The organism is Streptomyces sp. CT34, assembly GCF_000805335.1.
In the GTDB taxonomy this organism is placed as follows: domain Bacteria; phylum Actinomycetota; class Actinomycetes; order Streptomycetales; family Streptomycetaceae; genus Streptomyces.
In genome coordinates, this window is record NZ_KN708638.1 from 939,971 (window position 1) to 985,353 (window position 45,383).

Genomic DNA, 45,383 nt, shown 5'->3' on the forward strand with positions numbered 1-45,383 from the left:
GCTCCCTGGCCTCGGCCTTGGGGGCGCCGCGGAAGCGCGGGCCGGCCATCACGTTGGACAGCACGGTGCGCCAGGGGAAGACGGCGTCCTGCTGGAAGACGAAGCCGACCTTGTCGCCGATACCGCGGACCGGTTCGCCGGCGACCAGGACATCGCCCTCGGTGGGCTCCTCCAATCCGCTGACCAGGGTCAGGGTCGTCGACTTACCGCATCCGGTGGGGCCGACCACGGCCACGAACTCGCCGCGGCCGACGGTCAGATCCAGGTCGCGGACGGCGGTGTGCAGTCCGCCCGAGGGGGTGCGGAAGGTCTTGCTCGCTCCCCGCAGCTCGATGGCGGGGCTCGTGTGGCTGTTCATGGAGCGGGAGGCTAGGAGTGGGCCGGGCCGCGGCGGCAGCCTTGTGGGCGCAAGCCGTCTTTCTGCGCGCAAACCCTGTTGTGCCCATTTTGCTCACGCTAGAACAACAAAGGTTCGACAGAGGGTGGGCAGCCGGGCTGCGGCGGCTTACGTTGCGTGCATCGGAGATCAACGGAAAGAGTCGGTTCCGCAGAGCTGCGCCGGGCCGCCGAGACAAGGGGGACCGCATGCGGATCCACTGGCCCCGTCGCGTCTTCGCACAGGTCCTGATCGCGCAGGTGGCCATCACGACGGGGGTGATGGTGCTGGCCACCGGCCTGTTCCTCGCCCCGTTCAGCCATGTGCTGGAGGACCAGGCGATGCGCCGGGCGCTGGCCATCGCCCAGACCGCCGCCGCGGAACCGGAGTTGGCCCGCGATCTGGTCGCCTCCGCACCCGCGCCGCACGGCCCGGTGCAGTCCACCGCGGAGCGGATCCGCCGGTCCACCGGGGCGCTGTACGTCGTGGTGATGGACAGCCACGGCGTGCGCTGGTCGCACACCAACACCGCGGAGATCGGTCACCATGTCTCCACCGATCCCAGCCGAACCCTGGCCGGCCGGGAGGTCCGGCAGATCGACACCGGCACGCTGGGCCGCTCGGCGCGCGCGAAGGTGCCGCTGCGCGACGCCGGCGGCGGGATCGTCGGCGCGGTCTCGGTCGGCATCGCCTACGACAGCGTGCACGGGCTGCTGCTCGGTGCCATTCCCGGGCTGCTGCGGTACGCGGGCGCCGCGCTGGCGGTCGGCGTGCTGGCCGCGTTGGGGGTCGCCCGCAGTCTGCGCCGCCGTACGCACGGGGTCGCCACCGCCGACATCTCCGCGCTGTTGGACGAGCGCGAGGCGATGCTGCACGGCATCCGGGAGGGCGTGGTCGCCTTCGACCGGAAGGGCCGGATCCGGCTGGTCAACGACGAGGCCGGGCGGCTGCTCGGGCTCGACGCGGGCGCCGCGGGCCGCGCCCTGGACGAGGTGCTGCCGCCGGGGCGCACCACGGACGTCCTGGCGGGACGGGTGGACGGCAGCGATCTGCTGACCGTCAGCGGCGGGCGGGTACTGGTCGCCAACCGCGTGCCGACCCGCGACGGCGGGGCCGTGGTGACCCTGCGCGACCGCACCGAACTGGAGCTGCTGGGCCGGGAGTTGGACAGCACCCAGGGGCTGCTGGACGCGCTGCGGGCCCAGGACCACGAACACGCCAACCAGTTGCACACGGTCCGCGGACTGCTCGAACTGGGGCGGTACGACACGGCGGTGGAGTTCGTCGCCGAGGTCGCCAGCGCGCACCGGGCGTCCGCGGAGCAGATCGCCGAGCGGGTGCACGACCCGCTGCTGTCCGCGCTGCTGGTCGGCAAGGCGGCCATCGCCGCCGAGCGCGGGGTGGCACTGCGCATCGCCCCGGCCACGCTGCTGCCCGATGCGGTGGTCGACCCGCGCGACCTGGTGACCGTCCTGGGCAATCTGATCGACAACGCGCTGGACGCCACCGCGGAGCGCCGCCGCGCCGAGCCCTTCGTCGAGGTGGAACTGCGCGCCGAAGGCACCACCGGGGTCGTACGGGTCAGCGACACCGGGCCCGGGGTGCCGCCCGGGATGCGCGAGCGGATCTTCGCCGAGGGCTGGTCCACGAAGAGCGCCACCGCCTCCTCCAGGGGCCGGGGTCTCGGACTCGCCCTGGTACGCCGGCTGTCCGAGCGCTACGGCGGGATGGCCCGGGTGACCGCCCGCGCGGGCGGCGGGGCGGTCTTCACCGTCGTCCTGCCCGAAGCGCTCGCGCCCGACCGGCTCACCCTGGAGCACGCCCCCTCCGCCCTCCCGTCACCCGACCTCCACCCCCAGAAGACGGCGCTACGCGCCGGCCGACCCTCGCGTCAGCTCACGACCACCGGAGAGTCACCGTGATCGATGTCCTTGTCGTGGACGACGACTTCCGCGTCGCGGAGATCAATGCCGCGTATGTCTCCCAGGTACCCGGCTTCCGCGTCGCCGGCCGGGCCCACACGGCGGCCCAGGCGCTGGCCACGCTGGAGCGCACCCCGATCGATCTGGTGCTGCTCGACCACTACCTGCCGGACGAGACCGGCCTGGCCCTGGTGCGGCGGCTGCGGCAGCTGGGCCACCACACCGACGTGATCATGGTGACGGCGGCCCGCGACGTGGCCACCGTGCAGGCCGCGATGCGGTACGGCGCGCTGCAATACCTGGTCAAGCCGTTCGGGTTCTCGGGGCTGCGGGCCAAGCTGGACGGCTATGCCGCGCTGCGCCGTACCGTCGAGGGCGTCGGCGGGCACGGCGAGGCCGGGCAGGAGCAGGTGGACCGGATCTTCGCGGCCCTGCGCACCCCCGAGTCCCCGCACTCCGAGCTGCCCAAGGGCCACTCGGCGGCGACCGTCGACCTGATCCGCCGGATCCTGGACGAGGCCGGGCTGCCGCTCTCCGCCCACGACGTCGCCGAGCGCGCCGGGGTCAGCCGCTCCACCGCCCAGCGCTACCTCAAGCACCTGGAACGCACCGGCCGCATCCGGCTGACCCTCAAGTACGGCGACACCGGACGGCCCGAGCATCTCTATGCCCGAACGCGGGCCGGCTGAGGGAGGCGGGCGCCCGCTCAGCCCGGCTGCCCCGGACCCGCCTCCGCGGCGGCATGGCACGCCTCGATCAGTGCCCGTAGCCCGGCCTTCGGCGGGTCGGGCCGTACCGCGAGACAGCTCCGCATCCTGGGGGCGGGATCGCGCAGCGGGCGGAACACCACGCCGGGCACCGGCAGTTGATCGGCGTGCGGGGCGTAGAACACCGTCCAGGACGGCTTGCCGTACCCGATGGCGGCCAGGGTGTCCTGGGCGTTGGTGAACTCCGGCCCCGCCACGGGCTCGTAGCCGGCCTCCCGGCAGGAGCGCATGACCAGGTCGTGCAGGGCGGGGTTGCGGGAGTGCGGCGACAGCCGCAGCGGCAGCTCGGCGAGCCGGGCCAGCTCGACGGTCTCGTGTGCGGCGAGTTCGTGGCGGGCGGGCAGCGCCACCAGCAGCGCGTCCTGCCACAGCGGCAGGAACTCCAGCCCTGGATCGTCCCGTTCGCCGCGCAGCAGGGTCGCGTCCAGCTCGCCGGAGCGCACCTGCCGGAGGCGTTCCTCGGTGCTGCCGGAGACGAGTTCCAGCTGGGCGTGGCCGGCGAGCCGGGCGAACGCGGCGAGCACCGCGTCCAGCCGCGCGCCGAGACCGGAGCTGCTGCCCAGCCGCACCGTCGTGGCCTGTTCGGCGCGCAGCTCGTCGAGGGCTTCGCGGGCGCGTGCCTGGAGGGTGAGCATCTCCCTGGCGTACGGGAGCAGCCGGCTGCCGGCCTCGGTGAGCCGGACGGTGCGGGTGGAGCGGGTGAACAGCTCGGTGCCCAGTTCGCGTTCCAGCCGGCGGAGTTGCTGGCTCACCGCGGACTGCACGATGTGCAGCCGCTCGGCGGCGCGGCCGAAGTGCAGTTCCTCCGCCACGGTGAGGAAGTAGCGCAGCTGACGGATTTCCATGGCCCCCCGTTCGCCGTGACCCCTGTCGATCACTCATTGATCACCGCTCGCGATCAGTGTAGGCGCGGATCGGCCGTTGGCCGGCCACCGCGATCGCGGTTGGGTGGGGGCATCGGCGCAGGCAAGGACCTGCGGCGGATACGTGGAAGCGGTGGAAGAAGCAGGGGAAGCAGAGGAAGCACCATGCCCTATCTGGACGTCAACGACATCACGCTCCACTACGAGGACGAGGGGGCCGGCCCGGCGCTGCTGTTCCTGCACGGCTGGGGGACCAGCGGGCGCACCTGGGGCGCGCAGCTGCCCGAGTTCACCGGGGACCACCGGGTGGTCACCGTGGACTGGCGGGGCTGCGGGCGGTCGGCCCGTCCGGCCCGCGGCAACACCCTCGCCGGGGTGGTCAGCGACCTCGTGGAGCTGATCGGCGCGCTGCGGCTGGACCGTCCGGTGGTCGTCGGCTCGTCGATCGGCGGCACCTTCGCCGTCGAACTGGGGGTGCGAAGCCCGGAGTTGGTCGCCGGCGTGGTCCCGGTGGGTGCGCCGGGGTACTGGCCCTCGGCCCAGAAGCAGGCACAGGCGCGGCTGATGGCCGATCTGCGCCGCGACCGGGCCGGTACGGTCGCCGGCTGGGTGCCAGGGTGGTACGCGCCGGGCACCGCGCCCGCGCTCATCGACTGGACGGTACGTCAGATCCTGGACTCCGGCGTCTACATCGACGAGCACCAGGTCACCGCCGTCGCCCACGACCCGCGCCCGGCACTGCCCGGGCTGAAGATGCCGATCCACTACCTCCACGGCGAACGGGACCCGCAGATCCCGCTGGAGGTGCCCCGGACCTGCGCCGCGCTCACGCCCGGCGCCGAGCTCTCGGTCATCCCCGGCGCCGGCCACATGCCGCACCAGGAATGCCCGGCCGCCTTCAACGCCGCGCTGCGTACCGCGCTCGCCCGGATGGCGTCCGCCGTCCGCGCCACCGCCTGAACACCCCCCGCCCGCAAAGGAGATCACCCATGCCCACCACCCGCGTACGCATCAGCGGCGGCGAGGCCGTCGTCGAGTACGACCGCACCGGAACCGGACCGGGCCTGGTGCTGGTGCACGGCACCGGCGCCACCCGCGAGCAGTGGCTGCCGCTGACCGAGGCGGTCGCCGACCGCTTCACCGTGGTCGCACCGGACTACTCGGGCTCGGGCGGCACCACCGATCACGGCGGCCCGCTCACGCTCGCGGACCTCGCCGACGAGGTCCTGGCCGCCGCCGACCACGCCGGGCTGGAGTCGTTCCACCTGGTCGGCCACTCGCTCGGCGCCGCGATCGCCACCCACCTCGCGGGCAGCCACCCCGGGCGGGTCCGCTCCCTGGTGCTGCACGCCGGCTGGGCGCACACCGACACCCGGATGCGGGCCGAGTTCACGTACTGGCTCGACCTCCTGCGCGCCGACGCGGCGCACGGCACGTCGCTCTTCGCCCGGATGGTGCCGCTGATGGCCTTCGGCCCCCGCTACTGGAACCGCACGGACACCGCCGCCCACGAGGAGCTGGTCCGGGCGCTCGCCACCGGGCCGGCTCCCGGTACCGACCGGCAGACCGCGGTGGACCTGGCCGTGGACCTGCGCCCGCTGCTCGCCTCCGTCACCGCACCGACGCTGGTACTGGCCGGCGCCCACGACCGGGTGATCGGCGCGGCTCAGCAGCGGGAACTGCTGGCCGGGATCGCCCACAGCCGCTACCAGGAGATCGACGCCGGGCACGGGGCACCCGTCGAGGACCCGGACGGTTTCATCGCCCGGATCACCGCCTTCCTCGCCGAGCAAACCGAACCGGCGGCGGCCGGGCGGCCGACGGCGAACCGGGCGGCACCGGCGTGACGTCCCGTGGGCGCCTGCGTCGACCGGCGCCCGGTCACGCGGCTGTCCCTGGTGCCTGTCAGTGGCCCGTGCGAGGGTGGCGGGCATGAGTACGACACCGGACGGACGCCCCGTCCCGCCCCCACACACAGATGAACGCACCATGCTGGAGAGCTGGTTGGACTTCCACCGCGAGACGCTCGCGCTGAAGTGCGCGGGGCTCGACGACGACCAGCTGCGGGTGGCCTCGGTGGCCCCGTCGCCGATGACGCTGCTGGGCTTGGTCCGGCATCTGGCGGAGGTGGAACGCCACTGGTTCCAGCGGATCTTCGCCGTCCGTGCCGTGCCGCAGGTGTACGAGGACAGCGGCGCGGACGGCTTCGCGCTCGCCCCGGACAGCGGCATCGAGGAAGCCCTGGCGACCTGGCGCGCGGAGGTGGCCCTGGGTCGCGAGCTGATCGCCGGGGCCTCCCTGGACGACTCCGGCAAGCTCTCCGAGGAGGAGGCCCGGTACCTCGGCGACCAGGGGGTCTCCCTGCGCTGGATCCTGGTCCACATGATCGAGGAGTACGCCCGCCACAACGGCCACGCCGACATGCTCCGGGAGCGCATCGACGGCACGACGGGCGCCTGAGCCCGGTCGGAGATCCGGCTGGGGATCCGCGGCAGAGCTGCGGCGGATCCCCGGCCGGCCCCGCCATCGCCGCCGACCTGCCGCCGCATCCGGTGCCCGCCTCTGGGGACCGGCTCCCGCTACCGCCCCGCACCGCGAGCCCATGCGCCCTGCGCCCTGGGCCCTGTCGGCAAACTCCCGCCTGCTGCCGACGCCCGGCCCGCCCTCCGGGCCGACGACGGGAGTTCGGCGACAGGGCCTAGGCTCCGCTCATGACGACCGCCACCACCGCCGACGCGGGCACCGCACCCCGGATCCTCGATGCCCGCGAACTCACGGCAGACCCAGAACTCGCCGCCGTATTCCCCGAGTTGGCGCACCGTATCCTGGCGGACCTGGTCCGCGACGGGGCGCCGCTCGGGTGGGTCGATCCGCCCGCGCCGGAGGAGGTCGCCGAGCTCGTCGCCCGGGTGCTCGCCGCGGCGCGGACCGGGGACGGGGCGCTCCGCGCCGCGTACGTCGGCCCGCGGCTGATCGGTCTGGGCTACTGGCTGCGCTACGCCCAGGAGACCAATCGCCCGCACGCGGACCTGGTGAAGCTCGCGGTCGCCGGCAGCGCGCACCGCCGCGGCGTCGGCCGCTCACTGGCCACCGCCCTGGTCGCCGACGCCGCAGAGACCGGCATCGAGGTCCTCACCCTGGACGCCCGCGCCGACAACGCGCGGGCGCTGCGCCTCTACCGGTCGCTGGGCTTTCGCGAGTACGGCCGGATCCCCGGTTTCGTCGCGGTCGGCGAGCAGCGCTGGGACAAGGTGTTCTACATGCTGGACCTGCGCACGGAGAGCGGGCGCGGCGCGGACGGCCACCACCCCGGGGCGACGCCGTAACGGCCGGTCGGACCCACTCCGGGGAGGGGCGTGCCCGGGGCCCGCCCCGCGTGAACGCCCACGCCACTCCCGGTGAACCGGTCACGTCGGAACCCTTGACAGCTCCCCCGCCCCCGTCCGACCATCCCCGGGTGAACCTGTCAGACAGCCAGACAGCTGGCGACATCCCCCGGCGCGTGAGCGCGATGGAAGCGGTCCTGACCCATCTGCGCGGCGCCATCGAGCGAGGTGAGTACGCCGTCGGCGACAAGCTCCCCTCCGAGGCCGAACTGTGCCGGCGGCTGGAGGTGAGCAGACCCGTGCTGCGCGAGGCGCTGCGTGCGCTCCAGACCATGGGGCTCACGGTCTCGCGCACCGGCAAGGGCACCTTCGTCGTCTCGGACGGCGCGGTGGCCGACCCGACCTTCGGCGACTACACGGCCAGCCATCTGCTGGAGGTCCGCCGCCATATCGAGATCCCGGTGGCCGGGTACGCGGCCACCCGCCGTACGCCGGAGGATCTCGACCACCTCACACACCTCCTGGAGCGGATGGAGCGGGAGACCGACACCACCGCCTGGGTCGCCATGGACACGCTCTTCCATCTCGCGGTCGCCGAGGCGGCGCGGAACCCGGTCTTCCGCCGGGTGATCGAGGAGATCCGGGACGCCCTGGCCCGTCAGTCGGCGTTCCTCAACGACGTCGGCGGCCGGCGCGACCAGTCGAACCGGGAGCACCGGGCGATCGTCGAGGCGCTCGTCGACCGGTCCGAGCACGACGCCGCCGAGGCGATGGAGCACCACCTCGCACGCGTCGAGTCGACCCTGACCACCATCGTGCGGCCGGCAGACCGTACGGCCCCTGCCACGGAAGACGAGGACCACGGGTGAGCGAGCAGTCCCTGCAACAGGCGGAGCCGCAGGAAAGGGAGGGGCAGCGGGCACCGGCCGCACATGTCGACGCCGGTGACGCCGGATACCGCAAGTCCCTGACATCACGGCACATCAACATGATCGCCATCGGCGGCGCGATCGGCACCGGGCTGTTCCTCGGCGCGGGCGGCCGGCTCGCCGACGCCGGGCCTTCACTGGCCGTGGCATACGCGCTCTGCGGCTTCTTCGCCTTCCTCGTCGTACGGGCCCTGGGCGAGCTGGTGCTGCACCGGCCGTCGTCCGGCGCCTTCGTCTCCTACGCGCGGGAGTTCCTCGGCGAGAAGGGGGCGTTCGTCGCGGGCTGGATGTACTTCCTGAACTGGGCGACGACCGGGATCGCCGACATCACGGCGGTGGCGACCTACACGCACTACTGGAGCATGTTCTCCGACATCCCGCAGTGGGTGATCGCGCTGATCGCGCTCGGGGTCGTGCTGACGGTGAACCTGATATCGGTGAAGATCTTCGGCGAGCTGGAGTTCTGGTTCGCGATCATCAAGGTCGGGGCGCTGGTCGTCTTCATGCTGATCGGCATCTTCCTGCTGGTCACCCAGCACCCGGTCGACGGCCACCACCCCGGCCCCGCGCTGATCTCCGACCACGGCGGCATCTTCCCGACCGGAACGCTGGCGATGCTGCTGGTGATCCAGGGCGTGGTCTTCGCCTACGCCTCGGTCGAGCTGGTCGGCGTCACGGCGGGCGAGACCGCCGAGCCGGAGAAGGTCATGCCCCGGGCGATCAACTCGATCATGTGGCGGGTCGCACTGTTCTACGTCGGCTCGGTGGTCCTGCTGTCGATGCTGCTGCCGTGGAACGCGTACTCGGCGGGCCAGAGCCCGTTCGTCACCGTGCTCTCCCATGTCGGGGTCCCGGCCGCGGGCGGGGTGATGAACCTCGTCGTGCTGACCGCCGCGATGTCCAGCCTCAACTCCGGGCTCTACTCCACCGGTCGGATCCTGCGCTCGATGGCGATGTCCGGATCCGCTCCCCGGTTCACCGGCGTGATGAGCCGCAACCAGGTGCCGTACGGCGGGATCCTGCTCACCTCGGGCGTCTGCGTCCTGGGCGTGGGCCTCAACTACCTGGTGCCGAGCAAGGCGTTCGAGATCGTGCTGAATTTCGCGGCGATCGGCATCCTCAGCACCTGGGCCATGATCATGATCTGCCATCTGCTCTTCTGGCGGAAGGCGCGGGCGGGCCTGCTGTCCCGCCCCGGCTACCGGCTCCCCGGCTCGCCCTGGACCGAGCTGGTGACGCTGGCCTTCCTCGCCCTGGTACTGGTCCTGATGTACGCGGACGGCGGCGCCGGCCGCGCCACGATCCTCTCCCTGCCGGTGATCGTGGCCCTGCTGATCGGCGGCTGGTACCTGGTCCGCGGCCGGGTCGGGACCCTGCGGGACGGCGCGGCACCCGGGAGCGCCGATCTCCGGGAGAACAGCGGCAGTTGGCCGAACGGCGACCGCCGCGCGAGCGCCGCAGGGGCGCGCAGCACCGACCGCACAGAGAGCACCGAAGACCGATCATGATCACGAGTCAGCGCACCACCGGCACCACCACGGGCACCACCCCGGCCCACCACCCGGCAGGCGATCCGCCCGCCCTGCGCATACCGGCCCACGCCCCCGTCGCCCATGTGGAGCGCGGCGGCATCGTCGAGGGCGTCCACCACGGTTCGGTCGTCGTCCTGGCAGCCGACGGCCGGGTGGACTTCCAACTCGGCGACATCGAGGCCGCGTTCTACCCCCGCTCGGCGCTCAAGCCGCTCCAGGCGGTCGGTCTGCTGCGCGCCGGATTGCCGCCACTGGACGACCAGGCGCTGGCCCTGACGGCTGCCAGCCACTCCGGCGAGGAACGCCATCTGGCCACCGCCCGGCGCATCCTGCACACCGCCGGGCTGACCGAGGACGACCTCCGCAACGTCCCGGACCTCCCCTACGGGGCCGCCGTACGGGACGACTGGCTCGGGCGCGGGCTGGGGCCCAGCCGGCTCGCCCAGAACTGCTCGGGCAAGCACGCGGCCATGCTGTACACGGCGCGCACCCGGGGCTGGCGGCTGGACACCTACCTCGACGCCGGGCACCCGCTCCAGTGGGAACTCGCCACGGCCGTCGAGGAACTCACCGGCCAGGGCATCGCCCGGGTCACCGTCGACGGCTGCGGTGCCCCGCTGTTCGCCGTCTCGCTGCACGGCCTGACCCGGGCCGTCGCACGGCTGGCGACGGCGGCCCCGGACAGCCACGAGGGCCGGGTCGCCCGCGCCATGCGCGAGCACCCCGAGATGGTCTCCGGTACCGACCGCGATGTCGCCCGGCTGGTCCGCGCGCTGCCGGGACTGCTCGCCAAGGACGGCTTCGAGGGCGTACAGGTCGCCGCGCTGCCGGACGGCCGGGCGGTCGGTGTGAAGATCGCCGACGGCGCCGACCGGGCCCGGATGCCGGTCACCGCCGCGGCGCTGGCCCGCTGCGGCGTCGACCCGGGCCTGCTCGCCCCGTTCGCCACCGCCCCGGTCCTCGGCGGCGGCAGGCAGGTCGGCACCCTGCGGGCGGCGGGCGCCCTGGCCACCCCGGACGCTCCCGCCCCGGCCGCCTGACATCGCAATGCCCCGGTACGGAGCCCGGCCCGCATGCCGCGGGCCGGGCTTTCGCCGGTGTGCGGCGGCCGGCCAACCGATCGGCTCCGGGCCGCAGATCGTGCACGGTGCGGAGAAGCAGTGCCCCCGGGTGCCGCTCGGGACGGCGGGGCGGGAGAACATGGCCGTGGGTATCTCGTCGCCGGGCAGCCGCAGGAGGGGGGACGGCGGATGATGAGGATGACGGCGTACGACGACGACCGACCGGTACGACACCACTCGTCCACTCCACCGCTCCGCACGACATCCGCATGAGTTCCGTACGAATTCCCAGGTTCCGTACGAGTTCCGTACGACAGGAGAGAGCCGTAGATGCGTATCGCGCTGTGCCAGATGACCGCCTCGACCGACCCCAAGGAGAACCTCGCACAGGTCACGGACCTGGTGCGCCGGGCCGCCGCGGAGGGCGCGCGGCTGGCGGTGCTGCCCGAGGCGTCCATGGCGCGCGTCGGGGTGCCGCCGGGGCAGGTGGCCGAGCCGCTGGACGGGCCGTGGGCCGAGGGCGTGCGGGCGGTCGCCCGGGAGACCGGGGTGACGGTCGTGGTGGGGATGTTCACCCCGGCTCCCGGCGGCCGGGTGGCCAACACCCTGCTGGCCACGGGGCCCGGGGTAGAGGAGTCCTACGACAAGATCCATCTCTATGACGCCTTCGGGTTCCGGGAGTCCGACACGGTCGCGGCGGGCGAGCGGGTGGTGACCATCGACGTCGACGGGGTCCGGGTGGGCCTGGCGACCTGCTACGACGTGCGGTTCCCGGAGCTCTTCCGGGCGCATGCGGACGCCGGCGCGACGGTGAGCGTGCTGCCCGCGTCCTGGGGCGCCGGGCCGGGGAAGCGCGAACAGTGGGAGCTGCTGGTGCGGGCCCGCGCGCTGGACGCGACGGTGTGGCTGGCGGCGGTCGGACAGGCCGCGCCGGACCAGGACGCCGACCCGGAGGTGGCCACCAAGGCCCCGACCGGTGTCGGGCACAGTGCGCTGGTGGGCCCCGACGGGACCGTGCGGGCACGGCTGGCCGCGGCCCCCGGGCTGCTGGTCGCGGAGGTGGACCCGGCCGAGACCGAGCGGGTGCGGCGCGCGGTGGCCGTACTGGACAATCGCCGCCTGTAGGCGCCGGGGCCGCCGTTCTTGCGATGGCCGGCGCGGTCGAGCGCGATCGCGCCGGCCCTGATCGGCGGCTGCGCGGCGCGTCGTACTACTTCGCCGACGCGTCCACGGTGACTGACGGGGCGTCACGCAGCCCGAGACGCAGATGCTCGACGTGGTAGAGGGCCTGGTCGAGGAGTTCGGCGACATGGTGGTCGTAGAGGGCGTAGACGATCGAGCGGCCGTTGCGTTCGCCGGTGACCAGGCCGAGGTTGCGCAGCAGCCGGAGCTGATGGGAGCAGGCGGACTGCTCCATGCCGACGGCGGCGGCGAGGTCGCTGACCGCGCAGGGGCCTTCCTGAAGGCGGGCGAGGATGCGCAGCCGGGACGGGGTGGAGAGGGCCTGGAGGGTGGCGGCGACATCGGCGGCCCCCACGGTGTCCAGGCGTTCGCGGGTGGTGGCACTGCTGGTGTCGTCGATTCCGTGGCCCATGGCAGCCATCCTAAGGAGCGACCCTCAAGAGAATGGATGAAGAGTTGTTCATTCGTTCCTGTACGGTGGTGAGGGCGCCTGCTCCCGTCTCGTGAAGGGGTTGTTCCGTCATGCCTGTCACCACTCTGGAACGTCCGCCGCGGACCGCGGAGGTCCGTGCGGTGGCCCCGCGGCGTACGCGGGTGTTCGCACTGGCCGAGGCCCGCTGGGCGGCGGTCGCCACCGTGGCGTTCCTGATCGCGCTCTCCTTGCAGCTCACCGGCGCGCCCGGGTGGGCCTGGGGTGCGCTGTACGCCGTGGCGTATCTGACGGGTGGCTGGGAACCGGCCTGGGCGGGGTTGCGGGCCCTCGGGGAGCGGACGCTGGACGTCGATCTGCTCATGATCGTCGCGGCGCTCGGGGCGGCGGCGATCGGCCAGCTGATGGACGGCGCGCTGCTGATCGTCATCTTCGCCACCTCCGGCGCACTGGAGGCGCTGGCCACCGCCCGCACCCAGGACTCGGTACGCGGCCTGCTGGACCTCGCACCCGCCACGGCGACCCGGCTGTCCGACGACGGCGAGGAGCACAGCGTGGCCACCGCCGGCCTCGTCGTGGGCGACACGATCCTGGTGCGACCCGGCGAGCGGGTCGGCGCGGACGGCCGGGTGCTGGCGGGGACGAGCGAGGTGGACCAGGCCACGATCACCGGGGAGCCGCTGCCGGTGGCCAAGGAACCCGGGGACGAGGTGTTCGCCGGCACGCTGAACGGACTGGGCGCGCTGCGGGTCAAGGTCGAGCGGGATGCCGGCGATTCGGTGATCGCGCGGATCGTGGCGATGGTCGCCGAGGCGTCCGGGACCAAGGCACCGACCCAGCTGTTCATCGAGAAGGTCGAGCAGCGGTATTCGGTCGGCCTGGTGGCGGTGACGCTGGCGGTGTTCGCGGTGCCGCTGATGCTGGGGGCGGAGCTGACCGGTGCGCTGCTGCGGGCGATGACGTTCATGATCGTGGCGTCGCCGTGCGCGGTGGTGCTGGCGACCATGCCGCCGCTGCTGTCGGCCATCGCCAACGCCGGTCGGCACGGCGTCCTGGTGAAGTCCGCCGTGGTGATGGAACGGCTCGGCCAGGTGGACGGCGTCGCGCTGGACAAGACTGGGACGCTGACCGAGGGCACGCCCCGGGTCGCCGCGATCCGACTGCCCGCCGGCGGCGGGCGGTCCGAGGAGGCGCTGCTGACCTGGGCCGCCGCGGCCGAGCACCCCAGCGAGCACCCACTGGCCCGCGCGATCGTGAGCGCCGCCCGGTCCCGCGGCTGCGCACTGCCCGCCGCGGAGGAGTTCACCGCCTCCCCCGGTACCGGCGCACGGGCCCGGGTCGACGGCACCTGGACCGAGGTGGGGGCGCCGGCCCGGCTGCTGGCCGAGGACACCCCTATGGCCGACGAAGTGGCCGATATCGTACGGGAGTTGGAGGAGGGCGGGCACACCGCCGTGCTGGTACTGCGGGACGGCGTCCCGGCCGGGGTGCTGGGGATCGCCGACCGGCTGCGGCCGGACGCGGTGGCCACGGTGGCCGCGCTGCGGGAGCTGACCGGGCGGACGCCGATGCTGGTGACCGGGGACAATCGGCGGGCGGCGGCCCGGCTCGCCGAGGAGGCCGGGATCGCGGACGTACGGGCCGGGCTGCTGCCGCAGGACAAGGTCGACGCGGTGCGCGAGGAGGAGCGGGCCGGTCGGAAGGTGCTGGTGGTGGGCGACGGGGTGAACGACGCCCCGGCGCTGGCCGCCGCACACACCGGTGTCGCGATGGGGCGGGCCGGGTCGGATCTGGCGCTGGAGACCGCGGACGCGGTGATCGTACGCGATGAACTGACCACCGTCCCGGCGGTGATGACGCTGTCGCGGGCGGCACGCCGGCTGGTGGTGCAGAACCTCGTCATCGCGTCGGTGTTCATCTCGGGGCTGGTGCTGTGGGACCTGATCGGGCGGCTGCCGCTGCCGCTGGGCGTCCTCGGGCACGAGGGCTCGACGGTGGTCGTGGGGCTCAACGGGCTGCGGCTGCTGCGCGAGGCGGCGTGGCGGCGGGCCGCCGGCCGGACCGCCGGATGAGGCGGCGGCCGGCGGCCGGTACCGCTACCGGGCGTCGAACGGCTCAGGCACGCCCGTCCGCCAGCCGGTCGGTGAGCCAGCGGTGGAACGTGCCGATGTGGTGCTCGCTGGGGACGAGGACTCCCCCGTCGCGGTAGGCGCGGGAGTCCATGGCCGGCTGGGTGCGTTCGCACGCGTCGAAGTCCTGGGCGTTGACCCGGTGGAACAGCTCGACGGACTTGGCGATGTCGGCGCCGGAGTCGATGACCTCGGGCAGGTACAGCCAGTCGCACACGACGGAGGTGCGGTCGGGCGCCACCGGGAACATCCGGTGCAGGATGACGTGGTCGGGGACGAGGTTGATGAAGACCTGCGGGCGGACGGTCACCGCGTAGTAGCGCCGGTCCTGGCTGTCCGCGATGCCGGGCAGCCGGCCGAAGCCGGCACTGCCGTCCACGGTGAACCCCTGCGCCTCCGGCGCGAACTCGGCGCCGTGCCCGACGTAGTACTGGGCGGCGAGGCCGTCCGCGAACTCCGGCAGGACGTCGGTGAGTTCGGGGTGGATGGTGGCGCAGTGGTAGCACTCCATGAAGTTCTCGACGATCAGCTTCCAGTTGGCGCGCACGTCGTAGGTGATGCGCCTGCCCAGGGTCAGGTCCTCGGTGCGGTAGCGGTCGATGGCGGCGGTGTCGCCCAGCCGCTCGACGGCCGCGCCGATCACCGTGTCCTCGAAGGACGGCGGCTCGTCGGCCAGGCACACCCAGGCGTAGCCGAGCCACTCACGCAACGGAAGGGTGGCCAGACCGCGTTCGGTGCGGTCGATGTCCGGCATCTTCTGGAGGTTGGGGGCGGCCACCAGCCGGCCGTCCAGGTCGTAGGTCCAGGCGTGGTAGGGGCATTGGAGGTTGCGGCGGACCTGGCCGGATTCCTCGGTGCACAGCCGGGCACCGCGGTGCCGGCAGACGTTGAGGAAGGCGCGCAGCTCCCCGGCGCGGTTGCGGGTGATCAGTACGCTCTCCCGGCCGATCCGCACGGTGCGGAAGGCGCCCGGCCGCTCCAGGTCGGAGCTGCGGACCGCGCAGCACCACAGCCGCTCGAAGATGAGGTCCTGCTCCTGCCGGAAGATCTCCGGGTCGGTGTAGTAGCGCCCGGCCAGGGTGGCGATCAGGCCGGCGGCGGGCGGGGGTGCGGCACCCTGGCGGGGCTCGGTGGGTGTGGTGGTCAAGGCTGCTCTCCTCAGGCGACCGCGGCGGCGGGGCGACGGGGGTCGAACAGGTCGATGGGGTGCGCGGTGGTGCCGGTCAGTGCGAGGTCGGCGACGATCTCGCCGACGACCGGCACGAACTTGAAGCCATGGCCGGAGAATCCGCAGGCGACGGTGGTGCTCTCCGGATGCGCCGGGTGCCGGGTGATCACGAAGTGCTCGTCCGGGGTGTTGGAGTACATGCAGGTGGCGGCCTTCAGGAGGCGGCCGGGCAGGGTGGGGACGCGGGGGCCGAGCTGGTCGGCCATGGCGCGTACCTCGTGGTCGTACACGGTGCGGTCGATGGTCTCCGGGGTGCACACGGTGCCCTTGCGGAAGAAGGCGACCTTGGCGCCGCCGTCGGGGCCGTCGATGGCGGGGAAGCCGTAGATCTGCACGCCCGCGGCGTCCTCCCAGATGTAGATGGGGTGGCGCTCGGGGACGTAGGGCGCGGTGCCGCCGTCGGGGGCGAACCAGTACATGATGTGCCGCTCGATGGTGAACGGCACCCCGAGGTCGGTGAGCAGCTGGGGTGCCCAGGCTCCCGGGCAGATCACCAACTGGCCCGCGGTGTAGGCGTTCTCGTGGGTGTGGACGCGGACCCCGGCGCCGCCGGGCAGCTCCTCCCAGCGGGTGACCGGCTCCTCGAAGTGCAGGTCGGCGCCGCCCCGGGTGGCGAGCTGGAGGTGGGCGGCGACGGTGTTCTCCGGGCGGAGCAGTCCGGCGCGCGCCTCGTACAACGCGACCTCGTCCCCGTGCGGGGTCAGGGTCGGGAACCGGCGGCGGATCTCCTTGGCGTCGAGCACCTCGTGCGGCAGGTCCCACTGCCGGGCGGAGGCCAGGCTTCCGCCGACCGTGCGGCTGTCGGGGCGGCCGACCATCACCCCGCCGCAGAGGGTGGCGACCTCGCGGCCGGTGTCCCGCTCCAGTCGCTCGTACAGCTCGTACGAGCGCAGCAGCAGCGGGACGTAGGCGGGGTCCTCGAAGTAGGACTGCCGGGTGATCCGCGAACCTCCGTGGCTGGAGCCGCGGTTGTGCACCGGGCCGAACTTCTCCAGGCCCAGTACCCGGGCGCCGCGGGCGGCGAGGTGGTGGGCGGCGGCGCTGCCCATCCCGCCGAGGCCGAGGACGATGACATCGTAGGTGGGAGCCATGCGGTTGCTCCTTCGTCGGGCGGGCGGTCGGTGCGGGTGCGCGCGGGACTACCGGCGGATGCGCGCCATCTCCGGGTCGAACAGCGGCTCCTGGGCCACCGTCGCGGGGATCCGCTGCCCGAAGTACTCGACGTGGACGGCGGTGCCGGGGACCGCGGCGGAGGCCGGCAGCCAGGCGTAGGCGATCCCGCGGCCGAGGGTGTAGCCGTAGCCGGCGGAGGTGACATAGCCGGCCGGGTCGCCCGCCACGTAGACCGGTTCCCTGCCGAGGACGTTGGCCGCGGGGTCGTCGAGGGTGAGGCAGGTGAGCCTGCGGACCGCGGTCCGCTCGCTGTGCCCCTGGAGTGCGGCGCGGCCGAGGAAGTCGCCCTTGGCGGGGCGTACCGCGAAGCCGACCCCGGCCTCGTAGGGGTTGTGTTCGGTGGTCATGTCCTGGCCCCAGGCGCGGTATCCCTTCTCCAGGCGGAGGCTGTCGAAGGCGCTGCGGCCGGCGGCGATCACCCCGTACCGCTGCCCGGCCTCCCACAGCGTGTCCCAGAGGCGGAGTCCCAGGTCGGCCGTGGTGTAGAACTCCCAGCCCAGCTCGCCGACGTAGCTCAGGCGCAGTGCGGTGACCGGGACATGGCCGAGGTGGGTCCGTTTGGCCCGGAAGTAGCCGAACGCCCGGTGCGAGAAGTCGTCGCGGGTCAGCGGCTGGACGAGGTCCCGGGCCAGCGGACCCCAGACGCCGATGCAGCAGGTGCCCGGGGTGATGTCGCGGATCCGGACGCCGTCCGAGGCGTGCCGCAGCAGCCAGTCGAGGTCGGCTGCGCTGTTGGCGCCGACCTGGAAGCGGTCCGGGGCCAGCCGGGCCACGGTGAGGTCGGAGCGGATGCCGCCGGCCTCGTCCAGCAGCAGGGAGTAGGTCACCGCGCCGGGCTTCTTGTTCAGCTGATTGGTCGTCATGTACTGGAGGAAGTCCAGCGCGCCCGGCCCGGTGACCTCCAGCCGCCGCAGCGGGGTCATGTCGTAGAGCGCGACCCGCTCGCGGGTGACGGCGGCCTCGGCGGCGGCGATCGGCGACCAGTAGCGGGCCGACCAGGCGTCCCGCTCGGGGAGCCGAAGCCCCTCGGTGAGCGGGGCGTTGGCCTCGTACCAGTGCGGGCGCTCCCAGCCGCCGGCCTCCAGGAAGTACGCGCCGAGCTGCTGCTGACGGGCGTAGAAGGGGCTGGTGCGCAGGGGGCGGGGCTGTTCCATGGGCTGGAGCGGATGGATGACGTCGTAGACCTCGATGAAGTTCTGGGCGCCGCGGTCCTCGATGTAGGCGGGTGAGCGCTGGGCGTCCTCGAAGCGGTGGAGGTCGCATTCGTGGATGTCGACGGTGGGGCGGCCGTCGGTCATCCACTCGGCGACGGCCCGGGCGACGCCGGCGGAGTGGGTGACCCAGACCGCCTCGGCGAGCCAGAATCCGCGCAGTTCACGCGATTCGCCGAGGACCGGCATCCCGTCGGGGGTGAAGGAGAAGACCCCGTTGAAGCCCTCGGCCACCCGGGATGCGCCCAGCGCGGGGAGCAGGGCGATGCTGTCCTGCCAGCTGGGGGCGAAGTCCTGCTCGGTGAAGGGCAGCGAGGACGGCATGACGGGGGCGTCGTCGAAGGCCGGGACGGTGAACGGGTCGACGGGCATGGGGCGGTGGGCGTAGGAGCCGATGCCGAGTCGGCCCCCGGTGGCATCGAGGTGCTCGCGGAAGTAGAGGTCGCGGTCCTGGAAGCGGAGGATCGGCCTGCCGGCTTCCTCCCCCGAGCTCTGCACCCCTCCCCCACGCTCGGCTGCTCCCCCACGCTCGGCTGCGCTCACGCGGGGGGACCCCCATACGCGGGGGGACCCCCATGCGCGGCGGGGACCCCCATGGGGGTCGTTGTCCGCGGCGAGTTCGGGTAGCGGCTCGGTGGTGGCGTACTGGTGGGCCAGCGGGAGCAGCGGTACCTGCACCCCGGCCATGGCGCCGATCACCGGTCCCCAGAACCCGGCGGCGGAGACGACATGATCGGCGGGGAAGGTGCCGCGGTCGGTGACGACACCGGTGACCCGGCCGTCGGCCCGCTCGATTCCGGTGACGGTGTGCCGCTCCAGGAAGCGGGCGCCGCGTGCGCCGGCGCGGGCCATCTGGGCGCGGCAGGCGAGCAGGGCGCGGGCCAGCCCGTCATCGGGGGTGTGGAACCCGCCGTGGAGCACGCTCTCGTCCAGCATCGGCCACAGCTTCTTGCACTCCTGCGGGCCGAGGAGTTCGCCGCGCACGCCCCACGAGGCGGCGAGCCCGGACTTGCGGTGCAGGTCGGCCCAGCGGGCTTCGGTGGTGGCGACCTCCAGGCCGCCGACGGGGTGGAAGCAGGGCACTCCGTCGACTTCGAGAGAGCCGAACTTGCGGACGGTGTAGGCGGCGAACTCGGTCATGGTCTTGGACGGGTTGGTCTGGAAGACCAGCCCGGGGGCGTGCGAGGTGGAGCCGCCGGGGGCCGGCAGCGGCCCCTGCTCCAGGACGGTGACATCGCGCCAGCCGCGGGCGGTGAGCTCGTCGGCGAGCGAGCAGCCGACGATGCCGGCACCGATGATGACCACACGGGCGCGGGTGGCGCGGGTCGGGCGGGCGGCGGTGGCGGCCGGTGCGGTCGCCGGGGACGATGGGGACATGTCCCTCCTTCGGGGTCGGGCGCTGTCCGGGTGGTACGGCAGGCTCGGTGCCGGTCCGATGGGTCAGGGCCTGTGCGGCGGGGTGCGCCCGCTCGGCGGCGAGGGTGGCGTCCGGGGGGAGTTGTTGCGTACTGCACGACTGGTTGCGCGATGAGAGACATACTGGGAACGCCGTATCGGGCCGTCAAGGGGTGCGCGCCAGCCGTCCGTAAATGAGCCGTTACGCGCGGGCGCCCCCCCGCACCGGACCGCGCCGGCAAAACGCGGGGCCGGGCCGGACATCCCAGCCCCCCCACACACGGATGCGGGGCCGGGTCGCAGACCCCGGCCCCGCATCGCCCCGCCGCACACCGCGCGGCGGCGCCGTTCCATGACGCCCATCCGTCACGCCACCGTCAACTGGCGTATCCCATCCGCCGCGAGAGCTCCTCACCCGCGGCGACGGTGCGCTTGACCACCTCCGGCAACCGCTGCTCGTCCAGCCGGTAGGCGGGCACCGACACACTGATCGCGCCGATCACCGAACCGTCGTGCGCCCGCACCGGGGCGGCGACCGCCCGCAGGCCCAGCTCCAACTCCTCGACCGCCACCGCGAAGCCCCGCTCAACCACCTGCGCCAGCTGGCCGCGCAGCTCCCCGGCCGAGGTCACGGTCCGCTCGGTGAGCCGGGGCAACTTCCGTGCCAGTACGGCCTCCTGGACCGGCTCGGGCTGATAGGCGAGCAGCGCCTTGCCGCTGGACGTGGCGTGCAGCGGGGTACGGCGGCCCAGCCAGTTCTGCGCGGTGACCGACGCCGGGCCGCGGGCCTGCATGATGTTCACCGCGGCATCGCTCTCCAGCACCGCGATATTGACCGTCTCCCCCAGCTCATCGGCCAGCAGGCGGCAGATCGCCGCGCCTTCCTGGGAGATGTCCAGGCGTACCGCCGCCGCGCCGGCCAGCCGCAACACCCCTGCGCCGAGGTAGTACTTGCCGCGCTCCTGCTCCTGGGCGACCAGTCCGCGGTTCTCCAGCACCCCGAGCAGCCGGAACGCGGTGGACTTGTGCACGTCCAGCTCCTCGGCGATCTCGGTCACCCCGGCCTCGCCCAACCGGGCCAGTATCTCCAGTACGGTCACCGCCCGGTCCACCGACTGCACGGCACCGGCCGCCCCGCGCGACGGCTTCCCGTGCGCCGTCGCGTCCGCCCTCCCCTGCCGTTTCGCGCGGGCTCTGCCGCGCCGCTTGCCGTCCGGCCGTTCCTCCGCCCGCGCCTCCGCCTTTTCCGTCTCCGTCATAGGTCCGATGTCACCACCCAGTCCGCTGCCACCGTCCAGCGGCCCGATCCCGGGCCGGCTTTTCCGGGGACCGCTTGACGCACCGGCCCCCCGTCGGGATTCTGTTGCGCATAACGCTGCGTCGTGCGCATCGCGAAACTCGACGATACCGAACAGCAAGAGGGGGGCCCATTGATTCCCGTCCGCCACCTCGATGACCTGCCCCTGGGCGAGTCCGTACGCATCGACACCGCACCTCCGATCGCCGTCCTGAACGCCGACGGAGAGCTGTACGCCATCGACGACACCTGCACCCACCAGGACGCCTCGCTCACCGACGGCTGGGTGGAGGGGTGTCTGGTCGAATGCCCGCTCCACGCCGCTTCATTCGATCGACGCACCGGAGCGCCCGCGCGGCGCCGCGCCCGCCGGGCCGTCCGCACCCGCCCCGTGACCGTCGCGAACGGGACGGTCCACGTCCACCACACCGTCGAGGAGGGCACCGCCGCATGAAGTCGGTCACCGTCATCGGGGCCTCACTGGCCGGACTCCACGCCGCCCGCGCGCTGCGCTCCCAGGGGTACGACGGCCGCCTGACGATCGTCGGGGACGAGCACCACCGCCCCTACGACCGCCCGCCGCTCTCCAAGGGCTTCCTCACCGGAACCACCGGCCAGGACCAACTCGCCCTGGCCGACGCCGAGGAGACCGCCGAGCTGGACGCGGAGTGGCTGCTCGGCACCCGCGCCACCCGACTCGACACCGGCAGCCGCACCGTCCACCTCGACACCGGACGCACCCTCACCACCGACGGCGTCGTGCTTGCCACCGGCGCCACCCCCCGCCGGCTCCCCGGCCCCGGCTCGCCCCCCCCCGGAACCCCCACCCTGCGCACCCTCGAAGACGCCCGAGCCCTGCGCCGCGACCTCGCCCGCGGCGGCTCCGCCCGAGTCACCGTCATCGGCGGCGGTTTCCTCGGCGCCGAGGTCGCCTCGTCCTGCGCCGCGCTCGGCCACGACGTCACCGTCGTCGAGGCCGCCACACTCCCCCTCATCCCCCAACTGGGCCACGACATGGCCGAGTTGTGTGCCCGGCTGCCCGCAGACCACGGCGTCACGCTGCTCACCGGCACCGGCGTGGCACGACTGCACAGCGCCGGCGCCGACGACCGGGTCACCGCCGTGGAACTGGCCGACGGCCGCCTGCTGCCGGCCGATGTGGTCGTCGTCGGCATCGGCGTCCGCCCCGCCACCGACTGGCTGGCGGACTCCGGGCTCCCCCTCGGCAACGGCGTACGCTGCGACGCCGGCTGCGTCACCCCGATCCCCGCCGTCGTCGCCGTCGGCGATGTCGCCAACGTCGACGGCATCCGCGCCGAACACTGGACCAACGCCACCGAACAGCCCGCCACCGCCGTCCGCAACCTCCTCGCCGGCCACACCGCCGCCGCCCACCGCGCCCTGCCCTACTTCTGGTCGGACCAGTACGGCGTACGCCTCCAGTTCGCCGGCCGCCGGCTGCCCGGCGACACCCCGCGCATCCTCGAAGGCTCCCCGGACGACCGCAGCCTCCTCGCCGGCTACGAGCGCGACGGCCGCACCACCGCGGTGCTCGCCCTCAACCGCCCCCGCCCGTTCCTGCGTCTGCGCCGCGAACTCGCCCGCGCCGCACAGCCCACGTCGGCCTGACCCGCCGCGCACCGGCACCCCTGCCGCCCGGTCGTTCTCGGCTCACGTCGCCGCCACAGACCGGCGACCGCCCGCCCGTCACACGACGTGTCCCCTGCTCTTCCCCGCACCGCCGCCGTCCTGCCCCTTGGTTCCCAGGTGGGCGCGCTCGCGGATGACCGCCTCCACGGCGTCCGGATCGTCCGGCGTGATGAACGGCCGGACATAGCCGCCGAGGTCGAGACCGAGCGCGGTGGACTTCCGCATCCGGCCCGGGTCCAGGCTCGCCCAGTACCGCGGGCTCGCGGTGCCCCAGATGCGCCCCTGCCCGGTCATCGGACCCATCTCGACCCGGCGCAGCGACCGGATCGCGGTGTAGGGGATGGTCTTGGTGCCCCAGGGGAAGTAGTAGCCGCGGATCCGCACCGCGTCGGGTGTGCAGGCGATCCAGCGGTCGTGGTACGTGGTGCCGGTCATGAGTGGTTGTCCTCTCTCGGGACGTTGCCGGTCCCCCGGGACCGGGGCGAGCCGCCGGGGCGCTCGCCGTGGTGAGTGTCCGGCCCGGTCTGCGGGCGGCGGCCGGTCAGCTGCCGCCCGCGCCGCGCGGCTCCATGCGGAAGTCGAACGCGGCAACTCCAGGATCGAACGCCGTCACACCGCCATCAACCGTCAGCGCCGCTCCGTTCACGTAGGAGGCGGCGGGCGAGAGCAGCCAGCAGATCGCCTCGGCGATCTCCTCGGGCTCGGCGGGCCGCCCGGCGGGGTTGAGCCGGGTCGCCTCCGCGTAGGCCGCGTCGACCCCGCCGGTCAGCTGCGCCTCCTGCGCGAACCGCGCCATCCGCCGGTCGGCCATCTCCGTCCGCACCCAGGTCGGGCACACGGAGTTGGCGCGCAGCCCGCGCTGTCCGTAGTCGACGGCGAGCGATCGGCACAGCTGGAGCAGCGCCGCCTTGGACGTGGCATACGCGGCGTTGCCCACGCCGTTGCGCAGCGCGGCGACGGAGGCGACCGCGACCACCGAGCCGCGCGCGGCCAGCAGATGCGGCAGCGCGGCCCGCAGCAGCAGGAACGGACCGGTGAGATTGATCCGGATGACGTCCTCCCAGTCCTCGATCGCCATGTCGCCGACCGCGCCGCCGCGTCCGATACCGGCGTTGAGGACCAGGCCGTCGAGCCGCCCGTATGCCGTCACGGCCGTCTCGACGAGGTCGCCGAGCGCCTCCGGGTCGGCGGCGTCCGAGGGGTGGGCCAGCGCTCCGGTCTCCTTCGCGAGGCGCTCCAGCGGCTCCGGCCGCCGACCGGAGATCACGACCTGGTGCCCGGCCGTCCGCAGCTGTCGCGCGGTGGCCGCGCCGATGCCCGTTCCCCCGCCCGTCACGATGACAACTCGCTGTTCGGCCATGCTCGTTCACCTCCGAAGGTGGTCGGCTTTCGGCTCTGCGATCATACGGAGGGTGAGGACAGCGGGGACACGACGGGGGTACCGGATCCGGCCGGGCCACGCCCCGCGGCAGAGAGGCGGATTCCGCACCGTGACCGCGCACGCTCCCGCCGCACCGCACGGGCCCCGGCACACCCGTCGCGCCGACGCGTCCGCCCGGGCAGTCCGGTGATCCGCATCCACTTCACGGCCGCCGACTTCGCGCGGGTCCGCTTCGCGCCCCGGCCGGCCCCGCTCCAGGAGCTCAACCTGGCCCTCGGCATGCTGTGCCGCCGCGACGACCCGCTGCTCCTCGGCCGCTGGCGGCAGCGGATGCTGCGCTCCCTGCCGCGGTCCGCCGAGCCGCTGGCCGACCTCGTCCCCGGCTTCCGGCCCCCGGTCTTCCTCGACGAGTTCAGCGACAGCCTGCACGACGGGCTGGACTCCGTACGGGCCACCCGCCCGACCCTCGTCCGCTCCGAAATGGAGCGGGTCTACGCCCTGCACGGCTCCCCGGCCCCCAGCTGGGTCCGCGCCCTGCACGAGGGGGACGCCGGGGCCTGGCACACCCTCCGCCGGGCCCAGCACTCCGCCTTCGACACGGTGCTGGGCCCCGTCTGGCCGCTGGTCCAGGACCTGCACCGGGCGGAGTTCACCCGGCACGCCCTGACGGTCGCCGAACACGGCCTCGCCGGCGCGCTCGCCGACCTCCTTCCGGGCGCGCAACTCCACGGAAGCACCTGGGAGTTGCCGGCACCCGTGGACCGCGAGACGGCGCTGGGCGGGCGCGGCCTGGTCCTCGTCCCCACCTTCCACTGGACCGGCCACCCCGTCCTCGCCGACCTCCCGGACCACCCCCTGTATCTGACGTACCCGGCCGGTCCTGGCCTGCCGCTCCCGCCGGCCGTCGCCGGCACCTCCGACGACGCGCTCGCCGGCGTCCTCGGGCGCACCCGGGCCGATGTCCTGCTGCTGCTCGCCGAGGAGCTCACCACCAGCGCACTCGCCCGGCGGCTGCGGGTCAGCAACGCCACCGCCTCCGCCCACGCCGCCGCCCTGCGCGCCGCGGGCCTGATCACCACGGCCCGGGCCGGCCGGGCGGTGCTGCACCGCCGTACGGCGCTGGGCACCCTGCTGGTGCGGCAGCGCTCCGGCACCCGCGACCGGGCCCCCGCTCTCCCGGCGGCCGGCCCGGAATCCCGATAGCTACCCGAGGTCGGGGACGGCCGGCCCCCGGCGGCCCCGCGCCGCCGGCGGAGTGACGTTCCGGCCGATGCGGGACGAGGCGACCGGCCGCCCGTGCTCCTCGATCAGCAACCCGTTGGCCCGGCCCGGGAACGCGGTCTGGGGGATACCGGTCACCACCAGCGGATAGACGACGCCGGTGAGCGCGGTGAACAGCAGCAGCATGCGCAGCGCCGCCAGGTGGTGGCGGGCCAGACGGGCCAGGGGGCCGAACATCGCAATCACGTTCCTTCTGCCGTGACGGTCTTTCGGTGGAGTCCGGGAATGAACTGGATCGGCAGGCCGATGACCTTGATGCCGAGGAACGGCACGACGAGTGCGCCGAGACCGTACCGCCGGATGTCGCCGCTGACGCGGGCGGCGGAGGCCGACCGGTAGCGGACGCCGCGCGACGCCGGCGCGATCGGCGCGACGATGGTCAGGCCGCTGACGACGATCGCCACGGAGATCGCCGAGGCCGGGCCGTGCGGGCCCATGACGTTGAGGTGGCGCGGGCCGGGAGGGGCTCCGGCGAACATCGCCGGGATGGCGAAGCCGCTGATCAGGGTCGCGGCGACGGCGATGCCCAGCGGACCGAACGACAGGGCGAGCGCGACCACCAGGGCGATGATCCGGAGCCGGCCCACGAGGGTGTCGTTCATCCCCGAACGGGTCAGAACTTGTCGGGGAAGATCAGGCAGAGCACGAGGTAGACGATCAGCCCCCCGGCGACGATCAGCCCGACGATGTTCTCGATACTCACGGCCGGCCCACCCCCTTGGCGAGCAGGCCGATGACGGCGAAGACGGCATAGACGGCGATGGTCAGGGTGACGAACGCGAGATCCTGCATGCTCGCTGACGCTAGCGCCCGGTATGTCCGACTCCGGTGGACACGCCGCAGCCATCCGGGTCTCCCGCCGGGCGGAGCGCACCGTCAAAGGGGAGGCCACGACGAGCCGGCCACACGGCCGGCGGACCCCCGTGCCGCGGGCCGAGGACCGGGGGCCTGGCGACCACCCCGTGACGCACCCCGCCCCACCGGAGAGCGGCCCTGCACGCACCTCCGTGACAGCCGGACCGGTGCCGGACCGGCCGGGCCGCGGGACCGGCGCGCCCTGGCGAAGTGGCTCGGGGACGCCGCGGCGACCCCTGATACGCCCGACGTCGGCACGGCACACCGGACAGCGCCGTCCGGTGCGCGCCCAGGGAGCCGCCATGAGCGGCAGGACGACCAACCGGCCGTTCGGGCCCGGCCCGACGGCTCCCCGGGCCGGGCCGGCTACGCCTCAGCGAACGGCCGCGACATTGGTGGCCTTTGCGCCGTGCACGTCGTAGATGACCCGCTGACCGACATCGGTGGTCTGCGTCTCCATGCCCGAGAACGGCAGCCGGTCGCCATGCTCGTCGGCGATGATGCCCACACAGTCGCTCTTGTTGAACAGGACGATCGTTCCCTGCGGCATCGTTTCCTCCGTGGACGGACAGTTCGCCGCGGCGGGCCTTCCCCGCCGACTCCGGTGGGTAGGGAACCTATTACGCATGGTGCCGGACGGAAGAGGGCCTTGGCGTGTCGGCCACAAACTGACCGAAAGTCAGCACCTGGAAGCTCCTGGCCTGCTGCCCTGCCGCCCACGCCGAAGCGGTGCGGGCGGCAGGACCTCACCAGCCCCAACAGCCATGAGCCGGCTGCGAGTTACGAACTCCGCACCTCGGGGGCCGGGGACGCTGCCGTGGACGCGGCGGCCGATGCCGTGGGTTCACCGGGGCCGGTGGGCTCGCCGGACCGGTACGCCTCCCTCGTGTGCTGGTACGCCCACAGGTCCCGGAACAGCCCTGGTTGCGCGACGAGTTCGGGGAACGTGCCCTCCTGGACGACGCTCCCCTTGTCCAGGACGACGATGCGGTCCGCCACCGCCACGTTCGTGAGCCGGTGCGTGATGAGGACGACCGCACGCGTGGCGGCCACCTCGCGCAGACCGGCGAAGATGCGGTGCTCGCCGAGCGGATCGAGGGCCGACGTCGGTTCGTCCAGCACGAGCAGCCCGGCCGGGCGGTGGAAGGCGCGGGTGAGCGCGATGCGCTGCCACTGCCCGCCCGACAGCTCCTGTCCGCCCAGCCAGTCGCGCGCCAGCACCGTGTCCAACCCCGAGCGGAGTTCGGTCACCACCTCGTCCGCGCCCGACCGCGCACATGCGGCATGGATGTCGGCGTCACCTCCCGCGGTGGGCCGGCCCAGCGTGATGTTCTCCCGGGCGGTCAGCGGCCAGCGGGCGTAATCCTGCGGCACCAGCGCCACCTGCGACCACATGGCGTGCGGATCGAGGTCGGCGGTCGGAACACCGTCCCAGGTGACCGAGCCGGTGGCGGGCAGGTACAGGCCGCTCAGCAGCTTGGCCAGGGTGGTCTTCCCGCTGCCGTTGTAGCCGACCAGCGCGACGACCTCCCCGCGCCGCAGAGTCAAACAGACACCGCGCAAAGCGTCGTTCGCCGCCTCCTCGTACCGGAAGACGAGATCCCGGACGCGGATCTCCCGCGGCGGTGCGGGGTCGCCGGACCCGCGCCGCATCCGGTAACCACCGGCCTCCTTCAGGAATTCCGACCAGTCGTCCATGTAGAGGCCCGTCCGCATGATGCGGGCGCCGCCGACGACCAGTCCGCGCAGCGCCGTGCCGACCGTCTGCAGCGCGAAGACCGCGGTGCCGGCGTGCCCGACGCTCATCCGGCCGGTGGCCAGCAGCCACACCACCGCCGCCCAGACGGCGCTCGACGCCAACCCGCCGCAGACCGCGCCGAGTACCGACATCCGCGCTCCGGTGTTCGCCGCCTGCCGGTCGGCGCGGTTGATGCGCTCGGTGATGTGGCGGTACCGCCCGATCAGGAAGCCGGCCATGGTGCCGGCCCGGATCTGGTCGGCGGCGTACCGGTCGCACACGTGCCAACGCAGAATCGACAGCAGCCGGTAGTCGCCGCTCGCCCGCAGCCGGGCCAGATAGCGCACCCGTGCCGCGCCGATCTGCGCCAGGGCCTGCGGGAAGCTGGCCAGCACCAGCAGCGGGAGGAGTGCCGGGTGCAGCGCGGTCAGCACGCTCGCGCCGGCGACGAGGGAGGCGAGCGAGGCGATCAGATCCTGCCCGTCGCTCACCAGGTCCTGGACGATCTCGGCACCCCGGTCCGCCGCTTCCTTGCGATGCGTGAAGCCCGGCGCATCGTAGGCGGACAACTCCACCTCGGTGACCGCCTCCAGCAGCCTGAGTTCGGCCTCCCGGGACATCTGCGGTCCCAACCGTGAGGACAGCCAGGCCACCGAGATACCCAGCAGAGCCCGGACAGCGGCGGCAACCGCCAGCAGCACCAGCGAAGACCAAGCGCCCAGCAACCGCCCGTAGATGTCCCCACCGGACAGCAGCGCCCCGATCGTCCCGCTGACCGCCAGCAGTCCCAACGCCTGCATCGCCCCGGAACCGGCCTGGCAGATCAGCAGCCCCAGCGCGGCCCAGCGGTCGATACTCCATGCCAACGCGATGGACCGGCGCACCAATTGCGGGAGCCGGCGCGCCATATCGACCAGCCGGATCTGCCGCCCGGCCCGCTCCCGGCTCCCGGTCCGATCGACAAACTGCAACTCCTCGCTGATCTCCCCCTTGAGCTCCCCCTTGCTCTCGTCCTTCTTGGACTCCTGCTTCTTGGACTCCTCCTCACCGATGCCGGGCGGCTCCTCACCGGACGGAACACGGCGTTTCCCCATTGACCGGGGTTCCTCCGCCGACTGCGCTTTCTCCACTGCCTGCTGTTTCTCCCGCGACGCACTGCGAATACGCAATCTCACCAATGTTCTTGCTCTCCTTCTCCCTCAACCGCTTCCTCCGCTCCCGCCGCCGGACGTCAACAACACGCCGGAATCGAGGCGTCGGGCAACGGGTCTTCGAACGAAGCACGACGGCGCACCGGGTTCAGCAAGGGGTGCACGATTCCTGCGGCAGGGCGCGTGATGGGTACAAGTGCCCTAAAGAACGGCCAGGTTCAGTCCCCGTAACGGGTAATCCAGGGGCAGACAGTGCACGCATGTTCTAGATACGCAGGGAACTCAGGCGAGGACCGGCCTCCACGCCCCCGCCACACTCGAACAGCTCGTGTCACTCTTTCGAGGCATTGCCATGGTCGGGCTTCGAGGCAGTGGTACCCCTCCCGCTCCACGCTCCAGACGTGGGAGAAACCCCCAGGCAAGGCAGCACACCGGGGGTTTCGGATATGCGTGATGCTCGTTTTCTCACGCGCCCACGGCGCCCGAGATCAACGCTTCTTGGTCTTGCGCCGCTGCGGCCGGTTCCACTCGCCACGGTGCAACTGGCAGCGCGAATAGCCGATCATTGCCGGATTCCGGCACGGCCGACCGGTCGTCGTCCTGGTCGAACCGCACTTGACCTGATACGCCATCTACCCTCCCTTCGGGCACTGTTGCCGCCATGCGTTGAGTAAAGCGTGACCGGACGGAGTCGAGCAGGGTGCCCAATTCCACGGGGATGGCCGATTGCTCCTCCATACCGTCCGAATTCCTCGGTCTTTTCCGGCACTTACGGGGCAGGGGATGCCCGGCATTCCGCTGGTGCGCCTGTGCCGGCACGCCCGCCGCAGGCAACGTGCGCCATGCCCCCGGTGTGTCCGCATCGAGCGCAGCGGTGCGCACAGCGTCCACCACGCGGGCCACGGGTTCGGGAAGGGGTTGCGGGAGCCGGGCGAGGAACCGGCGGCGCTGCCCTTGAGGGTCACCGCGGACGGGCCCTCGACGAGCAGGGGCCAGCCCTCGCGGAGCCGCGACCGGTGCAGGTGCAAATCCGTGGATCCGGCGGGCTCGCCGTTGATTCGGCCGCCTCAGGAGGCAGCGCCGCCCCGCCGGACGTCCAGTATGCGAGTGAGCGGTGCGGTCGCCTGCGGAGCGCCGTAGTGGAAGAACCGGAAGAGCGAGGCGTCGAAGCTTCAACCGGTCGGCAGCGCCCGGCCGGCGGACGCCGCCACCCGCCGCCCCGGAGCCAGCACACAGCGCACCCTGCTCACCTCCTCCCCCATGACCTCCGCGACCGCCTCCACCGGGTGGCCGAGAACCTCGTGCAGCACGAACACGTCGTAGGCCACGGCTGTATGACGGCCGTTCAGCCCGGCTGGCCGGCCGTTGCGGAGTCGGGCGGTCCCCCGGTTACGTATCCGCGTGCGGAAGAGCGTCCAGGCGTACGCGGCGGGGTTCGGCCGCCGGACGATGTCGGCCCAGCGGATCACCACCTCCCCCACCGCCTCACCCAGGACGCGGGAGGCGGCCGGCTCGTCCACATGGGCCAGGGTGTAGCCGCGATAGCGCTCGAAGTGCAGGGCGTAGAAGGCTTCGAAGGCGGGCGGCAGGGTGATCACCGGGCCCGGGACGGCCCGTCCGGCGAGGGGGCCGGGCCGGGCCGCGGCGGCGACCGGCAGAAGGGAACGGGAGGGTGCTGCGGCCATGCGAATCCCCTTGGCTGGTGTGCGGGCGGGTGCCGGTGTCATCCGAAGGCCTCGGCACGCGGGGTGTGACGTTCGGGCACCAACCCGCATTCGGTTGGGGCGAGTTGGGCCATCCGGGCGTGGTCCCACAGCGGGCGGATGTCGTCCGGGCGGCCGTGCAGCACACCGACGATCCTGCCGACGGTCTCCCAGTCGGGGACGAGGGACCCGTGCAGCAGGCCGGTGATCTCGCGCTCGGTGACGATGTTGCCGCTGGAGACGCGGATCTGCACGAGGTCGGGGCAGGCCGCCGACAAGTACAGCCCGCGGAGGGCCGCGTGGAGGCTGCCGGCCCGTGCGAGCCGGCGGCCGTGCGCGGCGTCCCAGAGGGGGCGAATGGCTTCCGGATCTCCGCCGCAGGCGTGCACCATGCGTCGGGTGACCTTCCAGCTGGGGCTGCGCTCGCCCGACAGGATGCGGGAGATGTACGAGGCGCTCACCCGTGCTTCGCCGCCCAGGGCCTTGAGGGTCTTGTCACTGGTGCGCTGGAGGTGGGAGAGAGCCGAGGCCAGCGCTCTGACGGAGTCCTGGCCGGGTGGCCCGTTGTCCGGACCGGCCGCTCCCCCGGCACCCGCGCCTCCCCCCGAGTACGACCGCCGCTGCCCGGAATGACGCACACCCCCGGTACACCGCCCCTCCCCGTCAACTCCCGTACGGCTGCCGGGTGTTAATGCGGCATGCCGCCCGGAGGGCATCGACGGGTCGGTACGGGCGAAGGCCGGGGGCGGATCCGTACGGGCCGGGAACGGCGGTGGCGGCCCGGCGGGACGGCGGTCGCGGCGCTTGGCCATCCTGCGGATGACGCACTCCGCCGAATACGTCCGGCCGACCTTGTCCACCGTCATGCTCAGCGCCTTGGCGATGGCGGGGCCCTTGTAGCCGCGGTCGCGCGCCTGCTGGACCACCGCGGCCGTCACATCGTTGACCTCACTGGAGAGCGTGACGACTTGGCGGAGCCCGGCGAGGGCCTCTCCGGCGTATATCTGCTCGCGCAGTACGGCAACGCGGACGGCCAGGTCGTCGACGACATGGCGGGCGTCCTCGTCATGGGCTTTGGTGTCCGGGATGCGCTGCGAGCTGCGGATCTTGCGGACGGCCCGGCCGCACGCCTCGCTGCAGTACTTCCGGCGCCGCCCGGGACCGGTCCCGCTCGCCACTTGGTTGGGACAACCGGGTTTGGCACAGGAAACGAATCCGGGGTCCTTAGGGGTCATGACATGTCATCCTTCTGGGCGAAGTGCTACCGGCAACTCAACCAAGAAATGGGCGATTTACGGTCTGCCTGGTCGGCATCCAGGCCGCCCGTCGTCGCCGGACGGCACCGGGGCCGAGTCCGGTGGCCGGCCGCGGCGCCGGCAGGACATCCGCCGCCACGGCCGGCCACACGCTCGGACCACTGCCTCGGAACGCCGTCTCAGACGGCGCGTCCGCGCTGGTAGCGCAGGTGGCAGCGGCAGACCGCGGCGAAGGCGGCCAGCGTCACGGCCGGCAGCCACCGGGCGTCGGCGCCGCGCACCAGGACGTTCCCCAGGAAGGGAAGTGCCAGGAACACGCCCCACCGGGCGGCGAGTTGGATGTCCGCCCGGACGTTGACCTGGAAGTCACGCAGGCGGCCGGTTTCAACCAGGGCTCCGCGAGGGATGTTAGCTTCGTAGCGCTTCAGCTGGGATTCCTTCGGATTCCCCGGAGGCGTCGGGTCAGGAGGCATAGCGCCCTCCTCGATCGAGATGGATGACGAATGAGTGGCCCTGGCGCCGGTTGCCGCCCTTGCCAGGGCCATCTCGTGTCTCGGGACCGTACATCGTCACAGAACCGATCCACCAACGCTACCGTCGGTTAATGGCACGATTCCGGTTGCCGGACGTTTCCAGTTGCGAATCCACTCCATCTTCACAACATGTGTTCGGATACGCCGCATCAGAAGCCGCTATTGACTGCCTGTCAGCATGCATATGCAAGGCGGGAGTTGGTCGCGACCGTCGATCTGCCCAGCGCGTTGCGAAAAGCGTGGGCCATGGGAGGAAACGGGGACCGTTCGCCGGAGCCCCATCCTAGAGTGGGCGGATGACGACGGACACCTGGCATTCCACCGACCCCGGTGTGCTGCGACTGCCCTCCGGGCGCCTGATCAGAGGACGTGGGCTGCGCCGCCCGCTGCCGCCCGGCCCCACGCCGACATACGCCGTCTACCTGCTCGGCAGGCAACCCCCCGAGTTTCCTTGGGAGTTCCGGTGGCTGCGCTGGCCGGACTTCCGGCTGCCCGCCGATCGCGCGGGGGCCGAGACCGTCCTCCGTGCGGCATGGGAGCGCGCCGCGGACGAACGCGTCGAGATCGCCTGCGGTGGCGGCCGGGGCCGCACCGGCACGGCCCTGGCCTGCCTTGCCGTACTGGACGGCGTACCGGCCGACGAGGCGGTGGCCTTCGTACGCCGGAACTACGACCGGCACGCGGTGGAAACGCCCTGGCAGAAGCGCTACGTCCGGCGCTTCCCCGGCTGACCGACAGGGACCGGCCCGTCCCGGCGCGCCACGGACGTCGACGAGGCGTTGCCGGCCACGGCTCGGAGGGACGGTGGCTCGGAGGGACCGCGGCTCGGACGGACGGTGGCTCGGTAGCGGCGCGGAGGCACGTCAGGACACGGAGCCCTCGTCCCCCCACCGGTCGATCTCCACCACGGCCCCCAGTGCTCCCCGTAGCGCCCCCACGCACATGTCACGCAACTCGTCGCGGGTGAACGCCTGATGCGTCAGCCACTCCACGCACAGGGTCCGGACGAACACCAGCCAGCTCATCACCGCCGCCGATACCGTCTCCCGCACGCTGCCGGCGAGCCCCGCGGCGTCGAGCAACCGCCCGCGCAGCACCGCCAGTTCGTCGGTGATCAGGGCCTGGATCACCTGGTCACCGGCCAGCGCACGGTTGGCGGCCAGCACGGTGTTCCGGTTGGCGGCGAAGTAGTCGATATGGGCGTCGAGTGCGGCGGTCAGCTGCGCGAAGACCGGGACGGCCGGGTCGAATTCCGACTTCGCCAGCAGCCGGTCCGCCGCCTGCCGGTAGACCCCGGCGAACAAGTCGCGCTTGCCCGGGAAGTAGCGGTACAGCAAGGCCCGTGAGACGCCGGCCCGCTCGGCGACCTCCTCCATCAGGACGTCGTCGTACGGCTTCGCCGCGAACAGCCGCGCTCCCACGTCCAGCAGCTGGTCGCGGCGCTCGGCGGGCGGAAGTCGGCGGCGGACGGTCATCCCTTCAGGGTAGTTGACACCTGTCCAGCAACGTCCGTACCGTCCCGATACGGCTTACTGGACAGACGTCTACCAAAGCGGAGAGGGGACGATCGGTTCATGGGAAAGGCCAGAGCTCTCAAGTGGCTTGCGTCGCTCATGGGGTTCGCCTGCGTGGCGATCGGCGCCTACCACCTCGTTCTCGGCATCAGCTCGGTCCCCGGCGAGGGCGCGACCGGAGCGACCGTCGACAGCCGGGAACGCTTCTACAACGCGATCTTCCTCGGCTACGGCCTCGCCTGGATCTGGACGGCCCGCCGGTCTCCGATCCCGTCGACCGTGGTGCGCGCACTGGCCGGCGTCTTCCTCCTCGGCGGAATCGGCCGGGTCCTGTCGGTACTCGTCCACGGCTGGCCGCACTGGTTCCAGATCCCCCTGTCAGCCCTCGAACTCGCCCTTCCCCCGCTGTACTTCTGGCTCGCGACGGCGGACGAGAGGGCGCCGGCGGAGGGGAAGGTGACGGATGAGGGGAAGGTGACGGATGAGGGGAAGGTGACGGCTGACCACCGCCCGTAGGTCCGGCGCTTCAGGGCAGCGTCCGCGTCCCCGGTGTCCCGGCGGCACCCCCTTCGCGTACGGCGTGCACCACGGCCTGATGGAGATGTCGCAGGCCGTGCCGCGGGATCGGGGCGGGGCTGCCTTCGAGGTCGTACCACTCGTCGGCACCGGTGTACTGGATGCTGACACGGGCCGTGCCGTTGCCCTGGTCGGTGGTGGTGACGGTCAGGTCGCCGGTGATCACGCCGACCTGGACCGTCATCGCCCCACCGGGGCCGGCCGTGACCTCGTCGCTGATCGCGTCACGGTTGGGGGGATTCACTGCTCGCAGGTGTCCAACATCTCGTCCAGCTCGGCCTTTTCCGGTTCGGTGACGTTCAGGTGGTAGAGGTGTTTGACGTCGGTCCAGGCCCGGGCGTAGGTGCACCAGTACGCGTGGCGCGGCGGGGCCCACTGGTCCGGGGACTGGTCGCCCTTCTGCCGGTTGGACCTGGCGGAGACCGCGATCAGTTGGGAATGGACCAGGTCGTTGGCGAACTTCCTGCGCTCGGGCGTCTCCCAGCGATCGGCTCCGGAGCGCCATGCGTTCGCCAGGGGCACGATGTGGTCGATGTCGAGTTGGCGGGCCTCGGTGAAGGTCTCGCCGTCGTACTCGCTGTACCACGTCCCGGAAATCGCCCGGCACATCTCGTCCTGCTTCACATCCTTTCCGTCGCGGGCAAGAACGACGTCCCGGGTGTTGCATTGTCCGTGTTGCTTGATCCAGTGCGGGAATTTCGCCCGGCTGTAGCCGTTCATGGAATGTGGCGCCGCTACGTGCAGTTCGGTCAGTTCCGTACGGACGACGCCGACGGGAGGCGGCTCCGGCAGTTCCAGGGGATCCGCGGGGTCCGCGGGGTCCGCGGTGTCCGCGGGGAGGGTGCTGGGGCCGGGTGCGGTGTGGGGATGGGGGTGGGGGTGGTGGTGGGGGTGGGGTGTGGGCGTGGGGTCGGCTACTGCGGCGGTTGATGTGGTCGGGGCAATGGCGAGAGCCAGCAAGGCTGTTGCGACGGTGGCACGGCGCCACCAGGAGTTTCCGAACACACAGAGAGCTTCACCAGGGAAAACGATTCGCCATCCCTGAATTCACTCCAAGGAGCGTCTTCTCCCATGGCGTGCATGTTTCGTTGAGCGGCGTGCGACGGCGGATATCAGCCACCGCCGAGTCCGGCGGATCCGGTTTCCCGTTCTCGGCCGAGCCCCCACCGCCGGCCCGCACGGCTCCTGGCCCGGCCCCGGGCCGCGCGCTACCCAGATGTCGTCCGGGCGCGCAGGGCCTGGACGGTCCAGGTGAGGGCCGGGGTCAGGCTCTCCGGGGGCGACCAGCCGTTGATCACGGAGAGCAGCTCCAGGTACCGCTCGCGACGAGGGTCGTTGCTGGTCTCCAGGCGGGTCAGAAGCTGACGCCGGAGGTCACTGTGACCGTGGCCGTGGTGACCCCTGCGGTTGCCGGTCCGGGCGTAGTGCGCCGTGAGGGCCGTGATGACGGGGTCGGCGGCGGGCGAGGCCGGGGCGACACCGGCTGCCAGGACCGGCGGGACCCGATCGCGGACGGTGGCGACGAGATCGCGTTCCGGGGTGGCAGCAGAGGCAGGAGTGGCGGCGCCGGTAGCGGCCGGGTCGGTGGGATCGGACGGACCGGTGGGTTCGGTGGGATCGGTGGGATCGGTGGGGTGATCGTCGCGCGGTGTGCGGTCGGCTGCGTGGTCCTCGGCCATGCTTCGCAGTACGGAGCGGAAGTCCGGGCACTGTGAGAGTTCGGCGAGCTCGACCCATGCGTGGAGCTGGTCGGTGGTGGGGTTTTCGGGCAGCTCCGGGGTCAATGTGCGGGTGATCGCGGCGTAGGGGGAGGCGGTGGCGGGCTCGCCTGCGTACGCCGCTGCTGTCCGGCTCCGTCGTCCCGGTCCGGCGTCCCGGTCCGGCGTCGCAGCCGCGGCCGGCACGTGTGCGGCCGGTGTCCGTAGCGGGCTGCCCGGGTGGTGCGCCGTGCCGGCATGTGTTTCGGCTGCACCCCGCGTACGTCCGAGGCCGGCCGCGGGCGGGGGCTTGGTGGCTCGGCCCGCCTGGTGACCGTTCACGTGTCGGTCGTCCAAGGTCTTCAAGGAGTTTCCCGAGCATGATTTCCTGGCCGGGACAGGCGGACCCTGCGGGCGCGGAGGCAGCTGGTGTCGGGATTGAGCGGGTTTCCCTCTCGGGGCGTGTGGCGGCGGCCGGCGCTGCGGTGGGTGGATGTCGTGGTGGCGGGGGCGCTGGTGGCCCTGCTGTACGGGCTGCTGCGACTGGCGCCTTCGCTGAACGCGCCGTTCCTGCCCAGCACGGCGCCGAGCAGCGTGTCGACGGATCCGTCCCAGCTGCCGTTCTACGCGGTGCGGTCGCTGGTGCGGATGTTCGTCGCGCTGGTGGTATCGGTGCTGTTCACCTTTGTGTACGCCACCGCGGCGGCGCGGTTGCGCCGGGCCGAGAAGGTGCTGCTGCCGGTGCTGGACATCTTGCAGTCGGTGCCGGTGCTCGGGTTCCTGTCGGTGACGGTCACCGCGTTCATTCATCTCTTTCCGGGCTCCGAGCTGGGGCTGGAGTGCGCCTCGATCTTCGCGATCTTCACCGCGATGGCGTGGAACATGACGTTCGCCTTCTACTACTCGCTCATCTCGCAGCCGCGGGAGCTGGACGAGGCCGCGCGGGTGCTGCGGCTGACCAAGTGGCAGCGGTTCTGGCGGCTGGACGTGCCCAGCGGGGTCATCCCGCTGGTGTGGAACGGGATGATGAGCTTCGGGGGCGCCTGGTTCTTCCTGGCCGCCTCCGAGTCGATCTCGGTGCTCAACCACCAGTACGCGCTGCCCGGCGTGGGGTCGTACGCGGCGGCGGCGATCGCGCAGGGCGATCTGGGCAGGGTGGGTATCGCCGTCGCGGTGATGGTGGTGCTGGTGATCGGGGTGAACGCGCTGTTCTGGCGGCCGGTCACGGCATGGTCGGAACGCTTCCGGGTGGAGGAGTCGCAGGCCGCGGAGCGCCCGCGCAGTGTGGTGCTGGACATGCTGCGCCGGTCGTCCGTACCGGGTCTGCTGGGCCGGCCGCTGAAGCGGTTGTGGCCCGCGCTCGACCGGGTCACCAGACCGTTCGGGCTGGCCGAGCACCCCATCGGGGTCTCCCCGGTGCGGGAGCGGACGGGGGATGTGTTCTTCGCCGGGGCGGTCAGCGTGCTGGTCGTCTACGGCGCGTGGAAGGCGTTCGGGTATGTGCACTCCACGGTGGGGCTCGGCGAGTTCGGCCACGCCCTGGCGCTGGGGGCGGCCACTTTCGGGCGGGTGGTGGTGCTGACCGTCGTCGCGACGCTGGTGTGGGTGCCGGTCGGGGTGTGGATCGGGATGAACCCGAAGGTGACCCGGTTCGCGCAGCCGGTCGTGCAGGTGCTGGCCAGCTTCCCGGCGAACTTCCTCTTCCCGTTCGCCACCGCCGCGTTCGTGGCGCTGGGGATCTCCCTGAACGCCGGGGCGATCTTGCTGATGGCGCTGGGCGCGCAGTGGTACATCCTCTTCAATGTCATCGCGGGCGCGTCCGCGATCCCCTCCGATCTGCGGGAGTCGATGACGATGTTCCGGGTGGGCGGGCGGCTGCGCTGGCGCCGGTTCATCCTCCCGGCGATCTTCCCGTCGTACGTCACCGGTGGGATCACCGCGGCCGGCGGGGCCTGGAACGCCTCGATCGTCGCCGAGGTCGTCTCGTACGGGAACCACCACCTGACCGCGACCGGCCTCGGCGCGTACATCACCCAGGCCACCGCCACCGGGGACTTCCCGAAGATCCTCGTGGGCATCAGCGTGATGAGCCTGTACGTGGTCGCGGCGAACCGGCTGTTCTGGCGCCGGATGTACCGGCTGGCCGAGACCCGTTACGCCCTCTGACGAGCCGGATGACCAGCGATGCCCGGCGCTCCCCCGTCCCTCTCCAGGCAGGATCCCTTCCGTGACCAGTAGCGAACTCCGCCCCGCCGATCCGCGTCCGACCGGGGACGTCATCATCCGGGCCGACGCGGTGACCAAGACGTTCACCACTCCCGACGGCCGGGCCCTGCCGGTGCTGGACGGGATCAGCTTCGAGCTGGCCGAGGGCGAGATCGTCGCGCTGCTGGGCAAGTCGGGGTCGGGCAAGTCCACGCTGCTGCGCTGTGCCGCCGGGCTGATCGCACCCTCGACCGGCAGCGTCGCCTACCGGGGCACCCCGCTGACCGGCGCCAACCCGGGGGTGGCGATGGTCTTCCAGTCGTTCGCGCTGCTGCCCTGGCTGACGGTGCAGCAGAACGTCGAACTCGGCCTGGAGGCCCGCGGTATCGGCGAGGCGGAGCGCCGGCGGCGGGCGCTGAAGGCGATCGACCTGATCGGCCTGGACGGGTTCGAGAGCGCCTATCCCAAGGAGCTGTCCGGCGGGATGCGGCAGCGGGTCGGCTTCGCCCGCGGCATCGTCGTCGAGCCCGACGCGCTGCTGATGGACGAGCCGTTCTCCGCGCTGGACGTGCTGACCGCCGAGAACCTGCGTACCGAGCTGGTCGGCCTGTGGGAGGGGCACGAGGCGCCGGTCAAGTCCATCCTCATCGTCACCCACAACATCGAGGAGGCGGTGCTGCTGGCCGACCGGATCCTGGTGCTCTCCGCCAACCCGGGCCGCATCCAGGCCGAACTCACCGTCGGCCTCCCGCGCCCCCGCGACCGCCAGCACCCCCGCTTCGCGGCGCTGGTCGACACGGTCTACGACATCCTCACCGGCCGCGAGGAGGCCGCCGCCGCGGTGGTCGGTGCGGAGGCCGCCGCCGCGGCGGCCGGCGGGGCGGCACAGCGGCCGGCGCCCGCGCCGACGCCGATCAGCGCCCCGCTGCCGAATGTCAGCGTCGGCGGGCTGGCGGGCCTGCTGGAAATCCTGGTCGCCCGTGGCGGGGAGGACGGCCTGGCGGAGATCGCCGACGAGCTCAACTTCGAGGTCGACGACCTCCTGCCGCTCGTCGACGCCGCCGTGCTGCTGAGCCTGGCCCGGACCGACGGCCCGCGGATCGTCGTCACCGACGCCGGCCGGGAGCTGGTCGCCGCCGACATCCTCACCAGCAAGCAGCTCTTCGCCCGCCACGCCGCCACCCATGCCCCGCTGGTCCGCGCCATCGTCCAGGCGCTGGCCGCCACCGAGGACCACACCCTGCGCGAGGACTTCTTCGTGGACCTGCTGGCCCGCGGCTTCTCCGCCGAGGAGGCGCGCCACCAGCTGGAGACCGCGGTGGACTGGGGCCGCTACGCCGAGCTGTACGACTACAACCGGGACGACGGCGAACTCACCCTGGAGCCGGGGGCGCAGACGGCACTGTGACCCGGGGCCTGTCCGGTGGTTCAGGCCCCGGCATGCGGACGCCATCGGTTGGGCCGGCGGTGTCCTCGGCGGCGGCTACGGCTGCTGGGCAGCCGCCACGATGCGGTACGCGGCGGCCCACGGCAGCCCCACGTACCGGGTCAGCCATGCCGCGTCGCGCCCCTGTTGGGCGAGGACGTAGGAGAGATGGACCCAGACGTCGTACGACGGCGGGGTGTCGGTCGCGAGCGCGGCGGGCGTCGGCGATTCGAGCAGATAGGTGCGCTCGATCCCGTCGTCCAGGACGAGGCGCAGGGCGTTGAGTGCAGGGCGGGTCATGGCGTACCTCCCGGGAGTGCCGCTCAGGAAACGGACGCGACGGATGCGGCCGGCACGGCGTGTCCGGCGGGCGCCGGCAGTTCGGCGAGTCCGGCCGGCTCGATGGTCTCCAGGAATTCCAGGCGGTTGCCCACCGGGTCCTGGGTGTAGAAGCGGCGCTGGCCGAGCCGGCTGACGCACCAGACGACCGGGGCGCCGTTCCGCTCCAAGTGGTCGGCGAGCGCGTCGAGTTCGGTCACCCGGACCGCGGGGTGCGCCCTGCGCGGCGGGCGGAACCCGGTCTCGATGTCCACCCGGATCTGCACCTGGCCGCCGTCGGCCTGGAACCAGCAGCCACCGTGCCGGGCGAGCCCGGTCGGTTTGGGGACCTCCGTCATCTGGAGCGCGGTGAGGTAGAAGGTGCGCAGGACGTCCTCGGAGCCGGCCGGGGCGGCCAGCTGGACGTGGTCGAGTGCGACGAACATGGTGAACGGACCTCCGTTCGCTGTCCCTTGGTCAGGGGGACAGCCCCTTGGTCAGGGGGGGAGTCGAGGGCCCGCGGCAGGGGGCTACCGCGTGCCGGAAGAGTGCGAGGACAAGCGAAGGGCGGGCCGATGATGGCCCGGACTACTGCAACTGCAATCCATGTCTCTCGCCTCCTTCCGGCCCGGGACGCCTGCGGTGCGCGTCTGTGACGGCTCGACTCGGCGAAGAGCACGCGACCGGTCCGGCGGCACCGGCCGGCCTGCCCACCTCACCGGTGTTCGAGGGGGCCTCCGCGAAGGGGCCTCTCTGCAAGCCTCAAAGAGTGTAGGCCCGGGTTCGGACGGCGGTGCAACTGCTTGGCGGTTTCTTAACTGACCGGCAATGTGTGTACGGGATCGGCGATGTTCGGGATCGGCCACGTACCCGTCGCAGCGAAGCGAGTGCGGTCCCCCTCCCCCGCGGGGAGAAGGACCGCACTCGCCATCGACCCGGACCGGATCGGCTCACCGGGCCCTGTGGACGACCATGGCGGATCCTCCCCCGCGCCGGACGGGTTCGGCGACCGCCTGGATCGTGCCCTTGGGCCGGAACTCCAGCGCGGCCACCGCGCCGATCTCCGGCGACGGGGTGAAGGCCGGCGGTGCCAGCACGAACTTCTGGCCGAGGGCTTCCAACGCGGCGCGGTCGGGCGACTTGAGGAAGGCGGGTTCGGCTTCGGTCGTGGCCCCGTTCCGCTGCGAGACACGCGGCGCGGCCACCGCCTGCGGCAGGGTCATACCCAGGTCGATCCGGTTGACCAGGGTCTGGAGCACGGTGGTGATGATGGTCGCGCCGCCCGGCGAGCCGACGGCGAGGTACGGCTTGCCGTCCTTCAGCACGATCGTCGGAGACATGCTGCTGCGGGGCCGCTTGCCGCCGTCCGGGAGGTTCGGGTCGGGTACACCGGCCGAGATCGGCGCGAAGTCGAAGTCGGTCAGCTCGTTGTTGAGCAGGAATCCGCGTCCCGGCACGGTGATGGCCGAGCCGCCGGTCTGCTCGATGGTGAGGGTGTACGAGACCACGTTGCCCCAGCGGTCGGCGGTGACCAGATGGGTCGTCGACGGCCCTTCATGGGCCCCCGGGCTGCCGGTGCCGGCGACGCAGCGCGAGCCCGGCCTGCTCGGGTCCGCGGGAGCCAGCGGGCTGGTGAGCGCCGCTTTCGGATTGATCAGGCAGGCCCGGTCCCTGGCGAACTTCTTGGCGAGCAGCCCCTTGGTCGGAACCCGCGAGAAGGCGGGGTCGCCCACCCAGCGGTTCCGGTCGGCGAAGGCGATCCGGCTGGCTTCCAGGTAGTGGTGCAGCGCCTGGACCCGGTCGGCCGGCGAGAGGCGGAAGTTCTCCAGGATGTTCAGGGCCTCGCCCACCGTGGTGCCGCCCGAGGACGACGGCGCCATGCCGTAGACGTCCAGCCCGCGGTAGGCGGTCTTGGTGGGGGCCTGCCCCAGGGCGTGGTAGCCCGCCAGGTCCTTGGGCTGCATCAGCCCGGCACGCACCGCGGGCGCCCCGGCGGCCATCGGCGGCTTCTGCACGGTCTTGACCACGTCCCGGCCGATGTCGCCGTGGTAGACGGCGCCGACTCCCTTGCGGGCGAGCTCGCGATACGTACGGGCCAGGTCCGGGTTGCGGAAGCGCGAACCCACCACGGGCAGTTTCCCGCCCGGCAGGAACAGCTCGTGGGTGGAGCTGAACTGCCGGAACCGGGCCTCGTTCATCTTGGTCTGGGCACGGAACTGGTCGCTGACCACAAAGCCATTGCGGGCGATGGCGGTCGCCGGTTTGAGGGCCTTGGCCAGCGAGATGGTCCCCCAGTCGCGCAGCGCCTTCTGCCACAGGGCGGGGGTGCCCGGAACGCCCACCGACAGCCCGGAGTTGACCGCGGTGTTGAAGGCGATCGGCTTGCCCGTCGACGGGTCGATGAAGGAATTCGGCCGCATGCGGGCCGGCGCGGTCTCGCGGCCGTCGATGGTGCGGATCTGATGGGAGCGGGCGTTGTACGAGACCAGGTAGCCGCCGCCCCCCACGCCCGCCGAGTAGGGCTCGACCACGCCGAGCGCCGCTGCGGTGGCGACCGCCGCGTCCACGGCGTTGCCACCGTGCTTGAGTACGTCCATACCGGCCTGGGTGGCGTACGGGTTCACGCTGGAGACCGCACCGCCGTTCCCCACGGCGACGGCCTGCTTGGCGGGGGGCCGCTGCCCGGCCCCGGCAGCGGAACCCGCGGCGGACGGATCCGAGGGGGCCGCGCCGAGGGCGGTGGCGGGAACGAGGAAGGGGACGGTGACCACAGTCGCCGCGGTGACGGCAGCGGCAAGGACACGACGAACAGTCATAAACGCTCCGTAAACCTCGGGTGCTGAGGGGGTACCGAAACCCTGTCAGCGAGTGACGGCACCAGCAACGAATGGCGAAAAGAATTGCGCTAAACCTGAGGTTCCCGGCCAGTAGGCGGCCGGAAATCCTCCCCTGTGCCGCCCCGGCCGCGACGCCGCTGCCCCGATGGCGAGAAGCGCCCCCTTGCCGGCGCCCGCCGCTTGCCGGGCCGTCGGATACGGCACTAGCTTCGCCCCGCGCCGAGGCCCCGGTGACCTCGGACCAACCCGCAGCGACCTCGACGGAACACCGGACGGACCACCAGTGGGAGTGCGCCAGGGTGAAGATCTTCGTCTCCTCCGACATGGAAGGCACCACGGGAGTCGTCGACTGGTCGCAGTGTCGGGCCGAGGAGTCGGCCGCCGAATACGCCTACTACCGCGGCCTGTTGCAGCACGAGGTCAATGCCGCGATCGACGGGGCGCGGGCCGGCGGCGCGACCGCGTTCCTGGTCAACGACTCGCACGGAAAGATGGCCAATCTGCGCCCGGACGCCCTCGCGGGACGGGCCCGCTACCTGTCCGGCCGGCACAAGCCCCTCTACATGATGCAGGGCCTCGACCCGTCGTTCGACGGCGTCTTCTTCGTCTCGTACCACGGCTCGATGGCCGGCTCCCCGGCGACGCTCTCGCACACCTACAACCCCCGGGCGATCGGCGAGGTACTCCTCAACGGCATCACCGCCGGGGAGAGCGCGATCAACGCCCTGGTGGCGCTGGGCCACCGGGTTCCGGTCGCGCTCATCACCGGCGACGACACGACGGCCGCCGAGATCGCACCGTTCTGCCCGGACGTCCGCAGCGCCGTCGTCAAGTCGTCCCTCTCCCGGTTCGCCGCGGACAGCCTGCACCCCGAAGACGCCCGCGAGTTGATCCGCAGGACCGCCCGGGAGGCCGTCCGCGCGCTGCCCGGGACCGGCCTCCCGCGCATCGATCTGCCGGCCACGCTGACCGTACGGTTCCGCAATCCGGACCTGGCCGACATGGCCGCCTGGATCACCGGCGTCGTCCCCGTCGACGCCGTCACGGTCCGGCTCACGGACGAGGACCCGGTCCGCCTCTACCGGCGGTTCGTGACGGTCGTCCTCCTCACCCGGGGCATCGCGGAGTGAGGCCGGCCGCGGCGGAACGGAGGCCGGCAGCCGCCGACACCCGGATCCCGCAGGTCTGTTGACGTGCCGCCGCCCGTCCGCTGAGGTAGGCGCTGCGTGCCGTCGGCGGAGGAGAACCCGTGCGCATACCGCGATTCCCGGAGCCCGGCGCGACCGGCTCGGTGACCGTCCGAGCCACCCCCGAGGCCGCGTACCGCGTCGTCAGCGACCCGCCCGTGATGGTCCGGTTCGCCGAGGAAGCGCATCGGGCCCGGTGGTTGCGGGGCGCCGGGACCGCGGCGGTGGGCGCCCGCTTCCGCGGCTACAACCGCAACGGTCTCCGCCGCTGGGTCACCACCTGCCGGGTCACGGACGCCGACCCGGACCGGCGCTTCGCCTACGAAGTGACGGCGTCACCACTGCGCATCCCCATCTCCCGCTGGCAGTACGACATCGAGCCGACCGGCGAGGGCTGCACCGTCACCGAGACGAACTGGCTGCGGGTCCCCCTGTGGTTCATCCCCTTCGCCATCACGATCACCGGCGTCTCGGACCGCATCGGAACCAACGACGCCCACATCACCACCACCTTGCAGCGCCTCAAGGCACACCTGGAGCAGTAGCCACGGGAGGCCCGGCCCGCGCGAGCGCCGGCCGCAACTGAACAGCGCCTGGTCGACGTTCAGTTGCGGCCGGCTCAGCCGGTCCCCGGGAGCGCAGCTGCACCACCCCGCACACCGGACAGACGCGGACAGGGCGGTCGCAAGACCGCCCTGCCGGACTTCGCCGCCGCGTGCTCAGCGCGACGCGATCACGCGCCGGCCGCGGTGACGACGGCGTCCGTGGCGAAGCCGAGGACCAGGCCGAGGAAGATGCAGCCGGTCGTGAGGTTCTTGCGGCCGGTCTTGCGGGCCACGGCGAGCAGTTCGATCACGACGTAGAGGATCGAGCCGGCGGCCAGGCCGAGGAAGGCGATCGAGAGGGTGTCGTTGACCAGGTGCTGGCCGACGACGGTACCGACGAACGTGGGGCCGCCGCCGATCAGACCGAGCAACAGCAGGGTGGTCCAGGAGGGACGTTCGCCCTCCGCCGCGAGCGGGGCGACGATGCCGAAGCCCTCGGTCGCGTTGTGCAGGCCGAACCCGATGATGAGCAGGACGGCGAGCGAGAGTTCGCCCTGCGCGGCGGAGTTGCCGATCGCCAGGCCCTCGGCGAAGTTGTGCAGCCCGATACCGGTCGCGATCATCAGCGCGAGCGAGCCGGCCTGGCTGCGCTGCCGGGGCGCCAGCTCGGTGGCCGTCGCCGCACCGGGGCCGGCGGGGCGCCCCGCGG

46 protein-coding genes are annotated in these 45,383 nt (G+C 72.4%); 20 read left to right on the top strand and 26 right to left on the bottom strand.

The features are described from left to right. On the bottom strand, window positions 1–358 hold a 358-nt coding region (locus tag RZ84_RS40550; RefSeq protein WP_241777569.1), incomplete at its 3' end, for an ATP-binding cassette domain-containing protein. Window positions 359–585: 227 nt separating this feature from the next. Here RZ84_RS40550 and RZ84_RS04230 point away from each other — a divergent pair. Together RZ84_RS04230 and RZ84_RS04235 are read left to right on the top strand one after the other, a co-directional pair. Beyond that, window positions 586–2,298, top strand: a complete 1,713-nt coding sequence (locus RZ84_RS04230; RefSeq protein ID WP_043263142.1) for a sensor histidine kinase — start codon at window positions 586–588, stop codon at window positions 2,296–2,298. Then, window positions 2,295–2,987, top strand: a complete 693-nt coding sequence (locus RZ84_RS04235) for a response regulator (RefSeq protein WP_043263143.1) — start codon at window positions 2,295–2,297, stop codon at window positions 2,985–2,987. Before RZ84_RS04230 ends, RZ84_RS04235 begins: the two co-directional genes overlap by 4 nt. Before the next feature lie 17 nt (window positions 2,988–3,004). Here RZ84_RS04235 and RZ84_RS04240 read toward each other — a convergent pair whose 3' ends face one another. Then, entirely contained in the window at window positions 3,005–3,910 is a 906-nt protein-coding gene (locus RZ84_RS04240; protein ID WP_043263144.1) for a LysR family transcriptional regulator, read from the bottom strand. 183 nt (window positions 3,911–4,093) lie between these two features. Here RZ84_RS04240 and RZ84_RS04245 point away from each other — a divergent pair, with 183 nt between their 5' ends. From RZ84_RS04245 to RZ84_RS04280, 8 genes are all read left to right on the top strand, one after another. Further along, the gene (locus RZ84_RS04245; RefSeq protein WP_043263145.1) at window positions 4,094–4,888 is read left to right on the top strand and encodes an alpha/beta fold hydrolase; all 795 of its coding nucleotides are present in this window, start codon (window positions 4,094–4,096) and stop codon (window positions 4,886–4,888) included. Window positions 4,889–4,917: 29 nt separating this feature from the next. Continuing rightward, window positions 4,918–5,775 carry an alpha/beta fold hydrolase gene (locus RZ84_RS04250; RefSeq protein WP_052229773.1) on the top strand — a complete coding sequence of 286 codons (858 nt, stop codon included), beginning with the start codon at window positions 4,918–4,920 and terminating at the stop codon, window positions 5,773–5,775. Window positions 5,776–5,860: 85 nt separating this feature from the next. After that, window positions 5,861–6,388 carry a DinB family protein gene (locus tag RZ84_RS04255; protein ID WP_078893565.1) on the top strand — a complete coding sequence of 176 codons (528 nt, stop codon included), beginning with the start codon at window positions 5,861–5,863 and terminating at the stop codon, window positions 6,386–6,388. A 251-nt stretch (window positions 6,389–6,639) separates the two neighbouring features. Beyond that, window positions 6,640–7,254, top strand: a complete 615-nt coding sequence (locus tag RZ84_RS04260; protein WP_043263147.1) for a GNAT family N-acetyltransferase — start codon at window positions 6,640–6,642, stop codon at window positions 7,252–7,254. 131 nt (window positions 7,255–7,385) lie between these two features. Next, window positions 7,386–8,123, top strand: a complete 738-nt coding sequence (locus RZ84_RS04265; RefSeq protein WP_078893566.1) for a FadR/GntR family transcriptional regulator — start codon at window positions 7,386–7,388, stop codon at window positions 8,121–8,123. Next, window positions 8,120–9,691, top strand: a complete 1,572-nt coding sequence (locus RZ84_RS04270) for an amino acid permease (protein WP_078893567.1) — start codon at window positions 8,120–8,122, stop codon at window positions 9,689–9,691. Before RZ84_RS04265 ends, RZ84_RS04270 begins: the two co-directional genes overlap by 4 nt. Further along, on the top strand, window positions 9,688–10,755 hold the full coding sequence (locus RZ84_RS04275) for an asparaginase (RefSeq protein WP_078893568.1): 1,068 nt from the start codon (window positions 9,688–9,690) through the stop codon (window positions 10,753–10,755). The genes RZ84_RS04270 and RZ84_RS04275 overlap by 4 nt, the downstream gene beginning before the upstream one ends. A 351-nt stretch (window positions 10,756–11,106) precedes the next feature. Then, the gene (locus RZ84_RS04280) at window positions 11,107–11,901 is read left to right on the top strand and encodes a carbon-nitrogen hydrolase family protein (protein ID WP_043263149.1); all 795 of its coding nucleotides are present in this window, start codon (window positions 11,107–11,109) and stop codon (window positions 11,899–11,901) included. Between the two features lie 85 nt (window positions 11,902–11,986). On the opposite strand, the gene RZ84_RS04285 is transcribed toward RZ84_RS04280, so the two are convergent. Then, window positions 11,987–12,370: an ArsR/SmtB family transcription factor gene (locus tag RZ84_RS04285; protein WP_043263150.1), complete on the bottom strand. Its 384-nt coding sequence runs from the start codon at window positions 12,368–12,370 to the stop codon at window positions 11,987–11,989. A gap of 110 nt (window positions 12,371–12,480) precedes the next feature. Here RZ84_RS04285 and RZ84_RS04290 point away from each other — a divergent pair, with 110 nt between their 5' ends. Then, a complete protein-coding gene (locus tag RZ84_RS04290) occupies window positions 12,481–14,460 on the top strand; it encodes a heavy metal translocating P-type ATPase (protein WP_043263151.1) in 1,980 nt (659 codons plus the stop codon). 43 nt (window positions 14,461–14,503) lie between these two features. Here RZ84_RS04290 and RZ84_RS04295 read toward each other — a convergent pair whose 3' ends face one another. The 4 genes from RZ84_RS04295 to RZ84_RS04310 all read right to left on the bottom strand — a co-directional run bounded on the left by RZ84_RS04295 (window position 14,504) and on the right by RZ84_RS04310 (window position 20,783). Next, on the bottom strand, window positions 14,504–15,664 hold the full coding sequence (locus tag RZ84_RS04295; protein WP_043263152.1) for an aromatic ring-hydroxylating oxygenase subunit alpha: 1,161 nt from the start codon (window positions 15,662–15,664) through the stop codon (window positions 14,504–14,506). A gap of 11 nt (window positions 15,665–15,675) precedes the next feature. Further along, the gene (gene solA / locus RZ84_RS04300) at window positions 15,676–16,836 is read right to left on the bottom strand and encodes an N-methyl-L-tryptophan oxidase (protein WP_043263153.1); all 1,161 of its coding nucleotides are present in this window, start codon (window positions 16,834–16,836) and stop codon (window positions 15,676–15,678) included. A 48-nt stretch (window positions 16,837–16,884) separates the two neighbouring features. Beyond that, window positions 16,885–19,506 carry a GcvT family protein gene (locus RZ84_RS04305; protein WP_052229774.1) on the bottom strand — a complete coding sequence of 874 codons (2,622 nt, stop codon included), beginning with the start codon at window positions 19,504–19,506 and terminating at the stop codon, window positions 16,885–16,887. Between the two features lie 395 nt (window positions 19,507–19,901). Next, window positions 19,902–20,783 (bottom strand): IclR family transcriptional regulator, encoded by an 882-nt coding sequence (locus RZ84_RS04310; RefSeq protein ID WP_078893569.1) that lies wholly within the window; start codon window positions 20,781–20,783, stop codon window positions 19,902–19,904. A gap of 171 nt (window positions 20,784–20,954) precedes the next feature. On the opposite strand from RZ84_RS04310, the gene RZ84_RS04315 reads away from it, so the two are divergent. Further along, window positions 20,955–21,275: a bifunctional 3-phenylpropionate/cinnamic acid dioxygenase ferredoxin subunit gene (locus tag RZ84_RS04315; RefSeq protein WP_043263154.1), complete on the top strand. Its 321-nt coding sequence runs from the start codon at window positions 20,955–20,957 to the stop codon at window positions 21,273–21,275. After that, window positions 21,272–22,450 carry an NAD(P)/FAD-dependent oxidoreductase gene (locus RZ84_RS04320; protein ID WP_043263155.1) on the top strand — a complete coding sequence of 393 codons (1,179 nt, stop codon included), beginning with the start codon at window positions 21,272–21,274 and terminating at the stop codon, window positions 22,448–22,450. Before RZ84_RS04315 ends, RZ84_RS04320 begins: the two co-directional genes overlap by 4 nt. 78 nt (window positions 22,451–22,528) lie before the next feature. Here the strand turns inward: RZ84_RS04320 and RZ84_RS04325 are convergent, their stop codons facing one another. Further along, window positions 22,529–22,906, bottom strand: a complete 378-nt coding sequence (locus tag RZ84_RS04325) for a PH domain-containing protein (RefSeq protein ID WP_052229775.1) — start codon at window positions 22,904–22,906, stop codon at window positions 22,529–22,531. 106 nt (window positions 22,907–23,012) lie between these two features. Beyond that, window positions 23,013–23,831, bottom strand: a complete 819-nt coding sequence (locus RZ84_RS04330; protein WP_043263156.1) for an SDR family NAD(P)-dependent oxidoreductase — start codon at window positions 23,829–23,831, stop codon at window positions 23,013–23,015. Window positions 23,832–24,038: 207 nt separating this feature from the next. Here RZ84_RS04330 and RZ84_RS04335 point away from each other — a divergent pair, with 207 nt between their 5' ends. Further along, a complete protein-coding gene (locus RZ84_RS04335) occupies window positions 24,039–25,055 on the top strand; it encodes a helix-turn-helix domain-containing protein (protein WP_052229776.1) in 1,017 nt (338 codons plus the stop codon). On the opposite strand, the gene RZ84_RS04340 is transcribed toward RZ84_RS04335, so the two are convergent. The 9 genes from RZ84_RS04340 to RZ84_RS04370 form a co-directional block, all read right to left on the bottom strand. Then, complete coding sequence (locus tag RZ84_RS04340) at window positions 25,056–25,310, bottom strand: potassium-transporting ATPase subunit C (protein ID WP_052229777.1); 255 nt, start codon at window positions 25,308–25,310, stop codon at window positions 25,056–25,058. Between the two features lie 5 nt (window positions 25,311–25,315). Beyond that, the gene (locus tag RZ84_RS04345; protein WP_043263157.1) at window positions 25,316–25,735 is read right to left on the bottom strand and encodes a hypothetical protein; all 420 of its coding nucleotides are present in this window, start codon (window positions 25,733–25,735) and stop codon (window positions 25,316–25,318) included. Window positions 25,736–25,746: 11 nt separating this feature from the next. Beyond that, window positions 25,747–25,836 carry a K(+)-transporting ATPase subunit F gene (gene kdpF, locus RZ84_RS35485; RefSeq protein ID WP_043263158.1) on the bottom strand — a complete coding sequence of 30 codons (90 nt, stop codon included), beginning with the start codon at window positions 25,834–25,836 and terminating at the stop codon, window positions 25,747–25,749. Window positions 25,837–26,361: 525 nt separating this feature from the next. Beyond that, window positions 26,362–26,538 (bottom strand): hypothetical protein, encoded by a 177-nt coding sequence (locus RZ84_RS39520; protein ID WP_198539935.1) that lies wholly within the window; start codon window positions 26,536–26,538, stop codon window positions 26,362–26,364. A gap of 230 nt (window positions 26,539–26,768) precedes the next feature. Further along, window positions 26,769–28,697 (bottom strand): ABC transporter ATP-binding protein, encoded by a 1,929-nt coding sequence (locus RZ84_RS04355; RefSeq protein ID WP_078894549.1) that lies wholly within the window; start codon window positions 28,695–28,697, stop codon window positions 26,769–26,771. Between the two features lie 645 nt (window positions 28,698–29,342). Next, the gene (locus RZ84_RS38760) at window positions 29,343–29,615 is read right to left on the bottom strand and encodes a hypothetical protein (protein WP_157878763.1); all 273 of its coding nucleotides are present in this window, start codon (window positions 29,613–29,615) and stop codon (window positions 29,343–29,345) included. 434 nt (window positions 29,616–30,049) lie between these two features. Further along, window positions 30,050–30,562: a hypothetical protein gene (locus RZ84_RS04360; protein ID WP_043263159.1), complete on the bottom strand. Its 513-nt coding sequence runs from the start codon at window positions 30,560–30,562 to the stop codon at window positions 30,050–30,052. Between the two features lie 38 nt (window positions 30,563–30,600). After that, window positions 30,601–31,815 (bottom strand): helix-turn-helix domain-containing protein, encoded by a 1,215-nt coding sequence (locus tag RZ84_RS40560; RefSeq protein WP_078893570.1) that lies wholly within the window; start codon window positions 31,813–31,815, stop codon window positions 30,601–30,603. Between the two features lie 200 nt (window positions 31,816–32,015). Further along, window positions 32,016–32,309, bottom strand: a complete 294-nt coding sequence (locus tag RZ84_RS04370; protein ID WP_043263160.1) for a hypothetical protein — start codon at window positions 32,307–32,309, stop codon at window positions 32,016–32,018. Between the two features lie 356 nt (window positions 32,310–32,665). Between RZ84_RS04370 and RZ84_RS04375 the strand changes: the two genes are divergently transcribed. Continuing rightward, on the top strand, window positions 32,666–33,100 hold the full coding sequence (locus tag RZ84_RS04375; protein WP_043263161.1) for a protein-tyrosine phosphatase family protein: 435 nt from the start codon (window positions 32,666–32,668) through the stop codon (window positions 33,098–33,100). A gap of 132 nt (window positions 33,101–33,232) precedes the next feature. On the opposite strand, the gene RZ84_RS04380 is transcribed toward RZ84_RS04375, so the two are convergent. Continuing rightward, the gene (locus RZ84_RS04380) at window positions 33,233–33,844 is read right to left on the bottom strand and encodes a TetR/AcrR family transcriptional regulator (protein ID WP_043263162.1); all 612 of its coding nucleotides are present in this window, start codon (window positions 33,842–33,844) and stop codon (window positions 33,233–33,235) included. 99 nt (window positions 33,845–33,943) lie between these two features. Here RZ84_RS04380 and RZ84_RS04385 point away from each other — a divergent pair, with 99 nt between their 5' ends. After that, window positions 33,944–34,399: a DUF4345 domain-containing protein gene (locus tag RZ84_RS04385; protein WP_052229779.1), complete on the top strand. Its 456-nt coding sequence runs from the start codon at window positions 33,944–33,946 to the stop codon at window positions 34,397–34,399. Window positions 34,400–34,409: 10 nt separating this feature from the next. Here RZ84_RS04385 and RZ84_RS04390 read toward each other — a convergent pair whose 3' ends face one another. From RZ84_RS04390 to RZ84_RS04400, 3 genes are all read right to left on the bottom strand, one after another. Further along, window positions 34,410–34,643: a hypothetical protein gene (locus tag RZ84_RS04390; RefSeq protein ID WP_241778012.1), complete on the bottom strand. Its 234-nt coding sequence runs from the start codon at window positions 34,641–34,643 to the stop codon at window positions 34,410–34,412. Between the two features lie 56 nt (window positions 34,644–34,699). Continuing rightward, entirely contained in the window at window positions 34,700–35,464 is a 765-nt protein-coding gene (locus tag RZ84_RS40565; protein ID WP_043263164.1) for an HNH endonuclease family protein, read from the bottom strand. A 203-nt stretch (window positions 35,465–35,667) separates the two neighbouring features. Further along, a complete protein-coding gene (locus RZ84_RS04400; protein ID WP_052229780.1) occupies window positions 35,668–36,363 on the bottom strand; it encodes a hypothetical protein in 696 nt (231 codons plus the stop codon). A 255-nt stretch (window positions 36,364–36,618) separates the two neighbouring features. On the opposite strand from RZ84_RS04400, the gene RZ84_RS04405 reads away from it, so the two are divergent. Both RZ84_RS04405 and RZ84_RS04410 read left to right on the top strand, forming a co-directional pair. Next, a complete protein-coding gene (locus tag RZ84_RS04405; RefSeq protein ID WP_241777570.1) occupies window positions 36,619–38,322 on the top strand; it encodes an ABC transporter permease in 1,704 nt (567 codons plus the stop codon). 61 nt (window positions 38,323–38,383) lie between these two features. Further along, window positions 38,384–39,769, top strand: coding sequence for an ABC transporter ATP-binding protein (locus RZ84_RS04410; protein WP_107068069.1), 1,386 nt, complete (start codon window positions 38,384–38,386; stop codon window positions 39,767–39,769). A 75-nt stretch (window positions 39,770–39,844) separates the two neighbouring features. Here the strand turns inward: RZ84_RS04410 and RZ84_RS04415 are convergent, their stop codons facing one another. The 3 genes from RZ84_RS04415 to ggt all read right to left on the bottom strand — a co-directional run bounded on the left by RZ84_RS04415 (window position 39,845) and on the right by ggt (window position 42,921). After that, window positions 39,845–40,087 carry a hypothetical protein gene (locus RZ84_RS04415; protein WP_043263167.1) on the bottom strand — a complete coding sequence of 81 codons (243 nt, stop codon included), beginning with the start codon at window positions 40,085–40,087 and terminating at the stop codon, window positions 39,845–39,847. A gap of 23 nt (window positions 40,088–40,110) precedes the next feature. Then, window positions 40,111–40,551 carry a VOC family protein gene (locus tag RZ84_RS04420; RefSeq protein ID WP_052229781.1) on the bottom strand — a complete coding sequence of 147 codons (441 nt, stop codon included), beginning with the start codon at window positions 40,549–40,551 and terminating at the stop codon, window positions 40,111–40,113. Window positions 40,552–41,055: 504 nt separating this feature from the next. Then, window positions 41,056–42,921 carry a gamma-glutamyltransferase gene (gene ggt / locus RZ84_RS04425; protein WP_043263168.1) on the bottom strand — a complete coding sequence of 622 codons (1,866 nt, stop codon included), beginning with the start codon at window positions 42,919–42,921 and terminating at the stop codon, window positions 41,056–41,058. Window positions 42,922–43,241: 320 nt separating this feature from the next. On the opposite strand from ggt, the gene RZ84_RS04430 reads away from it, so the two are divergent. Further along, a complete protein-coding gene (locus tag RZ84_RS04430) occupies window positions 43,242–44,072 on the top strand; it encodes a M55 family metallopeptidase (RefSeq protein WP_043263169.1) in 831 nt (276 codons plus the stop codon). Window positions 44,073–44,191: 119 nt separating this feature from the next. After that, window positions 44,192–44,674, top strand: a complete 483-nt coding sequence (locus RZ84_RS04435) for an SRPBCC family protein (protein ID WP_241777571.1) — start codon at window positions 44,192–44,194, stop codon at window positions 44,672–44,674. Window positions 44,675–44,862: 188 nt separating this feature from the next. Here RZ84_RS04435 and RZ84_RS04440 read toward each other — a convergent pair. Further along, on the bottom strand, window positions 44,863–45,383 hold a 521-nt coding region (locus RZ84_RS04440; protein WP_198539937.1), incomplete at its 5' end, for a ZIP family metal transporter.

Excerpts from the sequence above, each read along its gene's own strand:
- RZ84_RS04230 (WP_043263142.1), top strand. The coding sequence starts at position 586 with ATGCGGATCCACTGGCCCCGTCGCGTCTTCGCACAGGTCCTGATCGCG.
- RZ84_RS04240 (WP_043263144.1), bottom strand. The coding sequence starts at position 3,910 with ATGGAAATCCGTCAGCTGCGCTACTTCCTCACCGTGGCGGAGGAACTG.
- RZ84_RS04245 (WP_043263145.1), top strand. The coding sequence starts at position 4,094 with ATGCCCTATCTGGACGTCAACGACATCACGCTCCACTACGAGGACGAG.
- RZ84_RS04250 (WP_052229773.1), top strand. The coding sequence starts at position 4,918 with ATGCCCACCACCCGCGTACGCATCAGCGGCGGCGAGGCCGTCGTCGAG.
- RZ84_RS04255 (WP_078893565.1), top strand. The coding sequence starts at position 5,861 with ATGAGTACGACACCGGACGGACGCCCCGTCCCGCCCCCACACACAGAT.
- RZ84_RS04260 (WP_043263147.1), top strand. The coding sequence starts at position 6,640 with ATGACGACCGCCACCACCGCCGACGCGGGCACCGCACCCCGGATCCTC.
- RZ84_RS04275 (WP_078893568.1), top strand. The coding sequence starts at position 9,688 with ATGATCACGAGTCAGCGCACCACCGGCACCACCACGGGCACCACCCCG.
- RZ84_RS04280 (WP_043263149.1), top strand. The coding sequence starts at position 11,107 with ATGCGTATCGCGCTGTGCCAGATGACCGCCTCGACCGACCCCAAGGAG.
- RZ84_RS04285 (WP_043263150.1), bottom strand. The coding sequence starts at position 12,370 with ATGGGCCACGGAATCGACGACACCAGCAGTGCCACCACCCGCGAACGC.
- RZ84_RS04290 (WP_043263151.1), top strand. The coding sequence starts at position 12,481 with ATGCCTGTCACCACTCTGGAACGTCCGCCGCGGACCGCGGAGGTCCGT.
- solA (WP_043263153.1), bottom strand. The coding sequence starts at position 16,836 with ATGGCTCCCACCTACGATGTCATCGTCCTCGGCCTCGGCGGGATGGGC.
- RZ84_RS04305 (WP_052229774.1), bottom strand. The coding sequence starts at position 19,506 with ATGTCCCCATCGTCCCCGGCGACCGCACCGGCCGCCACCGCCGCCCGC.
- RZ84_RS04310 (WP_078893569.1), bottom strand. The coding sequence starts at position 20,783 with ATGACGGAGACGGAAAAGGCGGAGGCGCGGGCGGAGGAACGGCCGGAC.
- RZ84_RS04320 (WP_043263155.1), top strand. The coding sequence starts at position 21,272 with ATGAAGTCGGTCACCGTCATCGGGGCCTCACTGGCCGGACTCCACGCC.
- RZ84_RS04325 (WP_052229775.1), bottom strand. The coding sequence starts at position 22,906 with ATGACCGGCACCACGTACCACGACCGCTGGATCGCCTGCACACCCGAC.
- RZ84_RS04330 (WP_043263156.1), bottom strand. The coding sequence starts at position 23,831 with ATGGCCGAACAGCGAGTTGTCATCGTGACGGGCGGGGGAACGGGCATC.
- RZ84_RS04340 (WP_052229777.1), bottom strand. The coding sequence starts at position 25,310 with ATGTTCGGCCCCCTGGCCCGTCTGGCCCGCCACCACCTGGCGGCGCTG.
- RZ84_RS04345 (WP_043263157.1), bottom strand. The coding sequence starts at position 25,735 with ATGAACGACACCCTCGTGGGCCGGCTCCGGATCATCGCCCTGGTGGTC.
- RZ84_RS39520 (WP_198539935.1), bottom strand. The coding sequence starts at position 26,538 with ATGCCGCAGGGAACGATCGTCCTGTTCAACAAGAGCGACTGTGTGGGC.
- RZ84_RS38760 (WP_157878763.1), bottom strand. The coding sequence starts at position 29,615 with ATGGAGGAGCAATCGGCCATCCCCGTGGAATTGGGCACCCTGCTCGAC.
- RZ84_RS04360 (WP_043263159.1), bottom strand. The coding sequence starts at position 30,562 with ATGGCCGCAGCACCCTCCCGTTCCCTTCTGCCGGTCGCCGCCGCGGCC.
- RZ84_RS40560 (WP_078893570.1), bottom strand. The coding sequence starts at position 31,815 with ATGACCCCTAAGGACCCCGGATTCGTTTCCTGTGCCAAACCCGGTTGT.
- RZ84_RS04370 (WP_043263160.1), bottom strand. The coding sequence starts at position 32,309 with ATGCCTCCTGACCCGACGCCTCCGGGGAATCCGAAGGAATCCCAGCTG.
- RZ84_RS04375 (WP_043263161.1), top strand. The coding sequence starts at position 32,666 with ATGACGACGGACACCTGGCATTCCACCGACCCCGGTGTGCTGCGACTG.
- RZ84_RS04380 (WP_043263162.1), bottom strand. The coding sequence starts at position 33,844 with ATGACCGTCCGCCGCCGACTTCCGCCCGCCGAGCGCCGCGACCAGCTG.
- RZ84_RS04385 (WP_052229779.1), top strand. The coding sequence starts at position 33,944 with ATGGGAAAGGCCAGAGCTCTCAAGTGGCTTGCGTCGCTCATGGGGTTC.
- RZ84_RS04390 (WP_241778012.1), bottom strand. The coding sequence starts at position 34,643 with ATGACGGTCCAGGTCGGCGTGATCACCGGCGACCTGACCGTCACCACC.
- RZ84_RS04415 (WP_043263167.1), bottom strand. The coding sequence starts at position 40,087 with ATGACCCGCCCTGCACTCAACGCCCTGCGCCTCGTCCTGGACGACGGG.
- RZ84_RS04420 (WP_052229781.1), bottom strand. The coding sequence starts at position 40,551 with ATGTTCGTCGCACTCGACCACGTCCAGCTGGCCGCCCCGGCCGGCTCC.
- ggt (WP_043263168.1), bottom strand. The coding sequence starts at position 42,921 with ATGACTGTTCGTCGTGTCCTTGCCGCTGCCGTCACCGCGGCGACTGTG.